This window comes from Arthrobacter sp. SO5, from assembly GCF_020532805.1.
GTDB lineage: Bacteria > Actinomycetota > Actinomycetes > Actinomycetales > Micrococcaceae > Arthrobacter.
The window spans coordinates 70,146-127,816 of record NZ_MQTQ01000065.1 but is presented as its reverse complement, the minus strand read 5'-3'; the positions used below and the strand labels follow the sequence as shown (position 1 = coordinate 127,816).

The window sequence follows — 57,671 nt, the reverse complement described above, 5'->3', positions numbered from 1 at the left end:
CGAGTACCTCGCGCAGGCCCCCAGGGGCGAAGGAGAGATAGCTGAGGGCGCAGAAGCCGCCGTAGCTCTGGCCGTAGATGGTCCAGGGGCCAGAGCCCAGGGCGTGCCGGATGGCTTCGGCGTCGGCGACGATCGAGTCGGCCCGGAAATGGGACAGGTACCGGACCTGGTCGGCCTCGTTTCCGCGCAGCGGCAGGGTGTTGCGGTCGATCGGTGCGGACAGCCCGGTGCCGCGCTGGTCCAGCATCAGGATGCGGAAGTCCTTGGCCGCGGCCTTGCTCCAGCCGCCGAGGGCGGGCAGCCGGTTGCCGCGCCCGCCGGGGCCGCCCTGCAGGTAAAGGAGCCAGGGGAGCCCGGCGGCCTGCTTCGCGGTGTGGTCGGTGGAAACGTACTCGCGGGCGAACACGGTGATCGTCTCGCCGCCGGGTCCATCCTCGCTGAAGTGGTCCAGGGGCACTTCAAAGCAGTGTTCGGCGGTGCGCATGCCGCGGTACTCGTGCCGTGCCCTGATGGTGTGGGGGACCCCCGCCGCAGCCTCCAGCAAGTCCCGGGCGCCGGGACCGGCCGCCGGCTGCTCAGCCACGGGACTGGGCCTTCCGGGCGGAGCCGAAGGCTTCCAAAGCCTCGCCGGCGAGACGGAAGGTTGACCACTCCGCCATCGGGGCGGCGCCGAGCCTCTTGTAGAAGTTGATGGAGGGTTCGTTCCAGTCCAGGACGCTCCATTCCACCCGGGCATAGCCGCGTTCGACGGCGGTCGCGGCGAGGTGCTGCAGGAGCGCCTTGCCGTGGCCTTCGCCGCGGGAACCGGGCGTGACGTACAGGTCCTCGAGGTAGATGCCGTGGACGCCCTCCCACGTGGAGTAGTTCAGGAACCACAGCGCGAAACCCTGGACCTCCCCGTCGTCGGTCTCGGCCATGGTGGCGAAGACGCGGGGATTCTCGCCGAACAGCGCCGCCGTCAGCAGCTCCGGGGTATTCCGGACGGCGTCGGGTTCTTTCTCATACACGGCGAGATCGTGGATCATCTGCAGGATTGCGGGGACATCGTTCGCCGTCGCGGGCCGGATTACACTCATTGTCCGAGTTTACAAGCGGCTACAGCCGGTTGACGTCCGTCACGCGGACCACCGCCGTGCCGGTCTCGTCAGAGGCCCCAAGGTCCACCTCGGCCGAGATGCCCCAGTCGTGGTTGCCGGCCGCGTCCTCGAAGATCTGCCGGACCTTCCACACCCCGGGCTCCTCCGTGATGATCAGCAGACCCGGGCCGCGGGCGTCGGCGCCGGTGCCGATGTCGTCGTGTTCGTCGAAGTAGTCATCCAGCGCGTCCTCCCAGCGCTCGGCGTCCCAGCCGGACGCGCCGTCGAGTTCGCCGAGGGCGGCGGCGTCCTCGTCCGCGAACAGTTCCACGCGGCGGAACATCTCGTTGCGCACCATCACCCGGAACGCGCGGACGTTGGAGGTCAGCGACGGCGGCGGGGGCGGCGGCGCGTCGTGCGGCGTCGGCGCAGCGCCGGAGGTGAGCTCTTCCCACTCGTCGAGCAGGCTCGAGTCGACCTGGCGGACCAGTTCGCCGAGCCAGGCGATGAGGTCCTCGAGGTCCTCGCGGAGGGCGTCCTGGGGGACGGTCTGGCGCAGCGCCTTGAAGCCGTCCGCAAGGTAGCGCAGCACGATCCCCTCGGAGCGGGCCAGGCCGTAAAACTGCACAAATTCGCCGAAGTTCATGGCGCGCTCGTACATGTCCCGGATCACGGACTTGGGCGCGAGCTCAAAGTCGCCGATCCACGGGGCGGCTTTGCGGTAGACCTCAAAGGCCTCGCCGAGGATTTCAGCGAGCGGCTGCGGGTACGTGACGTCCTCGAGCATGGCCATGCGCTGGTCGTACTCGATGCCGTCGGACTTCATCGCGGCGATCGCCTCGCCGCGGGCCTTCTTCTGCTGCGCGGAGAGGATCTGCCGCGGCTTCTCCAGCGTCGACTCGATCACCGACACAACGTCGAGGGCGTACGACGGCGCCTCCGGGTCCAGGAGTTCCAGCGCCGCGAGGGCGAACGGGGACAGCGGCTGGTTCAGGGCGAAGTTGGGCTGCAGATGGACCGTCAGCCGGACGGTGCGTCCGTCCCGGCGCTGCTCCTGAAGCGGGATCCGCTCCACGACGCCGGCGGCCAGGAGTTCCCGGTAGATGCCGAGCGCCTTCTTCATAAGCTGCAGTTGGGAGGAGCGCGGCTCGTGGTTCTCGGTGAGCAGCCGGCGTGCGGCTGTGAACGGGTCGCCCGGCCGTTCCATGAGGTTCATCAGCATCGCGTGGGTCACGGCGAAGCTGGACGTCAGCGGGTCCGGGACGGACTCCACGAGGCGCTTGTAGGTCGGCTCGCCCCACGACACAAAGCCCTCGGGCGGCTTCTTCTTGACCACCTGGCGCAGCTTTTTCTGGTCATCGCCGAACTTGGCGGTGGCCTTCGCCATCGCCTTGACGTTTTCCGTCACGTGCTCCGGCGCCTGCACCACCACGGTCCCGGCCGTGTCGTAGCCAGCGCGGCCGGCACGGCCGGCGATCTGGTGGAACTCGCGGGAGTTCAGCACCCGGGTGCGGACGCCGTCGTACTTGCTCAGCGCCGTGAACAGCACGGTACGGATGGGTACATTGATGCCCACCCCGAGGGTGTCGGTGCCGCAGATGACCTTGAGCAGGCCGGCCTGGGCCAGCTGCTCGACGAGCCGGCGGTATTTGGGCAGCATGCCGGCGTGGTGGACGCCGATGCCGTGCCGGACGAGCCGGTTCAGCGTCTTGCCAAAGCCGGCAGCGAACCGGAAGCCGGCGATCAGCTCCGCGATCTTGTCCTTTTCCTCCCGGGTGCAGACGTTGATGCTCATAAGGTTCTGGGCCCGCTCGATCGCCTCGGCCTGGCTGAAGTGCACGACATAGACCGGGACCTGCTTCGTCGCGAGGAGCTCCTCAAGGGTCTCGTGCACCGGGGTCTGCTCGTAGTAGTAGTGCAGCGGGATGGGGCGTTCCGCCGAGCTGACAGTGGTGGTGGGGCGTCCGGTCAGATCCGTGATCCCCGCCTCGAAGCGGCTGACGTCGCCGAGCGTCGCGGACATCAGCAGGAACTGCGCCTGCGGGAGTTCCAGCAGCGGCACCTGCCACGCCCAGCCGCGCTGCGGGTCGGAGTAGAAGTGGAATTCGTCCATGACAACGGCGCCGAGCTCGGCGGCCGAGCCCTCGCGGAGCGCGGTGTTGGCGAGGATTTCCGCGGTGCAGCAGATGATGGGGGCGTCCTGGTTGACGCCGGAGTCCCCGGTGATCATGCCGACATTCTCGGCGCCGAAAATTTCGCACAGGGCGAAGAACTTCTCGGACACGAGCGCCTTGATGGGCGCGGTGTAGTAGCTGCGCTGGCCGCGGGACATGGCCTGGAAGTGCAGCGCGATCGCGACGAGCGACTTGCCGGAGCCGGTGGGGGTCGCCAGGATGACGTTGGCGCCGGAGGCCAGCTCCATGATGGCTTCGTCCTGGGCGCTGTAGAGGGCCAGCCCGCGGCTCTCGGTCCACTCGACGAAACGGGTGTACAGCTCATCCGGATCAAGGCCGGTCCTGCCTGGGACTCGGGCGGCCGGGGCGGGGAGCTGATCAACGAGTTTCATTACTCTCCAGCTTAGTGGCGGGGGAGCCTCCCTCGGCCCGCCTCCGGCCGGGGTTACGCTTCCGGAGGTGCACGGTCGCCGGAGGCTGGAGGAAGACGTGAAGTGGGATCCTGCTAAATATGTGCAGTTCGGGGACTACCGGGACAGGCCGTTCTTTGACCTGACCGCCCGGATTCGCGCGGACACCCCGCAGCACGTCGTCGATCTCGGCTGCGGGCCCGGCAATCTGACGGCCACCCTCGCGGAACGCTGGCCTACGGCAGAGGTCGTGGGCCTCGATTCTTCGCCGGAAATGCTGGCAGGGTCCGGCGACTACGCGGAACAGTCAGCCAACTTGTCTTTCCGCCTCGCGGACATTGCCGGCTGGATGCCGCCCGGTGCGACCGACGTGGTGGTCACCAACGCGGCCCTGAATGGGTTCCGGGCCACCGGGAAATGCTGCCGCGCTGGCTGGCCGCGCTCAGGCCCGGTGCGTGGTTCGCACTGCAGGTGCCCGGCAACTTCACGTCCCCCTCGCACACCCTGATGCGCGCACTGGCCGAGTCTCCGGACTGGTCCGGCCGGCTGGCCGGCGTGCTGCGCCACGAGAACGCCGTGGGAGAAGCGGCCGACTACCTCAACATCATGCTCGATGCCGGCTGCGATGCCGACGCGTGGGAGACCACCTACCAGCAGCTCCTGCCGGGCGGGAACCCCGTCCTGGAGTGGGTCCGCGGCACGGGACTCAGGCCGGTTCTGGCAGCCCTGACCGCCGGGGAGGCCCGCGAATTTGAAGCAGCATATGCGGCCCGGCTCGCCGGGGCGTATCCTCCCAGCGCGCATGGAACGCTCTTCCCGTTCCGCAGGATCTTTGCCGTCGCACGGAAACGAAGCTAAGCGGTGCGGCGGTCGTCAAAAGCCCGTAACGGCCACCCGGTGCATGTGACAACGGAGCACCCTGTGATCATGGTTACAATGTCGAAGCAGTGCGGGGCGGCCGCCTTGGGATTCCGGCCCCGCGCCCTGGTCCAATGATGGAGGTGCGGTGCTTATTGGCCTGATGAGGCGGTTGCTGTCCGCCCATAAGGGCGCCGTCCTGGCAATCGTGCTCCTGCAGCTCGTGCAGAGCACCGCCACCCTGCTCCTTCCGACGCTGAACGCTGCCATCATTGACGACGGCATCGTCGCCGGCAACACGGGGGAGATCCCGAAACTCGGGTCGTGGATGGCCGGCATCGCCGCGGTCCAGGTCCTCGCCGCCATCGCGGCCGGTTACCTGGGCGCCGTGGTGGCCATGGAGCTGGGCCGCCAGCTGCGCGGGGAGCTCTTCACCAAGGTTCAGGCCATGTCCTCCCAGGAAGTAGGCGACTTCGGCGCGCCAAGCCTGGTCACACGGGCCACCAACGACGTCATACAGATCCAGAGCCTCGCCGTCCTCGTTTTCACCATGCTGATCGCGGCGCCCGTCATCTTCATCGGCGGCATTGCGCTGGCCGTCCAACAGGACGTCGTCCTGGCCGGCATCGTGGTCGCGGTGGTGCCCGTTCTGGCGGGCATCATGGCAGTGATCGTGCGCCGGCTCATTCCGCTCTACCGGCAGGGACAGTGGCTCATCGACCGGATCAGCAGGGTGCTGCGGGAACAGATCATGGGCGCCAGCGTGATCCGCGGCTACGTCCGGCAGGGCCACGAGATCCGCCGCTTTGACACGGCCAACAAGGAGCTCACCCGGAACAATCTGCACTCGGCGCTCCTGGTCGCGGGCATGATGCCCATGATCATGCTGGTGGTCAACTTGTCCTCCGTAGGCGTCGTCTGGTTCGGCGGACACCGGATCCAGTCCGGCGAAATGCGCCTCGGAGCGCTCACGGCCTTCATCGCCTACATTCTGCAGATCCTGATTGCCATCATGATGGCAATGTACGTGTTCATGACGGCCCCGCGCGCGGCCGCGTGCGCCGAACGGATCCAGGCGGTGCTGGACACGGCGCCTGCTATCACCGACGGCCCGGGTTCGGCGGAACCCGGCACGGACGACGCCGAAGCCGGACAGGGTGCCGCTGGCCCCGCCGGCGGCACGGTGGAGTTCCGCGAGGTCACCTTCGCCTATCCCGGCGCCGAAGCGCCGGTGCTTGATGGCGTGAGCTTCACGGCCGTGCCGGGGACGACGACGGCGATCATCGGCGCCACCGGCAGCGGCAAGACGACCCTGCTGAACCTCCTGCCCCGCTTCCTGGACGCCACCGGGGGCGAGATCCGCATCGGCGGCCGCAGCGTCCGCCAGCTACCGCTGGCTCGGCTCCGCGGCCTGATCGCCCTCGTACCCCAGCATTCCCACCTGTTCTCCGGGACCCTTGCGGAGAACCTGAGAATGGGGGCACCGGAGGCCACGGACGCGGAACTGTGGCACATGCTCGAAACCGCCCAGGCCGGAGAGTTCGTCCGTGATCTGCCGCAGGGGCTGCAATCGCCCGTGAGCCAGGGCGGGACCAATTTCTCCGGCGGCCAGCGGCAGCGGCTGTGCATCGCCCGCGCACTTCTCCGGAAGGCGCCCGTCTACCTGTTTGACGACAGCTACTCCGCGCTGGACTACGGCACCGACCGCCGGCTGCGGGAGGCCGTCGCGCCGCTGCTGCGCTCGGCGACTGTCCTGATCGTGGCCGAACGTGTGTCCACGATCGTGGACGCCGCCCTGATCCTGGTGCTGGACAAGGGCCGCCTCGCGGCCCAGGGCACGCATGCGGAACTGATGGAATCCTCCCCGGTTTACCGGGAGATTGCCGCTTCCCAGCTCGTCCTGGAGGACACGCTGTGAGCCGGGAACCGGCCCTCGAAGCCGGGACCACGGCGCCGGAGAGCGTTGACGCACGGGTTCGGGGGGTGTCCCCGGGAGAAGCGCACGGTTCGGCACCCGGCACCGGCGACGGCCGGGCAGAGGGCACCGGCGCCGGCCGGACACAGGGGACCGGCGACGGACGGACACAGGGGACCGGCCCCGACGGGCCCGCAACGGCGGGGGCCGACCCGTCACGGTGGCGTACCACCGGCCGGCTGCTTGGGCTGCTGCGGCCCTCGGCGTGGCGGATGGCCGGCGTCATGGCCGCCACGTGCGCCTTCGTCGCCCTCAATATCGCCGCCCCCAAGGTGCTGGGCGACGCCACGGACGTCGTCGTCAACGGCGTTCTGGGCGGCAGCTTCGAGGACGCGAAGCTGGCGGCGCTCCTGGCCGCCGTGTCGCTGATGTACGTCGGAGCCTCGCTCTTCAGCTGGATCCAGGGTGCCCTGACGGCGACCGCGGTGCAGCGCCTCAGCTACGGCCTCCGCGCCGCCGTCGAGGAGAAACTGCACGTGCTGCCGTCGAGCCACTTCGACGAACAGCACCGCGGTGAGGTCCTCAGCCGCGCCACCAACGACGTCGACAACATCTCCCAGGCGCTCAACCAGCTGGTCAACCAGCTGATCTTGTCCCTCCTGATGCTCTCCGGCGCACTCGCGATGATGCTGTGGATCTCACCGGTCCTGGCGGTGATCGCCCTCGTGTCAGTCCCGGTCTCGACCCTCATCACCGTGCTGGTGGCCAGAAAGTCGCAGGCGCACTTCACCGAGCAGTGGGGAAGCACCGGCGAGGTGCACGCGCAGCTGGAGGAATTCATTACCGGCCATGAAGTGATCAAGGCGTTCGGCCAGCAGGACGCGGCAGCTGCCAGTTTCAAGGAGGGCAACGACCGGCTCAGCCGCGCCAGCACCCGGGCCCAGTACACATCCGGCCTCGTGCAGCCGCTGATGGTCTTCGTCGCCAACCTTAACTACATCGCCGTGGCGGTGGTCGGCGCCCTCCAGGTCACGGCCGGGGCCATGACGATCGGCGGCATCCAGGCGTTCCTCCAGTTCAGCCGGCTCTTCAGCCAGCCCATGGGGCAGATCGGCGGCATGCTGAGCCTGATCCAGTCCTGCCTCGTCTCCGCGGGGCGCGTCTTCGCCCTGCTCGACGCCGCGGAGATCCCCCCTGAACAGCCGGGCACGGGTCCGGAGCAGGTGCCCGCGGCATCAGCCACCGACGCTCCGGCGCAGCGCGCGGGTGCGGAGGGCCGGGTCACCTTCGAGCATGCCACGTTCAGCTACGGCCCCGGTACGCCCGCGGTCCGGGACCTGTCTTTCACTGCTGAGCCCGGGCAGACGGTGGCCATCGTCGGCCAGACCGGCGCCGGGAAGACGACCGTGGTCAACCTCCTGCTGCGGTTCTACGAGCTGGATTCCGGCCGCATCACGGTGGACGGGGCGGACATCTCGGACCTGCGCCGTGACCAGCTGAGGTCCATGTTCGGCGCCGTGCCGCAGGATGCCTGGCTCTTCACAGGCAGCATCCGCGACAACATCGAGTACGGCCTCCCCGGCGCCAGCGACGCGGAAATTGTCGCCGCGGCCCGCGCCAGCCACGTGGACCAGTTTGTCCGGGCCCTCCCCGCCGGCTACGCCACGATGCTGGGCAACGACGGCGATACCCTGAGCCGCGGCCAGCGCCAGCTCATCTCGATCGCCAGGGCGCAGCTGGCCGGGCGCAGCATCCTGGTCCTCGACGAGGCCACCAGCTCCGTGGACACCCGCACGGAAGTGCAAATCCGGCTGGCGATGCAGCGGCTCCGGCAGGGCCGGACCAGCTTCGTGATTGCCCACCGCTTGTCCACGGTCCGGGACGCTGATCTAATTCTGGTCATGAACCAAGGACGGATCGTTGAACAGGGGACCCATCAGCAGCTGATGGCCGAGGGCGGGCTCTACACGAAACTGTATGTGGCGCAGTTCGCCGGCCGCGAACAGCCGCAGGGTCCAGGGGAGCCGCACAAGTGAGCCCGGCAGAGTCCGCACTGAACCCTTTCCCGGGTGGCTGGCGGCCCAATCCGGCCAGCTCGGTGCCCCTGTTTGAACAGCTCCGGCTCAACATCATCGAACGCGCCGACGACGGGACCCTGGCACCAGGCACGAGGCTCCCGGCGGTCCGGAGCCTCGCCGCCGAACTGGGCGTCGCGCCGCACACGGTGGCGCGGGCCTACAAGGAACTCGAGGCCGCCGGCGTCGTCCTGACGCGGGGCCGGAACGGGACGGTGGTGTGCGCCCGGGACGCGGCCTGGAGCTCGCTGTCCGGATCCGCGGCCGGCTTCGCCGCCGCGGCGAAAGCCCAGGGCGCGAGCTTCGCCGAAGCCGTCCAGCTCCTCGCCGCCGCGTACGACCGCGAGTAGTGCGCCCTTAACACATGGGGGGCTTGCCGGGGCGCGGGACACAGCGGGGAATGGATCTTCGAAGAAGTTTTCGATTAGCATTGGTAGCGTGCCTAAAGCCGTAGCTGAAGATCCAGCCGTTGATTCCCCCACCGCAGCCGTTCCGCAGAGCGCAGTTCCGATGAGCGCAGCTCCGCCGAGCGCAGTTCCGATGAGTACCGTTCCGGGGAGCCCGGCGAAACCGGGCCGCGCGGTCGAACCCCGTCCGGAGCTAAAGCGTCCGGACATGTCCCGGCTGGTGGTCAAGGGCGCACGCGAACACAACCTCCGCAACGTGGACCTGGACCTGCCGCGCGACTCCATGATCGTCTTCACCGGCCTGTCCGGCTCGGGCAAGTCCTCCTTGGCCTTCGACACGATTTTCGCCGAGGGCCAGCGCCGCTACGTCGAATCGCTCTCCGCCTACGCCCGGCAGTTCCTGGGCCAGGTGGACAAGCCCGACGTCGACTTCATCGAAGGCCTCTCGCCCGCGGTGTCGATCGACCAGAAGTCCACGAGCAAGAACCCGCGCTCCACTGTGGGCACCATCACCGAGATCTACGACTACATGCGCCTCCTGTGGGCCCGCGTCGGCCGCCCGCACTGCCCCGTCTGCGGAGAGCCCGTCGCGAAGCAGACCCCGCAGCAGATCGTGGACCAGTTGCTGGAACTGCCGGAGGGCACCCGCTTCCAGGTCCTGGCCCCCGTGGTCCGCGGCCGCAAGGGCGAATTCGTCGAACTGTTCAAGGAACTCACCGCCAAGGGCTACTCGCGGGCACGGGTGGATGAAAAGCTGGTCCAGCTCAGTGATCCGCCCAAGCTGGGCAAGCAGTTCAAGCACACCATCGAAGTGGTGGTGGACCGCCTAGTGGTCAAGGAGGGCATCAGCCAGCGCCTCACGGATTCGGTGGAAACCGCTCTCGGGCTTGCCGAGGGCAGGGTCCTCGCCGAGTTTGTCGACCTCGAAGCTGACGACCCCGAACGGATCAGGGCCTTCTCGGAACACCTCGCCTGCCCCAACGAGCACCCGCTCGCGATCGACGAGATCGAACCCCGCTCCTTCTCCTTCAACAACCCCTTCGGCGCCTGCTCCGCGTGCAGCGGCATCGGCACGAAGCTGGAAGTCGATGAGGAACTCATCATCCCGAACGGGGAACTCTCCCTCGCGGAAGGCGCCATCGCCCCGTGGTCCCTCGGCACGGCGACGACGGAGTACTGGAACCGGCTGCTCGGCGGCCTCGCCAAGGAACTCGGCTTCTCGATGAAGACCCCGTGGGATAACCTTTCCGAGGACATCCGCCAGACGGTGCTGCACGGCAAAGACCACAAGGTGGTGGTGCAGTACCGCAACCGCTTCGGCCGGGAACGCAAATACAGCACCGGCTTCGAAGGCGTCATCCAGTACGTCCACCGCAAGCACCTCGAAACCGACTCGGACAAGGCCCGGGACCGCTACGAGGAATACATGCGGCAGATTCCCTGCCCGGTCTGCAACGGCGCCCGGCTGAACCCGGCGTCGCTCTCGGTGCTGATCAACGGCAGGAACATTGCCGAGGTCGCCGCCCTGCCCATGCGCGAATGCGCGCATTTCCTCGATAATCTCGTGCTCACGGGCCGCGAGGCGCAGATCGCCAACCAGGTGCTCAAGGAGATCCAGGCCCGGCTGACGTTCCTGCTCGACGTCGGCCTGGAATACCTGAACCTGGAACGGCCCTCCGGCACCCTCTCCGGCGGCGAAGCCCAGCGCATCCGGCTCGCCACCCAGATCGGTTCCGGACTGGTGGGGGTGCTGTACGTCCTGGACGAGCCGTCCATCGGCCTGCACCAGCGGGACAACCGCCGGCTCATCGAAACGCTCACCCGGCTGCGGGACCTCGGCAACACCCTGATCGTGGTCGAACACGATGAGGACACCATCCAGGAAGCCGACTGGGTAGTGGACATCGGGCCCGGCGCCGGCGAACACGGTGGCATGGTGGTGCACTCCGGCTCCTACAAGGAGCTGCTGGAGAACACGGAATCCCTGACCGGCGATTACCTCTCCGGCCGCCGGAAGATCGAGATCCCCAAGAAGCGCCGCAAATACGACAAGAAGCGTGAGCTGAAGGTTGTCGGCGCCAAGGAGAACAACCTCCTGAACGTGGATGCCACCTTCCCGCTGGGCCTCCTCACCGCTGTCACCGGCGTCAGCGGCTCCGGCAAGTCCACGCTGGTCAACGAGATCCTGTACAAGGTGCTGGCCAACAAGCTCAACGGCGCCAAGCAGGTCGCCGGGCGGCACAAATCCATCCAGGGCCTCGAGCACCTCGACAAGGTGGTGCACGTGGACCAGAGCCCCATCGGCCGGACCCCGCGCTCGAACCCCGCAACGTACACGGGCGTCTTCGACAACATCCGCAAGCTTTTCGCCGAGACCACCGAGGCCAAGGTCCGCGGTTACCTGCCGGGCAGGTTCTCGTTCAACGTCAAGGGCGGCCGCTGCGAGGCATGCTCCGGTGACGGCACGCTGAAGATCGAAATGAACTTCCTGCCGGACGTCTACGTGCCCTGCGAGGTCTGCCACGGTGCCCGGTACAACCGGGAAACCCTGGAGGTCCACTACAAGGGCAAGACGATTGCCGATGTGCTGAACATGCCGATTGAGGAAGGCGCGGAGTTCTTCGCGGCGTTCTCACCGATCGCCCGGCACCTGAGCACCCTGGTCGACGTCGGCCTCGGCTATGTCCGGCTTGGCCAGCCCGCTACCACGCTCTCCGGCGGCGAGGCCCAGCGCGTGAAGCTCGCCGCCGAACTGCAGAAGCGCTCCAACGGCCGCAGCATCTACGTGCTGGATGAGCCCACCACGGGCCTGCACTTCGAGGACATCCGCAAGCTGCTCCTGGTCCTCCAGGGCCTCGTGGACAAGGGCAACACCGTCATCACGATCGAGCACAACCTCGACGTCATCAAGAGCGCCGACTGGATCGTCGATCTCGGGCCCGACGGCGGATCCGGCGGCGGCCGGATCGTCGCCTCCGGCACGCCGGAGCAGGTGGCCAAATCGACGGAGAGCCACACGGCGGCCTTCCTCGCCGACATCCTGGCCTGACGCCGGCGGGTGTGCCGGCCTGACGCCGGCGGGGCGATCCGGCGGGCGTGCCGGGGGGCAGGATCCGCTGAAGTATTCCGTGCGGGGAATGCAGGTTTTCTGGCACTGGTGCACTCGTGAGAAACTAAGCCGGTGACGCATACAACAGTGCCCGTGATCCTCGACCCAAACGGCACTCTTGTCGATCCGTCGCAGGGGAGAGCGGACGGAATCGCGGCGCTGACCCCGGCCCTGAAGACCCCGATGACCCCGATGACCCTGAAGACTCCGATGACCCCGAAAGAGGTGCACGCCCATGGCAATGTTTGACGCAATCCGCTGGACCACCCGCGGGCTGGTCACCTCGACGTGCCGCCCCACAGTCATCGGACTCGAGAACGTGCCCAAGACGGGCCCGTTCATCGTGGCACCCAACCACCTCTCCTTCCTGGACAGTGTGATCGTCCAGGCCCTGATGCCCCGGCCCGTCGCGTTCTTCGCCAAAGCCGAGTACTTCACCACCGCCGGCGTCAAGGGCAGGGTCATGAAGTCCTTCTTCGAAGCGGTGGGCTCCATCCCGGTGGAGCGCGGTGAGCAGGCTGCCAGTGTGCAGGCGCTCAAGACCCTGCTGGAAATCCTGGATTCCGGCAAAGGCGTGGGTATCTACCCGGAGGGCACCCGCTCCCGCGACGGCATCCTTTACCGCGGCCGCACCGGCGTCGGCTGGCTTGCCCTGACGACGGGCGCCCCGGTCATACCGGTCGGCCTGATCGGCACCGAGCACCTGCAGCCGGCGGACAGCAAGTCGGTCAAGCCGCAGCACTTCACGCTGAAGGTGGGCCAGCCGCTCTACTTCGAGAAGACCGGACCGGATCATTCACTCCCGGCACGACGCCACGTCACTGACCGCATCATGGATGCGATCGCGGAGCTGAGCGGCCAGGAACGCTCCACCAGCTACAACCAGAGCAAGGCCGTCGAGTAACCCGGACGGGGTGCCCTGCGGCCCCGTGACGGGTCCCGTGACCGGGCCGGTGTCCGGCCCACCCCCGGCGGCTCAGTAGACTTGAACTGTGGCAGATCCAGCGAGTTACCGACCCCAGACGGGTGAGATTCCGACCAATCCGGGCGTGTACCGCTTCCGCGACCCGCACGGCCAGGTCATCTACGTCGGCAAGGCCAAGAACCTACGATCCCGGCTGAACTCCTACTTCGCGAACCCCGGCGGCCTGCTGCCCAAGACGTTTGCGATGGTCCACACCGCCAGCAGCGTCGAATGGACGGTCGTCGGCAGCGAACTGGAGTCCCTCCAGCTCGAGTACACCTGGATCAAAGAGTTCAAACCCCGTTTCAACGTGATGTTCCGGGACGACAAAAGCTACCCGTACCTCGCTGTGACCATGGCGGAGAAGTACCCCCGCGTCCAGGTCCTGCGCGGGGAGCGGCGCAAAGGCACCCGCTACTTCGGCCCGTTCACGGCCGGCGCCATCCGCGACACCATGGACACCCTCCTGCGTGTCTTTCCGGTCCGCAGCTGCAGCGCCGGTGTCCTGAAGCGGGCGGAGGCCAGCGGGCGGCCCTGTCTGCTGGGCTACATCGACAAGTGCGCGGCGCCTTGCGTCAGCCGCATCTCGGCGGAGGACCACCGTGCACTGGCGGAGGACTTCTGCACCTTCATGGGCGGCGAAGCCAAGCCGTTCGTCGCGAGGCTGGAAAAAGACATGGCCGCCGCCGTCGCAGAGCTGGACTACGAGCGGGCTGCCCGGATCCGCGACGACATCGTCGCGCTGAAGAAGGTCTTCGAACGCAACGCCGTGGTCCTGGCCGAGGGCACCGACGCCGACGTCTTTGCCCTGCACGAGGACGAGCTCGAAGCCGCGGTGCAGGTCTTCCACGTCCGCGGCGGCCGCATCCGAGGCCAGCGCGGCTGGGTGGTGGAAAAGGTCGAGGATTCCACCACCCCGGACCTGGTGGAGCACCTTCTCCAGCAGGTCTACGGGGACGAGGCCGGAATCCAGGGCCGGCTGCCCCGCGAAGTCCTGGTCCCGGCCGAACCCAGCAACGCCCCCGAGCTCGCGGAATGGCTGAGCGGGCTGCGCGGAGCCCGGGTGGATATCCGCGTCCCGCAGCGCGGCGACAAGGCCGCCCTGCTGTCCACCGTCCGGGAGAACGCCGAACACGCCCTGAAGCTGCACAAGTCCCGGCGCGCCGGCGACCTGACGTTGAGGTCCCAGGCCCTCCAGGAACTCCAGGAGGCGCTGGAGTTGCCGGTCGCGCTGATGCGGATCGAATGCTTCGACATCTCCCACGTCCAGGGCACGAATGTGGTCGGTTCCATGGTGGTGGTCGAGGACGGGCTGCCGAAGAAATCCGACTACCGGAAGTTCTCCGTCACCGGCGCCGCCGCGAACGACGACACGGCCGCCATGCATGACGTCCTGACCCGACGCTTCCGGAACTACCTCCAGGAGCAGGCCGGGTTGGCGGAAGCGGCCCGGAAACCCGGGCACCAGGCCTCGCTGGAGGCCGCCGCGGCGGTGGCGGTAGCGGACACCACGACGCCCGCGCCCCGGAGTAAGTTCGCCTACCCGCCGAACCTCGTGGTGGTCGACGGCGGCAAGCCCCAGGTGAACGCCGCGGCGCGGGCCCTGGCCGAACTCGGCATCGAAGACGTCTACGTCGTGGGCCTGGCCAAACGGCTCGAGGAGGTCTGGCTGCCGGACAGCGACTTCCCCGTCATCCTCCCGCGCGCCTCCGCCGGCCTGTACCTGCTGCAGCGCATCCGCGACGAGGCCCACCGCTTCGCCATCTCCTTCCACCGGCAGAAGCGCGGCAAGGCCATGACCGTGTCCGCCCTTGACGGCGTGCCCGGGCTCGGTGACTCCAAGCGCAAAGCGCTGCTGGCCGAGTTCGGCTCGGTCAAGAGCATCAAGGCGGCCACGGCTGAGGAGCTCACCGGTGCCAAGGGGATCGGACCGTCGCTGGCTGCCGCGATCGTCCGGCACTTCAACTCCGACGACGGCGATGGCGCCGCCACTGTGCCCGCCATCAACATGACCACCGGTGAAATCCTCGAAACTTAGCTAGCTCCGGCAAACTTGGCTAGGGTAAGGACTTGGGAAACGGCACGCGCGGGGGCAGGACGCACCGCGCGGCGGAATCCCGGCAGGACACACGCAGGGACAGTACAGAATCGCACACCAGAATGGGGCTTCACTGATGGCAGACTCGACGGCAGGATCCGGCGCGGATACGGACGGCATGACGCCCGTCAAACCCGTTGAGGCGGAGCTGCTCGTCGTGACCGGCATGTCGGGCGCCGGCCGGAGCACAGCGGCGGATGCCCTGGAGGACCACGGCTGGTACGTCGTGGAAAACCTCCCGCCGCAGATGCTCGGCACGCTTGCGGAGATCGTGTCCCACGCACCGGGCTCCATCTCCAAGTTGGCCGTCGTGATGGATGTCCGCAGCAAGGAACTGTTCGCCGACATCCGCGCCGCCCTGCGCAACCTCGAGGCCAGCGGCGTCGGATTCCGGGTGCTGTTCCTCGACGCGAACGACGACGTGCTGGTCCGCCGCTTCGAACAGGGCCGGCGCCCCCACCCGCTGCAGGGCGGCGGCCGGATCCTCGACGGCATCGCCGCGGAACGCGAACTGCTGCACGAACTCCGCACTTCCGCCGACATCGTGCTCGACACGTCGGCCCTGAACGTCCACGGCCTCGCCACCGCCATCACCGAACTGTTCAGCGAAACCGGGCCCGTGGCGCTCAGGCTGAACGTCATGAGCTTCGGCTTCAAATACGGCCTTCCGGTGGACGCGAACTTCGTCGCGGACGCCCGCTTCATTCCCAACCCGCACTGGGTTCCGGCACTGCGTCCCCACACCGGCCTGGACAAGGACGTCAGCGACTACGTGCTTGAGGCCCAGGGCGTCAGCAACTTTGTCGAGCGCTACGTCCTGGCCCTCGAACCGGTACTGGACGGCTATCGGCGCGAGAACAAGCACTACGCGACCATCGCCGTCGGCTGCACCGGCGGCAAGCACCGCTCAGTGGCCGTCGCCGTCGAACTCTCCCGCCGGCTCGCCCAGTATCCGCGAGTCACCGTAACCACCACTCACCGGGACCTGGGCCGGGAATAATGGCACTGCTCACCGGGCCGCTGCCCCTCGTCCCGCCCGCCAGTGCGGCGTTCGCCAGCCAGCAGGACAAGGGCCCCTCCGTCGTCGCGCTCGGCGGCGGCCACGGCCTCTCCGCCTCACTGTCCGCCCTGCGCCTGCTCACCTCCGAGCTGACCGCCATCGTCACCGTCGCGGACGACGGCGGCTCCTCCGGCCGGCTCCGCGAGGAATACGGCGTCCTGCCGCCGGGGGACCTGCGCATGGCGTTGTCCGCGCTGTGTGACGACACGGATTGGGGCCGGACCTGGCGCGACGTCATGCAGCACCGCTTCGCGCCCGGCAAGGGCCGCGGCGGCTCCCTCGACGAGCACGCCATGGGCAACCTGCTGATCGTCACGCTCTGGGAGCTCCTGGGCGACACCGTGGCAGGCCTCAAATGGGCGGGCGCGCTCCTGGGCGCCCGCGGCGAGGTCCTGCCGATGTCCAGCATCCCGCTCACCATTGAAGGGCAGGTCCGGGTCACCGCACCTGACGGCAGCAGCGAACTGCAGACCCTCACCGGCCAGGCGAAATGCGCCGTCGCCGGTTCCCTGGAACACGTCCGGCTGCTGCCGGAGGACGCCCCCGCCTGCATCGAGGCGCTGACGGCGATCGAACTGGCCGACTGGGTGATCCTGGGCCCGGGCTCCTGGTACACCTCCGTGCTGCCGCACCTGCTGCTCCCGGAGATGCGGGAAGCGCTCTGCAGCACGGCCGCCCGGCGCTGCCTCACCATGAACCTCGCCACGGACACGAAGGAGACCCTGGGCATGTCCGCCGCGGACCATCTGCGGGTGCTGCGGGAGTACGCGCCGGGCTTCACGATCGACGTCGTCCTCGCCGACCCCGCCTCGGTACCGGACCTCCCGGACTTCGAAGCGGCCGCCGCGATGCTCGGAGCCGAGGTGGTCTTGGGTAAAGTGGGGGCGTCGAGCCGCCGGCCGATCCACGACCCGCTGCGTCTGGCAACGGCGTACCACGACATTTTCGGGAACAGGTAGGAAAGGTGCCATGGCACTGACAGCATCAGTCAAGGAAGAACTGTCCCGGCTGGACATCAAGAAGTCCTCGGTCCGCAAGGCTGAAGTCTCCGCCATGCTCCGCTTCGCCGGCGGACTGCACATCATCTCGGGCCGGATCGTGATCGAGGCCGAAGTCGACCTCGCCTCCACCGCGCGGCGGCTCCGGGCCGCCATCGCCGAGGTCTACGGGCACCAGAGCGAGATCATCGTCGTCTCCGGCGGCGGGCTGCGCCGCGGCAGCCGCTACGTGGTCCGGGTGGTGCGCGACGGCGAGGCCCTAGCCCGCCAGACCGGCCTGCTCGACGCCCGGGGACGCCCGGTCCGCGGCCTCCCCTCAGTGGTGGTGAACGGCTCCGCCGCCGACGCCGAGGCCGTCTGGCGAGGGGCGTTCCTGGCGCACGGCTCGCTGACCGAGCCGGGCCGGTCCTCCGCTATGGAGGTCACCTGCCCGGGTCCCGAGTCCGCCCTGGCCCTGGTCGGTGCGGCCCGCCGCCTCGGCATCCAGGCCAAGGCTCGCGAGGTCCGGGGAGTGGACCGCGTGGTGATCCGCGACGGCGATACGATCGCCGCGCTGCTCACCCGGATGGGTGCCCACGACGCGCTCATGGTCTGGGAGGAGCGGCGCATGCGCAAGGAAGTCCGTGCCACCGCGAACCGGCTGGCCAACTTCGACGACGCCAACCTTCGCCGTTCCGCGCAGGCCGCCGTCGCCGCCGGCGCCCGGGTGGACCGCGCCCTGGAGATCCTCGGCGACGACGTCCCGGACCATCTCAAGTACGCCGGCGAGCTCCGGGTGGCCCATAAGCAGGCGAGCCTGGACGAACTCGGTCGCCTCGCCGATCCGGTCATGACCAAGGACGCCATCGCCGGGCGGATCCGCCGGCTGCTCGCCATGGCGGACAAGAAGGCCCAGGACCTCGGCATCCCCGGCACGGAGGCCAATGTCACGGCGGAAATGCTGGACGAGTAGCCGTCCCCGGGATCACCGGGAAGAATCGGATCCGGCGGCGGGGAATACCTCAGGGCCACCGGCGGCTATGCGCAATGGATCCCGATCCAGAGACTTCCGGGTGCCAACCCATCCGGATGCACAATCCGAGAGTTACCAACCGGACAACCTGTCCACGACATTGGAGGATTTTGTGACCGAGTACGTACTGCCAGACCTCAGCTATGACTATGCAGCGCTGGAGCCGCACATTTCCGCACGGATCATGGAGCTGCACCACAGCAAGCACCACGCTGCGTACGTGGCCGGGGCCAACAACGCCCTCGCCCAGCTCGCCGAGGCGCGCGGGAAGGGCGACTTCGCCAACATCAACCGTCTCTCCAAGGACCTCGCGTTCCACACCGGCGGGCACATCAACCACTCCGTGTTCTGGAAGAACCTCTCCCCGGACGGCGGCGACAAGCCCGAGGGCGAACTCGCGGCAGCGATCGACGACGCCTTCGGCTCTTTCGATGCCTTCCGCGCGCACTTCAGCGCGGCCGCCCTGGCCCTGCAGGGCTCCGGCTGGGCCTTCCTGGCCTACGAGCCGATCGGCGGCAACCTGGTCATTGAGCAGCTCTACGACCAGCAGGGCAACGTCGCCGTGGGCACCACCCCGCTGCTGATGCTGGACATGTGGGAGCACGCCTTCTACCTGGACTACGTCAACGTCAAGGCCGACTACGTCAAGGCGTTCTGGAACATCGTCAACTGGGCCGACGTCGCCCGGCGTTTCGAGGCGGCGCGTAAAAACGCCACCGGACTCATCACCCTCTAGGCAGCCCGGCTTGCGTGCCCGCTGCGTGATGCACCGGGCAAAAATGTAACAAAGTTCATAACCCGCGCCGTTTGGCCCGCATCGCGGACGGCCGGACCCCGCAATTGCGGGGTCCGGCCAACATAAACGTAAGATGGGTCACGGAAGGCGGCTAGCCTTCAGCAATGTGGCTGGTCGCCCTCCGATCTGTAAATCATCTCTGCCCAATGGCGTGCGGGATCTGTTAGTTGGCTTGAGCGCCTTCTCAACTAGTCGTGCTTGCAAGAGCACCAAGGAGACTGAAACGTGACCACCCGAATTGGTATTAACGGCTTCGGCCGTATTGGCCGCAACTACTTCCGCGCCGCACTCGCGCAGGGCGCGGACCTGGAGATCGTTGCGGTCAACGACCTCACCAGCCCGGAAGCCCTCGCCCACCTCTTCAAGTACGACTCCGTCGGGGGCCGTCTCCAGGAAACCATTGAGGTCAAGGACGGCAACATCGTCGTCGACGGCAAGACCGTCAAGGTGCTCGCCGAGCGCGATCCCGCCAAGCTGCCCTGGGGCGAGCTGGGCGTCGACATCGTGATCGAGTCCACCGGCTTCTTCACCAAGGCCGCCGATGCGCAGAAGCACATCGACGCCGGCGCCAAGAAGGTCCTGATCTCCGCCCCCGCCTCGGACGAGGACATCACGATCGTGATGGGCGTCAACGAAGGCCTCTACGATCCGGCCGCGCACCACATCATCTCCAACGCCTCGTGCACCACCAACTGCCTCGGCCCGCTGGCCAAGGTCATCAACGACTCCTTCGGCATCGAGCGCGGCCTCATGACCACGATCCACGCCTACACCGCCGACCAGAACCTGCAGGACGGACCGCACAAGGACCTCCGCCGGGCCCGCGCAGCAGCCATCAACATGGTCCCCACCTCCACGGGTGCGGCCAAGGCGATTGGCCTGGTCCTGCCGGCGCTCAAGGGCAAGCTCGATGGCTACGCCATCCGCGTGCCGGTCCCGACCGGTTCCGCAACGGACCTGACGGTCACCGTGTCCCGCGAGACCACCGTCGCGGAAGTCAACGCCGCCCTCAAGGCAGCCTCCGAGACCGCAGAGCTCAAGGGCCTGCTGACGTACACCGATGAGCCCATCGTCTCCTCGGATATCGTCGGGGACCCGGCGTCCTCGATCTTCGACTCCGGCCTGACCAAGGTGATCGGCAACCAGGTCAAGGTCGTTTCCTGGTATGACAACGAATGGGGCTACTCCAACCGCCTCGTGGACCTCACGGAGCTTGTCGCAGCCAAGCTGGGCTAGGGTAAGACTCATGACATTCCACACCCTCGACGAACTGATCGCTGATGGTGTCCGCGGGCGGTACGTTCTGGTCAGAAGTGACCTGAACGTGCCGCTCGACGGCTCTTCAGTGACTGACGACGGCCGCATCAAGGCCTCCCTGCCAGTGCTTGCGAAGCTCACGGACGCCGGCGCCCGCGTGCTGGTCACAGCACACCTCGGCCGTCCCAAGGGGGCGCCTGAGGACAAGTACTCGCTCACGCCCGCCGTGGCGCGGCTCGCCGAGCTTGCCTCCTTCAAGGTCTCCCTCGCGAAAGACACCGTCGGCGGCTCCGCCAAGGCATCGGCTGCGGCGCTGCAGGACGGCGAGGCCCTGGTGCTGGAGAACGTGCGCTTCGACGCCCGCGAGACCTCCAAGGACGACGCCGAGCGCGGCGCGTTCGCGGATGAGCTCGTGGCCCTCACCGGTTCCCACGGCGCCTTCGTGGACGACGCCTTTGGCGCCGTGCACCGCAGGCATGCCAGCGTGTACGACGTCGCGACCCGGCTGCCGTCCTACCAGGGCGACCTCGTCCGCACCGAAGTCGAGGTGCTCCGCAAGCTCACCACCGACACCCAGCGGCCCTACGTGGTGGTGCTGGGCGGTTCCAAGGTCTCGGACAAGCTGGCCGTGATCGAGAACCTCATCGGCAAGGCAGACACCATCCTGGTCGGCGGCGGCATGCTGTTCACCTTCCTCGCAGCTGCCGGCCACAAGGTGGCCGGCAGCCTGCTGGAAGCGGACCAGATCCCGGTCGTCCAGGACTATCTCAAGCGCGCTGCGGACGCCGGGACTGAATTCGTGGTTCCCACCGACGTCGTGGTGGCCGGCACGTTCGCCGCGGACGCGGACTACGAAACGGTCCGTGCGGACGCCATCGAGGGCAGCAGCTTCGGAGCCCAGGGGATCGGCCTGGACATCGGTCCGGAATCGGCGGCGGCCTTCGCGGCACGGATCAGGGGCGCCAGGACGGTGTTCTGGAACGGACCCATGGGCGTCTTCGAGTTCCCCGCCTTCGCCGCCGGCACCCGGGCCATCGCCCAGGCGCTCACGGAGACGGAAGCGTTCACCGTCGTGGGCGGCGGCGACTCCGCCGCTGCGGTCCGGACCCTCGGCTTCGCCGATGACCAGTTCGGGCACATTTCCACCGGCGGCGGCGCCAGCCTTGAGTACCTTGAAGGCAAGGAACTCCCCGGATTGAGCGTCCTGGACCGCTAGACCCGCCAGCAGGCGGGGCGCCTGTCTCCGGACTGGGCGCCCTGCCGGCTGTTCCACTGCAACGAATTTTTTGGAGACCACGTGACTACGTCAACTAACGGCACCTTCGGCCGCACGCCCTTCATCGCGGGAAACTGGAAGATGAACATGGACCACGTCCAGGGCATCACCCTCCTGCAGAAACTGGCCTGGACCCTGTCCGACGCCAAGCACGACTTCAGCCGGGTGGAGGTCGCCGTGTTCCCGCCGTTCACCGATCTCCGCGGCGTCCAGACGCTTGTCCAGGGCGATGAACTCAAAGTCGTCTACGGCGGCCAGGACCTCTCCCAGTTCGACTCCGGCGCCTACACCGGCGAAGTCTCGGGCCAGTTCCTGTCCAAGCTCGGCTGCCGTTACGTCCTGGTCGGCCACAGCGAACGCCGCACCCACCACCACGAAACCGACGAGCTGCTCAACGCCAAGACCAAAGCCGCGTTCCGGCACGGCATCACCCCGGTACTCTGTGTCGGCGAGGGCCTCGAGATCCGCCAGGCCGGCACCCACGTTGACCACACGCTCGCCCAGCTCCGTGCCGGCGTCGACGGCCTCACGCCGGAACAGGCCGCCGAGCTTGTGGTCGCGTACGAGCCTGTCTGGGCCATCGGAACAGGCGAAGTCGCCGGACCCGGGGACGCCCAGGAAATGTGCGCCGCCATCCGCGCCGAGCTCGCCACCCTCTTCGGCGCGGACGTCGCCAACAAGACCCGGCTCCTCTACGGCGGTTCGGTCAAGGCCAGCAACGCCGCGTCCATCCTCCACGAACGCGACGTGGATGGATTGCTTGTTGGTGGTGCCAGCCTGGATGCCGCCGAGTTTGCTAATATTGTCAGGTTCGAGAGTCACCTGCTGACGGATTAGTCCGGACACAGTCGTGGCCCCCGCAATCCAATTCTTCTGAAAGGCCGTCGTGGACGTTCTTCATGTCATTCTGCAGGTTCTCCTGGGCATCACCAGTCTCCTGCTGACCCTGCTCATCCTCCTCCACAAGGGGCGTGGCGGCGGTCTGTCGGACATGTTCGGTGGCGGCATGAGCTCCGGACTCAGCTCCTCCGGCGTTGCCGAGCGGAACCTGAACCGCTTCACGATCATCCTGGGCATCACGTGGGGCCTGGTGATCATCGGTCTGGGCCTGATCATGCGGTTCAGCACCGGCGCCGACTCCTAGGACGCCTTTCGACAAGGGTCAAAAGCGGTCCTTTTGGCCCTCCCGGCATCGGGAACTGAAGATCTACACTGGCGCTGATTGCGTGCACATACCCACCACTTCAGTAGCCAGGAGTTCACGATGCTGCATTCCGCCTCCGGATTCAAGGGCGTCCGCGTAGGAGCCACCGAAGGGGCCTCGCCCCGCCAGGAACCCCGGGACGGGGCGGCGGCGCGGCAACCCCGCATCCGTGTCTCCTACTGGTGCGCCAAGGGCCACGAAACGGCACTCGTTTTCGCCCAGCTTCCCGAGGACCAGATCCCCGGCGTCTGGGACTGCCGCCACTGCGGCGGCACAGGCACCCGGGACGAGTCGCAGTTCGCCCTCGAGGACATTCAACCGGAGGGGTACAAAAGCCACCTCGATTACGTCAAAGAACGGCGCTCCAGCCAGGACGCCGAAGACGTCCTGGCCGGAGCGCTGGAGAGACTGCGGGCCAGCCGGAACCTCCCGTAGCACCCGGGCGGGTTAGCCTTTGCGGACCAACTGTTCCGGAACCCTCGCGGCCGCGTTCTCGTCGATCAGCCACAGCGTTTCGTTCCGGCCGCGGGGACCTGCCGCCGGCACCTGCACCGGGTTCGCGCCGGCCAGCGCCAGCCCCACAGCGCCGGCCTTGTCCTCGCCGGCCACCACCATCCAGATCTCCGAGGCGCTGTTGATCGCCGGCAGGGTCAGGGACACCCGCAGGGGCGGGGGCTTGGGTGAATTCCGGACGCCCACGACGGTCATTTCCTTTTCCCGGATGCCGGCGTGCTCGGGGAAGAGCGAGGCCACGTGCGCGTCCGGTCCGACGCCCAGCAGGACAATGTCGAAACGGGGGAGCGTCCCCGGGCTCTCCGGACGGTCATCGGACATATCGGCTGCGTGCTCAGCAGCCGCCGCTTCCGCGAGCCGCCGGGCATAGTCCGCAGCAGCTTCCTCGGGCGTCGCGAAGTCATCCGCGGATCCCGGCACGTGGATACGGGCCGGGTCCGCCGCAATGCGGGAGAGCAGCGCCTCCTGCGCCTGGCCCGCGTTGCGCTCGGGATCGTCCGCGGCCACAAAGCGTTCATCGCCCCACCAGAAGTTCACCTTGGACCAATCGACCGCCGGCGCCGCCGGCGAGTCGGCCACGGCCTTGAGCGAGCCGATTCCCATCGAGCCCCCGGTAAGCACCACTGTCGCCTCGCCGTGTCTGTCCTGGATATCCACAAGCTTGGTTATCAGGCGGGCCGCGATCGCGGCCATGAGCACGGACGAGTCGGGATGGATGCTTACTCTGGGGTCAGCGCTCACTGGGACGGACACTCCTTAGGTTGGTACGGGGCAGTCCAATAGTAATCACTTCACCGAACACTTCGTCGGGATCCAGCCGGCGCAGCTCCTCGGCCAGGCAGTCCTTCAGGCTGCGGCGCGGCAGCGAGATCCGTTGGACCGGCTGCCCGGGCTGGGTCAGTTCGGCGACGGTGAGGCCCGGCCGGAAGAGCTGCACGTCCCCGCCGGTGCGGGTGAGCCGGACGCGCCGGATGCCGGTGCCGGCGGGGTCCGCGACGATCGTCACCGGTGCGTCCAGGGCCACCGTCAGCCAGGCAGCGAGCAGGATGGTGCTGGGGGAGTCGGAGGCCCCTTCGACGGCGACCGCCGTCACCGGGGACGCGTCCACCTGGTCCAGCGCCGCGGCAAGCTGGATCCGCCAGTTGGTCAGCCGGGTCCAGGCAAGATCGGTGTCGCCGTCCCTGTAGGTGCGGCGGATGTTCTCGAGTGCGCGCTGCGGATCGGCCTCGTTGGCCGAATCCGTGATCCGGCGGTGGGCGATCCTGCCGATGGAGGTCTCGCAGGCGTTCTTCGGGGCCCCGTGCGGCCACCAGGCCACGATCGGCGCATCCGGCAGGAGCAGGGCCGCGACGAGCGATTCGCTTTCCTCGGCGAGCTCACCGTAACCGCGCAGCACGACCACCTCGGAGGCTCCGGCGTCGCCGCCCACCCGGATCTGCGCGTCGAGCCGGGTCGGGGTCTTGGCCCCGGCGTCGGCCAGGACGATGATCCGGCAAGGGTGCTCCCGGCTGGCCTCGTTGGCGGCCTCGATGGCCTCCTCTTCCAGCCCGGACTTGGTGACCACCACCAGGGTCAGCACCCGGCCCAGCGCGATCACGCCGCCCTGCTCGCGCAGGGCCATGAGCTTCTTGGAGATCTTGGAGGTGGTGGTGTCGGGAAGATCTACGATCATGGCCTTCTCCAGGTTCGTCCGTCGCGGGCAAGGAGCTCGTCGGCGGAGGCGGGGCCCCAGCTTCCGGGTCCGTAGGGCTCGGGCTGTTCGTTCAGGGACGCCCAGTAGTCCTCGAAGGGATCGAGGATTTTCCAGGACAGCTCCACCTCCGCGTGGCGCGGGAACAGCGGCGGCTCGCCGAGCAGCACATCGAGGATGAGGCGTTCGTAGGCCTCGGGGCTGGATTCGGTGAAGGAGTGCCCGTAACCGAAGTCCATGGTCACGTCGCGGACTTCCATCTGGGTGCCGGGGACTTTGGAACCGAAGCGGATGGTGGCGCCCTCGTCGGGCTGGACCCGGATCACGACGGCGTTCTGGCCGAAGTCGTCCTCACCGTGGTCCGTGAAGAGCAGGTTGGGGGCGCGCTTGAGCACGACGGCGATCTCCGTCACCCGGCGGCCCAGCCGTTTGCCGGCGCGCAGGTAGAACGGCACCCCGGACCAGCGCCGGGTGTTGATGTCCACCCGGATCGCGGCGAACGTCTCCGTCTTGGAGTCGGCCGGGATGCCGTCCTCCTCCAGATAGCCGACGACCTTTTCGCCGCCCTGCCAGCCGCCCGTGAACTGACCGCGGGCCGAGTGGGTGGAAAGGTCCTCGGGGAGCCTCACGGCGGCGAGGACCTTTTCCTTTTCGGCGCGCAGGTGGTCCGCGTTGAAGGAGATCGGCTCCTCCATGGCGGTCAGCGCGAGCAGCTGCAGGAGGTGGTTCTGGATGACGTCGCGTGCCGCGCCCACGCCGTCGTAATACCCGGCCCGGCCGCCGGTGCCGATGTCCTCGGCCATGGTGATCTGCACGTGGTCCACGTAGTTGGCGTTCCACAGCGGCTCGAAGAGCTGGTTGGCGAAGCGCAGCGCCAGGATGTTCTGGACCGTCTCTTTACCCAAGTAGTGGTCGATCCGGAAGACCGCGTCCGGCGGGAAGACCGACTCGACGATGTCGTTGAGCTGGCGGGCCGATTCGAGGTTGTGCCCGAAGGGCTTCTCGATGACCACCCGGCGCCATTTGTCGCCCTCGGCCTGCGCCAGGCCGTGCTTGGACAGCTGCCGGCAGACCTGCTCGAAGGCGTTTGGCGGGATGGAGAGGTAGAACGCGTGGTTGCCGCGGGTTCCGCGCTGTTCGTCGAGCTCATCGACGGTGTCGCTGAGCCGCTCGAAGGCGTCGTCGTCGTCGAACTCGCCCTGCACGAAGCGGATGCCCTCGGACAGCTGCTTCCACACCGTTTCGTCGAACGGGGTCCGGGCGTAGGCCTTCACCGCAGCTTTCACTTCGGCGGCGAAGTCCTCGTTGTCCCACTGCCGCCGGGCGAAGCCCACCAGGGCGAAGCTGGGCGGGAGCAGTCCGCGGTTGGCAAGGTCGTAGACGGCCGGCATGAGCTTCTTGCGGGCGAGGTCCCCCGTGACCCCGAACAGGACCAGCGAGGACGGTCCGGCGATGCGGTTCAGGCGGCGGTCCCGCGGGTCCCGGAGCGGGTTGCGCCCCCGGCCCGCGGGCTTCCGGCCGCCGGTCATTGTTTCTGGCATTTTGCGTGGGTGCCTTAGCTTTCGAGGGAGGGTGCGGCCTGGCCGGCGAGCGTCGTGACGAGATCCTGCAACTGGCGGACGCCGGCTGCGCGGTCCGTGAGGTGCAGGCGCAAGACCGGACGGCGGTGATCGGAAAGCACCTGGGCGTCGCCGGCCGCCTGCGCCGAGATCAGTTCGCCGAAGGTGAAGGGACGGTCCGGGATGGCGAGGTCGGCATCGGCCGCGGCCGTCACCTGCAGGAAGACGCCGATCCCGGGCCCGCCCTTGTGGAACTGGCCGGTGGAGTGCAGGAACCGCGGGCCCCAGCCGAACGTGACGGGACGGCCGCTGAGCGCTGCCAGCTGGTCCCGGACACCCTCCAGCGGCGCGTAGGCGAGCCGGTCAAGGTAGGCCTGGACGCTGAGGTAGCCGTCCGCGCCGAGCTCCCGGACCAGTGCGCCCACCGCTTCCGCGGCACTGCCGGCGCCGCCGAGCCAGTCCCCGCCGCGGACCTCGATGGCGCCGTCGGTGAAGTTTGCCGGCGTCGGGTCCGGCTGGGCATCCAGCAGACCGCGGGCGGCCACCTTGGCGGCCTCGACGTCCGGCTGGTCAAAGGGATTGATGCCGAGGAGGCGCCCGGCCACAACCGTGGCGAACTCCCACGTCATCATCTGCGTGGCCAGTCCGCCGGCGATCGCCACTTCGTTCTCGCCGAGCTGGACGTCGGCGTCAGGGGCGACGAGCCGGATCACCAAAACGTCGGCGGCGCCGCGGACGGCTTCCGGCGAGGAGGGTCCTGCCACGACCGGCAGCACGCCGGTACCGGACTTGCCGGTGGATTCGGCGATGAGCTGCTCGGCCCAGTCGGCGAATCCCTTGATGCCCGATCCGTCCTCGGCGATGACGATCTTGTTGCGCAGCGGGTTCGTGCCGCCCAGGGCGGCGCCGAGCGCGAGGCCGATGTTCTCCGCGCCGTCCTCGTTCAGGACCTCGGCGGCTTCTTCCGCCTCGTCCAGGAAAGCCTGGATGTCGACGCCGGCGAGGCCGCACGGCACCAGTCCGAACGCCGTGAGGGCCGAATAGCGTCCGCCGACGTTGGGGTCGGCGTTGAAGACGGCACGGTAGCCGGTCTCACGGGAGGACTTGTCCAGCGGTGAACCCGGATCGGTGACAATGATGATCCGGCTCTTCGCGTCAAGCCCGGCTTCGGTGAACGCGTGCTCGAAGATCCGCCGCTGGGAGTCCGTCTCCAGGGTGGAGCCTGACTTCGAGGACACCACGATCGCGGTTTCGCTCAGCCGGTCCGCGAGGGCGGCGGCGACCTGTTCCGGGTCGGTGCTGTCCAGCACTGTCAGCTCGACGCCCGCTGTTCCGGCGATGACCTCGGGGGCCAGCGAGGAACCGCCCATTCCGCACAGCACAATCCGGGTGACCCCTTCCGAGCGGAGCTCGTCGCGGAGTGCCAGGATCTCCGCCACGAGCGGCTGGGAGAGGGTGGCGGCCTCAACCCAGCCGAGCCGGACGGCAGCCTCGGCCTCGGCGTCGGGGCCCCACAGGGTGGGGTCCTTGGCGAAGATCCGGGTGGCCACCTTGTCCTGGAGCAGGGCGGGCAGGTGCTGGTCGTGGGCCAGGCGGGCGGCGCCCGTGGCGTCGTAGCTGAGGGTGGTCATGGGGCTAGGCGTCCTTCCGGGCAGCGGCGAGGGCAACCTCGACGTCGGCCAGAAGTTCCTTCCAGCTCGCCACGAACTTGTCCAGGCCTTCGGACTCGAGCACCGCGACAACCTCGTTGTAGGAGATGCCGAGGGCGTCGAGGGCGTTCAGCGTGGCGTTGGCGTCGTCGTAGCCGCGGCTGATCGTGTTGCCGGTGACGGTGCCGTGGTCAAACGTCGCGTCGAGAGTCTTTTCCGGCATGGTGTTCACGACGCCGGGGGCGACGAGTTCCGTGACGTACAGGGTGTCCGGGTAGGCCGGGTCCTTCACACCCGTGGAGGCCCACAGCGGACGCTGCGGGCGGGCTCCGGCGTCCGCCAGGACGGCCCAGCGCTCGGTGGAGAAGAGCTCTTCGTAGACCTGGTAGGCGAGGCGGGCGTTCGCCAGCCCGGCCTTGCCCTTGAGGGCGCGTGCCTCGTCGGTGCCGATCGCGTCGAGGCGCTTGTCGATTTCGGAATCCACGCGGGAGACGAAGAAGGAGGCCACCGAATGGATCCTGGCGAGGTCATGGCCGTTGTCCCTGGCCTGCTCCAGTCCGCTCTGGAAGGCGTTGATGACGGCGCGGTAGCGCTCCAGCGAGAAGATCAGGGTGACGTTGACGCTGATGCCGGCTGCCAAGGTGGCCGTGATGGCTTCCAGGCCCTCGAGGGTGGCCGGGATCTTGATCAGGACGTTGTCCTTGTTGACCTTGGCGTAGAGTTCCTTGGCCTCGGTGATTGTGCCGGCGGTGTCCCACGCGAGGCGGGGGTCCACTTCGATCGAGACGCGGCCGTCGACGCCGTTACTGGCGGCAGCCACCGGGGCGAAGAGGTCGCAGGCGTCCGCGACGTCCGTCGTCGTGATGGCGAAGACGGTCTGCTCGACGCTGGCGCCGGCTGCCGCCTGGGCGGCGATGACGGCGTCGTAGTCGTGGCCGGCGGTGATCGCCGCGTGGAAGATGCTGGGGTTCGTGGTGACACCGACAACATTCTTCTCTTCAATGAGTGTGCGCAGGGTGCCCGTGTCGAGGCGCCCGCGGGAGAGGTCATCGAGCCAGATCGAGACGCCGGCATCGGAGAGCTGCTGCGTGGGGGTAGAGGTGGGGGTCATATGTCACTCCTGGAGTCTGGGGCCGCCGCCCGGTGGGGCGGCGGCCCGGAAAGCGTGAAGTTTGGGTCAGGCGGGGAGGCCGGCGAGGGATTCCTTGGCCGCGGCGGCGACGGCCTCAGCGGTGATGCCGAATTCCTGGAAGAGGCGCTTGTAGTCGGCTGAAGCGCCGAAGTGCTCGAGCGAGACCGAGCGCCCGGCGTCGCCGACGAATTCCTTCCAACCCAGGGCCAGTCCGGCTTCGACGGAGACACGTGCCTTGACCGCGGCGGGGAGTACGGCTTCCCGGTAGGCGGCGTCCTGCTTCGTGAACCATTCCACGCAGGGCATGGACACGACGCGGGTGGGGATGCCTTCGGCCTGCAGGGCTTCGCGGGCGTCGACGGCCAGTTGGACCTCGGAACCGGTACCGATCAGGATGACCCGGGCCTCGGCGGTCCGGCCGTTGTCCGACGCTTCAGCCAGGACGTAGCCGCCCCTGGCGACGCCGGCGGTGGAGCCGAACGCGTCACCTTCGGCGTCACCTGTTCCGCGGGCGTAGGTGGGGATGTTCTGCCGGGTCAGGACAATGCCGGCCGGGTTTCCGTGGTTCTCCAGCATCATCTTCCAGGCCGCCGCGACCTCGTTGGCGTCGCCCGGACGGACTACGTCCAGGCCCGGGATGGCCCGCAGCGAGGCGAGCTGCTCCACGGGCTGGTGGGTCGGTCCGTCTTCGCCGAGCCCGATCGAGTCATGCGTCCAGACGTACAGGGACGGGGCCCCCATGAGCGCGCCGAGGCGGATCGCCGGGCGCTGGTAGTCGCTGAAGATCAGGAACGTGCCCGAGAAGGCGCGGGTGCGCCCGTGCAGGCTGATGCCGTTCACGATCGACGCCGCAGCGTGCTCGCGGATGCCGAAGTGCAGCACCCGTCCGTACGGGTTGCCCTTCCACGCTTTCGTCTGCCGGGAGGCGGGGATGAACGACGGCGAGCCCTCGATGGTGGTGTTGTTGGACTCGGCGAGGTCAGCAGAGCCGCCCCACAGTTCCGGCATGACCGGCCCGATCGCGTTCAGCACCTTGCCGGAGGCGGCCCGCGTGGACACATCCTTGCCTGCCTCGAAAACCGGGAGGGCGGCGTCGAGCTCGGCCGGGAGCTTCCGGGCCTCTACGCGTTCCAGCAGCGCGGCACCCTCGGAGTTGCCTGCCTGCCATGCCTCGAAGGCGGCCTGCCACTCGCTCCGGGCAGCCGCCCCGCGGTCCACCGCTTCCCGGGTGTGGGCGAGGACGTCCTCGTCAACCTGGAAGGTGCGGGCCGGGTCGAAGCCGAGGACCTCCTTGAGGGCCGCGACTTCCTCGGCGCCGAGCGCCGAGCCGTGGATCTTGCCGGTGTTCTGCTTCTTGGGCGCCGGGTAGCCGATGATGGTGCGCAGCGAGATGATGGAGGGCTTGTCCGTCTCGGCCCTGGCGGCGAGGAGGGCGGCGTGAAGTTCCTGCACGTCCTCCTTGTACTCCCCGGTCCGGGTCCAGTCGACACGCTGGGTGTGCCAGCCGTAGGCCTCGTAGCGCTTCAGCACATCCTCGGTGAAGGCGACGTCGGTGTCGTCCTCGATGGAGATGTGGTTCTCGTCGTAGATGACGACGAGGTTGCCGAGCTCCTGGTGGCCGGCAAGCGAGGACGCTTCGGAGGTGACGCCTTCCTGCAGGTCCCCGTCGGAGGCGATGACCCAGATGGTGTGGTCGAACGGGCTGGTGCCCGGGGCGGCGTCGGCGTCGAAGAGGCCGCGTTGGCGCCGCTGGGAGTACGCGAAGCCAACGGCCGAGGCGAGCCCCTGGCCCAGCGGGCCGGTGGTGATTTCGACTCCGGCGGTGTGCCGGTATTCCGGGTGGCCCGGGGTCAGCGAACCCCACGTGCGCAGGGCCTGCAGGTCAGTCAGCTCCAGGCCGTAGCCGGAGAGGAAGAGCTGGATGTAGAGCGTCAGCGAGGTGTGGCCGGGGGAAAGGATAAAACGGTCCCGTCCCAGCCAGTCGGGGTTCTTGGGGTCGTGCCGCATCAGCTTCTGGAAGAGGAGATAGGCGGCCGGCGCCAGGCTCATCGCGGTGCCGGGGTGGCCGTTGCCGACCTTCTCCACGGCGTCGGCGGCGAGGACGCGGACGGTGTCCACGGCGCGCTGGTCCAAGCTGGTCCATGACAGTTCTTGCTCTTCCAAATGTGGCACGAAAACCGGGCCCCTCTCTATGCTGACGGCGGATGGTAGGGTCAGTCCCGCCCGGGGCACAGTTCGGTGCCCGCTGCGGTACGTACCAGCCGTTCACCATCGAAACGTTGATCTATCATTCAGTCGCGTGTGCCTTGGCACGGGTGCAGATGCAGCCGCACATTTGCCGCCCGGGAGACCGCCTGCAGGCAGTGACCAGTGCGCGCTGACCTGGAGACAGCTTAGCCCTATTCCGCCTGCCGGGCAGCGCATATCTCACCAAATGGACCGGATTTCCGCTGATAGGAATCACCGTCCTCCGCGGCGGCGGTGGGCACCCGTTAACAAGGTCGAACCATTTCCGTGTGGCCGGGCACCCCCGGGGGCCCGGCGTCCCGCGGGTCCGCGGTATGATGGTGCGTGGCTACCCACGGGGGCGAGGACCCGCCCGCGCACTGCGCGTGGACCCCCTCCGTACGAATCGCGCGTTGCATAAGCAAGCCGGACTGAACAGCGAGACAGAACAGAGTGACTGCCACCGTGAGCACAACAGATACGCCGCTGACCACCACTCCCAACCCGGGGAGAATCGGCTACGCCCGAAAGGCCAAGGCCTACCTGGCCCTCACGAAACCGCGCGTCATCGAACTCCTGCTGGTCAGCACCCTGCCCACCATGATCTACGCGGAGCGCGGCTTCCCGTCGATCGGGCTGATCCTGGCGACGCTCGTGGGCGGCGCATTTGCCGCCGGCAGTGCCGGCGCCTTCAACTGCTACATCGACCGCGACATTGACAAACTGATGCACCGCACCGAGAAGCGGCCGCTGGTCACCGGCGAGGTCACCCCGCGCGAGGCCCTCGTCTTTTCCTGGCTCCTCGGCGCGGCCGCGATCGCGATCCTCTGGTTCGGGGCCAACCCGCTGGCCGCCTGGCTGGGACTCGGCGCGATCGTCTTCTACGTTGTCATCTACACGATGATCCTCAAGCGCCGCACCGCCCAAAATATCGTCTGGGGCGGGGCCGCGGGCTGCTTCCCCGTCCTGATTGCCTGGGCCGCCGTGACCAACACGGTGGAGTGGCCCGCCGTCGTCCTCTTCATGGTGATCTTCCTCTGGACCCCGCCGCACTACTGGCCGCTGTCCATGCGCTACGGCGAGGATTACCGCAACGCCAACGTGCCGATGCTTGGTGCCATCGCCGGCGCCAAGGTGGTCTCGGTGCAGGTTGTCCTGTACGCGTGGGCCATGGTGGCCTGCTCGCTGCTGCTGGTTCCGGCCGGCGGCGCCGGCTGGGTCTACACCGTCACCGCCGTCGCTGCCGGCGGGTGGTTCCTCTACGAATCCCACGCCCTGTACACGCGGGCGCACGACGGGGATGTGTCCAACAAGGGCGCCATGAAGGTCTTCCACGGGTCCATCAGCTACCTGACCCTGCTGTTCATCGCCCTGGCCGTGGACCCGTTCATCGGTTCCCCGATCATGGGCGGCTAGCACCCCCGCCCCTCTCCGCAGCAACCACAACGCGGGGTCACTTACGGCCCATTCCGGCACTCCGGATGGGCCGTAAGTGACCCCGCGTTGTTTGTTGGGGCGCTACTTAGCCGGGCTACTTCGCCGGGCTACTTCACCGGGCTGTAGCGGGCCAGGTCTGCTGCGTTGGTGGCGGCGCTCATCAGCAGCGCGGCACCCAACATGTGCGCTCCGACCAGCAGCGCCGGGATGCCGTTGTAGTACTGCGTGAACCCGATGACGGCCTGCAGCACGGTCACGCCCAGGAGCATGAACACGGCGCTGCGGAAGGGGCCGCCGATCCGGTCCCGGAGGACCAGGAACAGTCCGAACAGCGCCCCCGCGGTCACGAGGTAGGCCGGGACGGCGTGGATGTGCGAGAACAGGTCCCAGTCCAGGTCGTTGCGCGGCGCGTCGGCGTCACCCGCGTGGGGGCCGGCTCCGGTCACGACGACGCCCAGGCAGACGGCAATTGCGGAGAAGAGCGCGACGGCGGTCATCACCGGGCGTGCGGCGCCCGGCAGCGCGGCCAGTTCAGCAGTCCGGGCCCTGCCCGTGCGGCCGAAGGCCCGGTTCACGAGCAGCGTCGCGAGAACCACGAGCGCCATGGAGACCAGGAAGTGCAGGCCCACCACCCAGGGATTCAGCCCGGTCAGCACGGTGATGCCGCCGATCACGGCCTGGACCGGGATGCTGGCCAGCAGGCCGAGGGCCAGCAGGAACAGGTCGCGGCGTTCCCTGCGCAGGTTCCACAGGTACACGAGCATCATGACGGCGACGGCGGCCAGCGCGAAGGTCAGGAGCCGGTTGCCGAACTCGATGATGCCGTGGATCCCCATCTCCGGGGTGTTCACGAGGGAGGCGTTCGTGCAGCGCGGCCACGTCGGGCAGCCGAGGCCCGAGGCCGTGAGGCGGACTGCTCCGCCGGTGACCACGAGCACGATCTGGCCGATGAGCGACAGCACGGCAAGCCGCCTGACGGTCGGGTCGACGGTAACGGGCAGCCTGGAGGCAAGCCGGGAAACGATCCGGGGGCGGGACGCCGTACTCACAGTATTCTCAATTCCACTTGAACCAACGGGTTGCTGCGCCGCCGGCGACGGCCGTCCACAGCAGCAGGACAATAACGGCACCGGCATTGACAGTGCCGTCCAGGAAAGCGTCCCGCAGTGCCTGTCCCAGCGCCCCTGAAGGCAGGAAGTGCACCACGGCCTGTGCCGGCGCGGGCAGCCGCTCGGCCGGGATCACGATCCCGCCCAGTGCGCCCAGCAGGATCCACAGCAGGTTGGTGATAGCCAGGGTCGCCTCCGGCCTGACGGTGCCGGCCACGAGCAGGCCCAGCGCGGTGAAGGACGCGGCGCCCAGCACCAGCAGGGCAAGCCCCGGCAGCCAACCCAGCGGATCGGGCTGCCAGCCAAGCATCAGGGCGACCGCGGAGACCACGAGCACCTGCAGGAAGAGCACGGCCAGGACGGCCAGGACTTTCCCGGCAATCAGCCCGGTCCGGCCCAGGGGAGTGGTGGACAGGAAGCGCAGGACGCCGTAGCGGCGGTCAAAGCCGGTGGAAATGCCCTGCCCGGTAAAGGCGGTGGACATCGCGCACAGGGCCAGGATGCCGGGCACGGCCACGTTGATCCGGCTGGAGCCGAGCCCGTCCAACAGGGGCGTGACGGTCAGGCCCACCATGGCCAGCAACGGCAGCACAATCGCCAGGATCAGCTGCTCACCGTTCCGGAGCATGGTGACGGTCTCGTATTTACCCTGCAGCAGGATCCGGCGCAGGAGCGGCGCGGGTGCGCTGCCCGGCCCGGGGCCAGGGGGAGGGGCATTGCCCGCCAGGGCGCCGGCTGGAACGCTGGTCATCGGATCTCCCTTCCGGAGATGTCCAGGAAGACGTCCTCGAGGCTGCGCGCCTCCAGGCTCAGGGAGCTGGGCATGATCCCCCGCGCTGCCCACCAGGCCGTCAGCGCGGCCAGGTCCGACGGCGTCAGGGCACCGGTGGCGGCATAGCTGCCGGCACGCGCTTCCGTGACGACGACGCCGTCGGGCAGGACATCCGTGAAATCGAGTCCGGGCCGGGTTTCGAACAGCAGCGTCCGGATGTGCTGTTCGCCGGCACCGGCGGGGAGCTGGTGGGCAAGAAGCTGCGCGACCGTGCCCTCGGCAACGTTGCGGCCGGCGTCGATGATGTAGACGTAGTCGGCGAGGCGCTGGGCATCGTCCATGAGGTGGGTGGTCAGGATGATCCCCATCCCGCGGTTGCGCAGTTCGGAGATGAGTTCAAACACCATCTGCCGGGACTGCGGGTCCAGCCCGGCGCTTGGTTCGTCGAGGAAGAGGACCTCGGGGTTTCCGACGAGGGCGGCGGCGAGGGCGAGCCGCTGTTTCTGCCCGCCGGACAGGCGCCGCACCGAGGTGCGGCTGAATGCGTCGATGCCGAGCCGGGTGATGAGCTCGTCCACGGGCCACGGGTCCTGATACATGCCGGCAATATGCCGAAGCAGGGGAATGGGACGGGCCGACGGCGGCAGCCCGCCGTCCTGCAGCATGACGCCGACGCGCGCGCGCAGTCCGGCGCCGGCAGTGTCCGGGTCCTGGCCCAGCAGGCTGATGCTGCCGGCCGTGCGTTTCTGCAGCCCCTGGGCGCATTCGATGGTGGTGGTCTTGCCCGCACCGTTGGCGCCCAGCAGTGCCGTGACCTGCCCGCGCTCCGCGCAGAGGGACAGGCCGCTGACGACCCGCAGCATCTTCCCGTCAAGGGCGGGCAACGGGCCAACATCCTTAACTAGCCCGCTGATGGCCAGGACGGGGGACTCGGGAGATCGCACCAAAGCATTCTACGGGATGTAGTACCGGCCGGCGCGGCCCGCACCCCGCTTGCACCCAGCGGCGGGGGCGTCATCGGGCCCCCGGAGCATAGCCATGCCTTACTGGATCGGGGGAGTAAATTACGACATGATTGTGTTGTGTATTCCATGAGCTCTACTTCCTCTCTTGCCGTTGTGCGGCGCGGGGCGGCCACCGCTGCCGCCGCCACGCCTCCGGCGGCGGCTGCGGTAGTGCCTCCGGCAGCGGTGCACGCGTCCGACGCCGATGAACGCACCCGCGACCGCGTCCTGAACGCGGTGCTCGAGCACGGACCGATCAGCGCCGCCGAACTTGGCGACCTGCTCGGCTTTACCCCGGCCGCCGTCCGCCGCCACCTGGACCACCTCTCACGCCACGGCGTGATCGAGGTCAAGCGGGTGGCCCGCTCCGGCGCCCGCGCGGGACGCCCCGCCCGCCGTTACGTGCTCAGCTCTCAGGGGCAGTCCACCCTTGGCAACGACTACCTCGACATCGCCACGCTGGCCTTGCAGCGGCTCAGCGAAATGGCGGGCCCCGAGGCGGTGCGGCAGTTCGCCGTCGAACGGTTTGCGGAGATGGAGCGCCGCTACGCGCCCGAGATCGAGGAGGCCGGGCCGGACATCAGGGCCCGCGCCCTGGTGCTCGCCGAGGCACTCACCCGCGACGGCTTTGTCGCCTCCGCTGCGTCCATCGAAGCCAAAGCCCCCCTGCCCGCGGCGCTTTCAAGCGTGCAGCTGTGCCAGGGCCACTGCCCCATCCAGCAGCTGGCCGCCCAGTTCCCCGTGTTCTGCGACGTGGAGACCGAGGTGTTCTCCCGGTTGGTCGGCGTCGACGTACGCCGGCTGTCCACCCTGGCACGCGGCGGGCACGTGTGCACCACCCATATACCTACAGGCCGTCCGGCGGCCGCTGGGCAACACCGCCCTGCAACCACCCCGGGCAACCTGGACGAAGTATCCAACCATCTGCAAGAAAGGCCGTGATGACGGACCAACTATCAGAGAAGAAGGTTGCTGAATCTACTGTGATTTCGGAGATTCTGGAAAAGAATCCCGAGCTCCACGGAATCGGCAACTACGAATACGGCTGGGCCGACAAGAACGACGTCGGGGCCAACGCCCGCCGCGGCATCAATGATGACGTTGTCCGGGACATTTCGGCGAAGAAGAACGAGCCGGAATGGATGCTGGACCTGCGCCTCAAGGGCCTGAAGTACTTCGACCGCAAGCCCATGCCCACCTGGGGTGCAGACCTCTCCGGCATCGACTTCGACAACATCAAGTACTTCGTGCGCTCCACGGAGAAGCAGGCCAAGACCTGGGAAGACCTGCCAGAGGACATCCGGAACACCTACGAGAAGCTGGGCATCCCGGAAGCAGAGCGCAGCCGCCTCGTCTCCGGCGTCGCCGCCCAGTACGAGTCCGAGGTCGTCTACCACCAGATCCGCGAGGACCTGGAGCAGCAGGGCGTCATCTTCCTGGACACCGACACGGCACTGCGCGAGCACCCGGAGATCTTCCAGGAGTACTTCGGCACGATCATTCCGGTGGGCGATAACAAGTTCGCCTCGCTGAACACGGCCGTCTGGTCCGGCGGTTCGTTCGTGTACGTGCCCAAGGGCGTCCACGTGGACATCCCGCTGCAGGCGTACTTCCGCATCAACACCGAAAACATGGGCCAGTTCGAGCGCACGCTGATCATCGCGGACGAGGACTCCTACGTCCACTACATCGAAGGCTGCACCGCGCCGATCTACACCTCGGACTCGCTGCACTCCGCCGTTGTGGAAATCATCGTGAAGAAGGGCGCCCGCGTCCGCTACACGACCATCCAGAACTGGTCCACCAACGTGTACAACCTGGTGACCAAGCGCGCCATCTGCGAAGAGGGCGCCACCATGGAGTGGATCGATGGCAACATCGGCTCCAAGGTCACCATGAAGTACCCGGCCGTCTACCTTGTGGGCGAGGGTGCCAAGGGCGAGACCCTGTCCATCGCGTTCGCCGGCGAAGGCCAGCACCAGGACACCGGCTCCAAGATGGTCCACATCGCGCCGAACACCAAGAGCTCGATCGTCTCCAAGTCCGTGGCCCGCGGCGGCGGACGAGCCGCCTACCGCGGCCTGGTCCAGGTCCGCGAAGGCGCCAAGCACTCGGCCAACACCGTCCGCTGCGACGCACTCCTCGTGGACACCATCAGCCGCTCGGACACGTACCCGTACATCGACATCCGCGAGGACGACGTCACCATGGGGCACGAGGCCACCGTCTCGCGTGTCAGCGAAGAGCAGCTGTTCTACCTGATGTCCCGCGGGATGCGCGAAGACGAGGCCATGGCGATGATCGTCCGCGGCTTCATCGAGCCGATTGCCCGCGAACTGCCGATGGAATACGCCCTCGAGCTGAACCGCCTGATTGAACTGCAGATGGAAGGATCGGTCGGTTAATGACTGACATCACTACTGAAAAGGCCCGCATCGGCGCGCCCTCAGCCCAGCCGTTCATCAACGGTTTCACCGAGGAAGGCGAGAGCCTTTCGCCGCTGAACGCCGCGGCGTCCAAGTCACCGCTGGCCGGCGAGGCCGTCAAGCGGCACTCGCACGGCGGCGGCGTCGGCATCCCGGACAGCTCGCGCGCCGGCCGCCTGACCTCCTACAAGCTGGCGGACTTCAAGCCGCTGACCGGCATGGAGGAGGACTGGCGGTTCACCCCGCTCAAGCGCCTCCGCGGCCTGCACACCGAGGTCCTCAACGGTGCCGCACCGTCCGTGAGCGTCACCGCGCCGGACAGCGTCACCGTGGAGACCGTCGGCCGTGACGACCGCCGGATCGGTTCTGCCGCCATCCCCGAGGACCGCGTCTCCGCGAACGCCTGGGAGAACTTCACCGAGGCCACCGTGATCACGGTCCCGGCGGAGGTCCAGGCGGACGGCGAGGTCAGCGTTCTGCTGACGGGCCAGGGCACCGACGCTTCGGCGCAGCATCTTGTGATCGTCGCGGAAAAGTTCTCCAAATCCGTCGTGGTCCTGGACCACCAGGGGACCGCCGTGGTGTCGGAGAATATTGAGATCCTCGTGGAGGACGGCGCGCAGCTTACCGTCATTTCGCTCCAGGAATGGAACGACGACGCTGTCCACGCTTCCTCCCAGCAGGTGAAGCTCGGCCGCGACGCTAAGTTCAAGCACATCGTCGTCAGCCTGGGCGGGGACCTCGTGCGCGTCACGCCCTCGGCCCGCTTCACCGCCCCGGGCGCCGAGGTGGAACTGTTCGGCCTGTACTTCGCCGACGCCGGCCAGCACCTCGAGCAGCGCCTGTTCGTGGACCACGCCGTGGCGAACTGCAAGTCCAACGTCCTGTACAAGGGCGCCCTGCAGGGCCGCAACGCGCACACCGTGTGGGTGGGTGACGTTCTGATCCGCAAGGAAGCAGAAGGCACCGACACCTACGAGGCCAACCGCAACCTGGTCCTCACTGACGGCGCCCGCGCGGACTCCGTGCCGAACCTCGAAATCGAGACCGGCCTGATCGCCGGCGCCGGCCACGCCAGCGCCACCGGACGGTTCGATGACCAGCACCTGTTCTACCTGATGGCCCGCGGCATTCCGGAAAAGGTGGCCCGCCGACTGGTGGTCCGAGGCTTCCTGAACGAGATCATCCAGCAGATCAAGGTCCCGGCCATCGAGGAGCGCCTCACGGCCGCCGTCGAGCGCGAACTCGCGGCAACGGACAACTAGTGCGCAGCACTAGAGGACACGGAAGCCATCAATGACTGAACAGCCAAAGGGCGAGCTTGTCTGCAACGCCAGCGAGATCCACCTCAAGCAGGCGCTGCGGATCCTGATCGACGACTACCCCGTAGCGATCGTGAAGGACTCGATGGGCGAGATCCACGCCATCGGTGACACCTGCTCGCACGCGGACATTTCCCTCTCCGAAGGAGAAGTGGAAGGCTGCAAGATCGAATGCTGGGGCCACGGTTCCCAGTTCGACCTGCGCAGCGGCGAGCCGCTCCAGCTGCCGGCCTATGATCCTGTCCCCGTTTTCGCCGTGAGCGTCGTGGATGACGAGGTCTACGTGGACTTCACCAACGTCCTCAACGGTGCCGAGGCGCCGAACTTCAGCTAGGTGCCAGCACCTGGCACAACAACACTTATCGACAAGAAACCGCACGGTGCCGGAGGGCACGGTGCAGAGGAGAACAAGGCACATGTCTACTCTTGAGATCAAGGACCTGCACGTCAGCATTGACACCGAGCAGGGCACGAAGGAAATCCTGAAGGGCGTCAGCCTGACCATCCGGACCGGCGAAACCCACGCCATCATGGGCCCCAACGGCTCCGGCAAGTCCACCCTGGCCTCCACCATCGCCGGGCACCCGCGCTACAACGTCACGTCCGGCACCATCACGCTGGACGGCGAGGATGTCCTTGCGATGAGCGTGGACCAGCGCGCCCGCGCCGGCCTGTTCCTGGCCATGCAGTACCCGGTGGAGGTCCCCGGCGTGAGCATGACGAACTTCCTGCGCACCGCCAAGACCGCCATCGACGGCGAAGCCCCCAAGCTGCGCACCTGGACCAAGGACGTCAAGGCCGCGATGGCGCAGCTGCGCATCGACGCCGACTTCACCCAGCGCAACGTCAACGAAGGCTTCTCCGGCGGCGAGAAGAAGCGCGTCGAGATCCTGCAGCTGGAGCTCTTCAAGCCGAAGTTCGCCATCCTCGACGAGACCGACTCCGGCCTCGACGTCGACGCGCTCAAGGTCGTCTCCGAGGGCGTCAACCGCGCCCACGCCGAAGGCAAGATGGGCACCTTGCTCATTACGCACTACACCCGGATCCTGCGCTACATCAAGCCGGAGTTCGTGCACGTGTTCGTTGACGGCCAGGTTGTGGAAGAGGGCGGCCCGGAGCTCGCCGACCGCCTCGAAGAAGAAGGCTATGACCGCTACGCCACCGGCGCAGGGGCAGCCACCATCGCTGCCGCTTCGGCTGCAGCACAGGCCTAGTTAGGACTACGCCATGACCGAACTCAATGTGGCCCGCACGGGCCTCGAGGATGTCGAAGAGGCACTGAAGGACGTGATCGACCCGGAACTCGGGGTCAACATCGTTGATCTGGGCCTGCTGTACGGCCTGAAGTACTCGGACGACGACGGCGCCCTGCTCATCGACATGACGCTCACCACGGCCGCGTGCCCGCTCACCGATGTGATCGAGGAACAGGTCGGCCAGGCCCTGGACGGGATTGTTGACGAGTGGCGGCTGAACTGGGTGTGGATGCCGCCCTGGGGTCCGGAACGGATCACCGAAGACGGCCGCGACCAGATGCGCGCCCTGGGTTTCAATATCTAGGACCCCACCGCCCCTGACGACGACGGCGGCCGGTCACCTATCAGGTGGCCGGCCGCCGTCGTCGTTAATCCGCGGTTAATCCGCGGCTGCCCCTGAGTTCAGGGACGTGGTCAGGGGGTCGCGACGCTGAAGGTGTCGCACTGGTTGATGTCGCCGGTCTTGTAGCCCTGCGAGAACCACTTCTGCCGCTGCGCGCTGGAGCCGTGCGTCCAGCTCTCGGGCGAGACGCGGCCGGTCGAGGCCTTCTGGATCCGGTCATCGCCCACGGCCGAGGCGGCGGAGAGCGCATCCTGCAGGTCCTGCGCCTTCAGCGGTTCCAGGTACGGCTGGCCGGTGGCGGGGTCATTCGTGGTGCTCGCGTACCGCGCCCACAGGCCCGCATAGCAGTCGGCCTGCAATTCCACCCGGACAGCGCCCGACGCCGGCCCCTGGGGGTCCTGCTGCGCGCGGTCCAGGTTGCCGAGCACGTTCTGGACGTGGTGGCCGAACTCGTGTGCGACGACGTATTCCTGGGCCAGCGGGCCGCCGGAGGAGCCGAACCGGTCCACGAGTTCCTGGAAGAAGCCCGGGTCAAAGTAGGCCGTCGAGTCGGCCGGGCAGTAGAACGGACCCACCTCGGACGTCGCCGCGCCGCAGCCCGTGCCGGTGCCGCCGGCGAAGATCACGGTCTTCGGCTGGGGATACTGCTTGTTGTACTGGGCCAGGTAGTCGGGCCAGAACGCGTTGAGGCTGTTCACCGTGCCGGTAATCCTGCAGTCGAGCCGGGCATCGGCATCCGCACCGGTCTTGCAGGCCGGGCTGGAGCTCTGGGTCTGCGAACCGGAGTCCTGGGTGGTGCCGCCAAGTCCTGAAAGAAGCTGCGGATCGATCCCGAGCAGGGCCGCGATCAGCAGCACGATGCCGCCGCCGATGCCCACTCCGACCTTGCCGCCGCGGCCCATGCCCCGACGATCCTGGACCTGCGAGGGGTCCAGCTGGACGTTGTCATTAAAACTCATGCTGTCACAATATCGGTTACCGCCGACGGGAGCGTGCCGTGCCGGTAAAGTTGAGCCGATGCCTTTCCTCGACAGACTCCGGCACTGGGCCGGCGAGCGCCCCGACGCCACCGCCGTCGTCGTGGCCGGACAGCGCCTGGGTTGGGCGGGCCTGTGCGAGGCCGCTGCGGCGCAGGTGGCCGCGGCGCCGGCCGTCACCGTGCTCTCAGAACACAACTCCGTGCAGTTCGCCGTCGCCTTCGCTGCCGCCGTCGCGGGGGAGCGGCAGTGCGCGGTGCTGGATCCGTCCTGGCCGCAGCAGCTGCAGGACACGATCACGGACAGGATCCGGGCGGCGGCGCCGTCGGCTGTGGCCGGAGGGTCCCCCGCGCCTGGCTCCGTGGCCGGCGCCGCGGCGGCCGAGGTCGAACTCATTGACGGGCCGGCCGATTCACGGTTCCTGATCGGTCTCACGTCAGGCACCACCGCCGTTCCCAAAGCCTTCACGCGCACGCGCCGGTCCTGGCAGAAGTCGTTCGAGGCCTCGATCGAGTTCTTCGGCCTGACCCCGCAGGACCGGACCCTGGCGCCCGGGCCGCTCGCCGCCAGCCTGAACCTGTACGCCCTGGCCGAGTGCCTCTACGCCGGGTCGGAATTCCACAGCCTGGCGCGCTTCGACGTCGGCGACGCGCACGCCGCAGTGGTCCACGACGGGATCACCCGCCTGGTCCTGGTTCCCACGATGCTGAGGCTGCTCAGCGAGCGGGGCCTGAGCGGGGGCGTGGACGCCTCGGGGATCCGCACCATCATCTGTGCCGGCTCGAAGCTCGATGCCCGGACGCTGGAAGCGGCACGCCGCTGGGCGCCCAACGCGACCATCTTTGAGTATTACGGGGCCTCGGAGCTCAGCTTCGTCTCCGGGGCCGGGCTGCTGCCCGGGCAGGCTACGGCACCCGGCGGGACGGGCATCGGGCGCCCGTTTCCCGGCGTCGAGGTCCGGATCCTGGACGACGCGGGGGCGGAACGTCCGGACGGCAGGGACGGCAATATCTGCGTCCGCAGCGGGATGGTCAGCGAGGGCTACCTCTGGGGCGACGACGGCGACGCCCTGCGCAGCTTTGCGGGCTGGTACACCGTGGGAGACCAGGGCTACGTCGCCGACGGGACCTTGCACATGCTCGGCCGGCGCTCGGACATGATCATCACGGCCGGAACCAACGTCTACCCCCACGAGGTGGAACTGGCCCTCGCTTCAGTCCCCGGCGTCGCCTCGGCGGTGGCGGCCGGCCGGCCGGACGACATCCGGGGTCAGCGCGTCGTGGCCGCCGTCGTCCTGTCCCACGGCGGGGTCACCGCGACCCAGCTCACAGCGGGCGTGGAGGACGTGCTGCCGCGCAGCAAGCGCCCGCTGGAGTTCTTTGCGCTGGCCGAGCTGCCGGTGACGGACCGCGGCAAGCTCAGCCGGCAGCTCCTGCTCGACTGGATCGCCGGCAACGATCCCAGGATCCGGCGACTTGGCTGAGCTCCGGACCGGGACCCTGCCGGAGGACCGGCAGCCGGTCATCATCGCCGCCCGCCGCACCCCCATCTGCCGCTCCAACGGGGCGCTGAAGACCCTGCGTGCCCACGAGCTCCTGGCACCGGTGCTCCGCAGCCTCCTCGACGATGCCGGTGTGGCACCCGGGTCGGTGGCGGACGTGGTGATCGGTAACGCCGTGGGCGGCGGCGGGAACGTGGCCCGGCTCTCGGCACTGGAGGCCGGGCTGCCGGTCAGCGTCCCCGGACTCACGGTGGACCGGCAGTGCGGTTCCGGACTGGACGCGATCGTGCTCGCTTCCCGACTCGTGGCAGCCGGCGGAGGCATCGGGGGCAGCGTGTACCTCGCCGGCGGCGTGGAAAGCATCAGCACGGCGCCGCTCCGCGCCCACCCCGGTTCCCAGGGCGATCCCGAGTTCTTCGCGCGGGCGCAGTTCGCGCCGCCGGGCCACGGGGATCCGGACATGGGGGTGGCCGCCGAAAACGTGGCCGCCCGCTACGGCATCGCCCGGGAACGGCAGGACGCCTTTGCGCTGCGCAGCCACTGCAGGGCCCTTGCCGCCGCCGCTGCCGGGCTGTTCGACGGCGAACTGGTCCCGTTGGCGGGCCCGAACAGGCCCGTGACGGCGGATGACGGGCCGCGGCCGGGGCTGTCCGGGGCTGTGCTGGCGCGGTTCCCGCCGGCGTTTGCCGCTGGGGGCACCGTCACCGCCGGGAACTCCTGCTTCGACGCGGACGGTGCGGCCGCCGTCGTGATCACCTCCGTGCAGCGGGCGCGCGAACTGGGCGCCCGCGACGGCCTGCTGGTGCTCGGTACCGACACCGCCGGCGTGGACCCGCAATTCCTCGGCATCGGCGCGGCGGCGGCCGGGCGGAGGCTGCTGGACGCTGTGGGTCTCACGGGCGGCGAGCTGGGCCTGGTCGAGTTCAACGAGGCGTTCGCTGCCCAGGCCCTTGCCTGCCTGGACCTGCTGGCCATTGACCCGGACCGAGCAAACCTCGACGGCGGGGCCCTGGCGTTGGGGCACGCCTACGGCGCCTCGGGCGCGGTGCTGGTCACGCGGCTGCTGGCCCAGGCCCGCCGCCGCGGCTCGGATGGACTGCTGGCACTGGCCCTGATCAGCATCGCCGGCGGCATGGGCACCGCCGCGCTGCTGGAATACCGCACGTTCCCCTAGGTTCCGGGGGACATGCCCAGTGCTCGGGCCAGGCAATGGGCATAGTGGGTCTATGTCCAGTGGCCGCGGGGAGGGCGGCACATGTCCCCGGGCAGGGGCTAAAGGCTGGGCAGGTGCCTAAGGAGGTTCCGCGGGACATGCCCAGTCCTTGGGCCAGGCAATGGGCACAGTGGGTCTATGTCCAGTGGCCGCGGGAAGGGGAGCGCATGTCCCCAGGCAGGGCTAAGCGGAGCGCATGTCCCGCAGGAGGAGGGGAGGGTTAGGAGCCCTGGTCCTCGGCGTCGCCCAGCCCCCGTGCGGCCAGGGCCTCGCCGGTTTGGCGGGCGAAGGCCACGGACGTGATGAATACGGGCAGCACGAGGGCCCTGGGGTTCCGCTCCAGCCCGCGGGCACGGGCGGAGTTCCGGACGTCGGCGTAGGCTCCGGCGACGAACGGGATGCTGCGCAGCATGATGGCGATGGTCAGGGCGAAGCGTTCGGGGTCCGCGCCGAAGCGCCGGAATGGACGGGCCAGGGAGGCCACCCCGTCCAGGAGTTCCTGTACAGGGGTCGTCGCCGTCAGGATCGAGGCGGCAACGACGCAGACGAGCACGTTGAGTACGATCCGCGCCGCCGTCGGGCCGCCGAGCTGCCACCACTGAAACAGGCCGATCGCCGCGAGGACCGGCAGGACAGGACGCACGGCCCGGACCAGGCGCGCGGCGCCGGCCCCGCTGAGGAGGAACACGCCGCACAGGAGCACCAGCACGCAGGCGGACACCGCCCAGTCGGCGATGAGGAAGGACGCCATCCCGCAGGCCAGGACCAGCAGGAACTTCAGCCACAGCGGCGAGCGGTGGACCGGCGATCCCCCCGGGACATAGTTGGCGAGCAGGAAACCATGCCCGCTCATTTCTGCTCCCCGGCCGGCAGCTCCAATCCCGCAGTGCACAGCGCGCGGTACTGGGCGACGGCGTCGTCCGGGGCGCCGTCGAACACCACCTTGCCCGCATCGAGCACCAGGACCCGGTCCATGTCCCGGGCCAGCTCGAGGTCGTGGGTGGAGAGGATGACCTGCTGGCTCAGCCCGGCGATGGTCCGCCGGAGCAGTTCGCGGTTGCGCAGGTCCAGCAGGGTGGACGGCTCGTCGAGCACCAGCACCGCGGGGTCCACCGCCAGGACCGCCGCGAGGGCCAGGAGCTGGCGTTCGCCGCCGGACAGCTCGTAGATGCTCTGGTCCGCCAGGGCCAGCAGCCCGAACCGCGCCAGGGCCGACTCCGCGAGCGCACGGCGTTCCCGGGGATTGCGCACCGAGCGCCGCAGGGACAGCTCCACGTCCTCCCGGCCGGTGGGCATCACCAACTGGGAGAGCGGATCGGTGAAGACAAACCCGACCCGGCGCCGGACGTCCCGCACGCTCCGGACCGTGTCGTAGCCAGCCACCGTGACGTTGCCGCTGCTGGGGGCAACCAGCCCGTTGAGAAGCCGGAGCAGCGTGGACTTGCCCGACCCGTTGGCGCCGATGACACCGATCCGCCGCTCCACGAGCTCAAGCGACAGCTCATCGAGCAGGATCTTGGGGGCCGGACGGCCATCCACCGCGACCCGCACCGCCACCCGGTCCAGGATGATGCTCACGGGTGCGCGCTTGCCGGCCCGGCAGGTGCCGTGCGGACGCGGCGGAGCAGCAGATCCGGGAAGGCCCTGTGCAGGGACAGTGCGATGGTCACGGCAAGCACGTTCTTGATCACATCGCCGGGGTAATACGCGAGGTCCGCGAGGAAGGCCGCCGGCAGGCTCAGCTTGGCGTTGACCATCATGCCGAGGATCCCCAGGGCATGGACAAAGATGATGCTGCTCACCATCGCGGCGGCGAAGAGGAGAACGGCCCGGATCTTCCCGGACCGGCCGGCGGTCCGGCGGAGTACGACGGCGGCCAGCCAGCCCACCGCCGCCGCGGCCAGCGGGAAACCGATGATGTAGCCGGCGGAGGGCCCGGCCAGGATGCCGAGGCCGCTGCGGCCGCCGCTGAAGATCGGCAGTCCGGCAAGTCCGAGGAGCACATACAATCCGACGGCGGAGAACGCACGACCCGGGCCGAGGGCGAGCCCGGTCAGCATCACGGCGAGCGTCTGCACCGTGATCGGGACGCCCAGTCCGCCCACCGGGACAGCGGCGATCAGCGCGGATCCGGCCACGAGGGCCGCGAACACAGCGATGAGGCCGAGGTCTGTGGCGTTCCAGCTGGCCCGCCGCTTCTTGGCGGTCGTGACTTTTTCCGGGACAACGTTGCCAGTCTGGGTCATGATGATTCCTGTCGCACGGATCGGGGAACGGGGCTTGCTTTCGACGATACGGCGGTCGCTTCCCTTCTTTCTTGTAGGGGCCCTACTAGTCTGCCGTCCGGATGCTGGAGACTGCCGCCAAAGGTGGCCCGGGGGCCGGCCGGTCCGCAGCGTGTCATCGAGCAGGGGCAAGGCCGGTAGACTGGTAAAGGCCGTTCTCTCGGCCGCACTGCCCCGGCCCCCTCCAGCTTCCATCCGTTGTGCCGCGGCGTTCCCCGTTGTGAAAGGCCTTAGCTGCATTGATTACCGTCCAGGATCTCGAACTGCGCGCCGGCGCCCGCCTCCTCATGGATCAGGTGAGCTTCCGGATCGACAAGGGAGACAAGATCGGCCTCGTCGGCCGTAACGGTGCAGGAAAGACCACGCTGACCCGGGTGCTCGCGGGCGAAGGCATCCCCGCCGGCGGCAAGGTCACCCGCAGCGGGGAGATCGGCTACCTGCCCCAGGACCCGCGGACCCCGGACATGGAACAGCTGGCCCGTGACCGGATCCTGGCCGCCCGCGGCCTGGACATCGCCGTCGGCAAGCTCAAGCAGACCCACGAGGACATGGCCAGCGAGGACGCCGAGGTCCAGCGCAAGGCGATGAACCGCTACGACCGGCTGGAATCCGAGTTCCTGGCCGCCGGCGGCTACGCGGCAGAGGCCGAGGCCGCCGCGATCTGCTCCAACCTGGCCCTCCCGGACCGGCTGCTAAACCAGCCGCTGAAGACCCTGTCCGGTGGCCAGCGCCGCCGTGTGGAGCTTGCCCGAATCCTGTACTCGGATGCCGAGACCATGCTCCTCGACGAGCCCACCAACCACCTCGACGCCGACTCCATCGCCTGGCTCCGGGAGTTCCTCAAGAACCACCAGGGCGGCCTGATCGTGATCAGCCACGACACCGAACTGCTCGAAGCCACCGTCAACAAGGTGTTCCTGCTGGATCCCAACCGCGCCCAGATCGACTTCTACAACATGGACTGGAAGCGCTACCTCCAGCAGCGCGAAACGGATGAGCGGGCCCGCAAGCGGGAGCGCGCCAACGCGGAAAAGAAGGCCCAGGTCCTCATCGACCAGGCCAACAAGATGCGCGCCAAGGCCACCAAGGCCGTCGCCGCGCAGAACATGGCCAAGCGTGCCGAGCGCCTGCTGGGTGGCCTGGAAGCCGTCCGCGCGACCGACCGCGTGGCTGCCCTGCGCTTCCCGGACCCGTCACCCTGCGGCAAGACCCCGCTCACCGCTGATGGCCTCAGCAAGTCCTTTGGCTCGCTGGAAATCTTCACCGACGTGGACCTCGCCATCGACCGCGGCTCCAAGGTGGTCATCCTCGGCCTCAACGGCGCCGGTAAAACCACGCTGCTGCGGATGCTCGCCGGGGTGGACAAGCCGGACACCGGCGAAGTCGTTGCGGGCCACGGCCTGAAGGTGGGCTACTACGCCCAGGAGCACGAAACGCTCGACGTGGACCGCACCGTCCTGCAGAACATGCGCTCCTCAGCCCCGGACATGAATGACGCGGAAGTCCGCAACATCCTGGGTTCGTTCCTGTTCTCCGGCGACGACGTCGACAAGCCCGCCGGCGTGCTGTCCGGCGGCGAGAAGACCCGGCTGGCCCTGGCCACCATCGTGGCCTCGAGCGCGAACGTGCTGCTCCTCGACGAGCCCACCAACAACCTCGACCCCGCCAGCCGCGCCGAGATCCTGGGCGCCCTCAGCAACTACACCGGCGCCGTCGTGCTGGTCAGCCACGACGAAGGTGCCGTCGCGGCGCTGAACCCCGAGCGCGTGGTGCTGCTTCCCGACGGCATCGAGGACCACTGGAACGAAGACTACCTGGACCTGATCACGCTCGCGTAGGACCCCGCACGGACCCGCAATAGTTCCGGGTACCTGCCGGCGCTCTCAGTAACTCGCGCTAAGTAACCTGGGCTCAGTAACCCTGGGCATCCAGGATCGCGTCTTCTTCTTCCTCGGCCGTGGCGTTCTTCCGCTGCCGGGGAGCTGGACGACGCCGGGCCACCGGCCCGCTGGAGTGCAGGAACCCGCCCTCGGCCGACTCTTCCTGCTCCTCGGCGTCGATCGCCGCGTTCCGGGCCTGCTGCCGGGCCGCGTAGCCGAAGCCGACGAACATCAGCACCCCGAAGGCGAACCACTGCAGGGAGTAGGACAGGTGCGTGCCCTCCTCGGTTGTCGGCTTGGGGAAAGCCACCGGCATGTCGGGGACGGACGGGGACTCGGAGGCGAGCTGGCCGTACGCGCCTGTCAGCAGGGGGTAACCCAGCTGCGCGGAGTAGGCGGCGAGGTCAATGGAGGCCAGCTGTCCATCCGGGGCGCCGCGCTGGAGCTCCGGTTCGGCGGCCTTGAGGCGGGCCACCACGGTCACCTGGCCCCGGGGAGGCGCGGGAACCGCGTCAGGACGGCCCGGAGTGTTGTTGCCGATCGGCAGCCAGCCGCGGTCAATGACCACCGTCTCACCGGTTTCGAGCCTGAAGGGAACCACTACCTCATAGCCGGGCTGGCCGTTGAGCGGACGGTTCCGGACGATCCGCTGGCCGGATTCGTCGTAGCTGCCGCGCAGTTCCACCTGGGTCCATTCGCGCTCGGCGTCCAGCTTGCTGAACTCGGCCCTGACGTCGGCGAAGCGAACGGGCGCGGCGGAGTAGTTCGAGACCACCCGGTTGATTCCGGCCAGCGTCTCGGCGCGGCGGTCCATCTGCCAGCGCCCGAGTCCGACGCACGCGGTGGCGAAGACCGCGGCCAGCAACAGGTACCCCAGCCACTTACTGGAGAAGAGAAAACGGTACATTCAGCGTGCCTTGCCTGCGTTGTCGAGGGCCATGGTTTCCTTCCAGAGCCCGCGGGTCTGGAGGTAGTCCTCGAGCCAGGGCCGGTGCTCGCCGCAGGCGAGCCAGATTTTGCGGCGTTCCGCGGTGTGGATTTTCGGGTTGTTCCAGAGCAGCTGCCATTCGGCGGCGCCCCGGCAGGCCTTCCGGGAGCAGACGGCATCGGCCGGGCCCGCAGGGCCGCCTGTGCCGCCGTTCCCGGCAAGGTCGAAGAGGTTCACGAAGCTGCCCGTCTGTTGTCGCCGTCGTCCTTGAGAGAAGGATCGCCGGCGGAAGTGTCACCCTCGTCCGCAACAGAAGCGTCGCCGTCGTCCACAAGTTCCCCCTGCAGCAGCGTCATTGAGGGGTCCTCGGCAGCGGGTGACCCGGTCCCGCCGGACGGCGCCGGGCCCGCTGCCGGGCCGGCAAGCTCAGTCAGCGGAACGGACTCCAGCAGGGAGTCGCTGTGGATTTCCGCCGTGTCGCTGCCGTTGGCGATCACCACGGCAACCCAGGGCAGGAACACGGCGCCGATGATGGGGAGAACCTTGAACCAGCCGTCCACAACAAAAATCAGGACCAGGCACACCATGCGGATGCCCATGGCCACGGCGTATTTGATCATCCGCTGCCGCATCTCTTCGGAGTGCGCTGTGGCGGCGTCCGTAATGCTGTGCACCTCTGTTTCACCGGATGACGCATCCGGTGTCCCGGGCGTCGGCGCGCCGGATCGGTTTTTGAGTGTCAAGGCTGTCAGATCACGCTCCCAAGGGCTTCCTTCAATTCTCTCACCATCGGGGGCGCCGCCCAAACGCGGGGGGCCCGCCCAAACGCCGGGAGAGGCCCAAGCGCGGGACCGGCGGGCGCTAAGATCGGAGGCAGGAAAATCCAGCCCCCACCGCGGCGCCGTCCGCCGCAGAATCACGGAGCACCACCATGCCTGAAGCAGTCACCACCGGCCGCAGCGTCCTCATCACCGGCGGCAACCGGGGGATCGGCCTCGCCATCGCCGAGGCCTTCCTCGCCAACGGGGACAAGGTGGCCGTCACCTACCGCAGCGAGTCCGCGCTTCCGGAGGGCATCCTCGGCGTCAGGGCAGATGTCACGGACGAAGCCTCGGTGGATGCCGCCTTCACGGAAGTTGAGGCGGCCAACGGCCCGGTCGAGGTGCTGGTGGCCAACGCCGGCATCACCAAGGACACGCTGCTGATGCGCATGAGCGAGGACGACTTCACCTCCGTCATTGACACCAACCTCACCGGCGCCTTCCGCGTCATCAAGCGGGCTTCCAAGGCAATGATCCGGGCGCGCAAGGGCCGCGTGGTCCTCATTTCCTCCGTCTCGGGCCTTTACGGCGCGCCGGGCCAGATCAATTACTCGGCGTCCAAGGCTGGCCTTGTCGGCGTGGCTAGGTCCCTGACCCGCGAACTCGCCGGCCGCGGCATCACCGCGAACGTGGTGGCCCCCGGCTTCATCAACACCGATATGACGGCGGAACTGCCGGAAGCAACCCAGAAGGACTACCTGTCCAAGGTTCCCGCCGGCCGCTTCGCCGAAGCATCCGAAGTCGCCAACGTCGTCCGCTGGATCGCCAGCGATGAGGCCGCCTACATCTCCGGCGCCGTCATCCCGGTCGACGGCGGCCTCGGCATGGGCCACTAGACCGGGAGCCGAACGCGGGAGCCGACGGCGGGACCAGCCGGCGCGTCCGCCGGCGCCGGAGGCAACAGCCAGGAAAATCAGGATCAACCGCAGCTGACCGGCGGCACTACGCGCCAGCGGCTTCTTTGTGGAACCCGGACAACCGAAAACCCCTGCACCGCTGGCATGATGGACTGCAGACCCACCGTTTTTGGACGTTTGGAACAAAGGAGCTCGAATGGGACTGCTGGATAACAAGACCGCAATCGTGACCGGTTCATCGAGGGGCATCGGCGCCGAAGTCGCCAAGTTCCTCGCCGCCGAGGGCGCAGCCGTCGTCGTGAACTACCGCCAGAAGGCACCGCGTGCCAACAAGGTGGTCTCGGAGATCGAGGCCGCCGGCGGCCGTGCCGCCGCCGTGGGCGCCGACCTCACCACCCAGGAAGGCGTGCAGGCCCTTGCCAGCGCTGCCATGGAAAACTTCGGCTCCCTCGATATCCTGGTGCTCAACGCCTCCGGCGGGATGGAATCGGGGATGGAAGCGGGCTATGCGCTCAAGCTCAACCGGGACGCCCAAGTGAACATGCTCAACGCCGCGGTGCCGCTCATGCCCGAGGGGTCCCGCGTGGTCTTCGTGACGAGCCACCAGGCCCACTTCATCGACACTGTGCCCACCATGCCGGACTATGAGCCGGTGGCCCGCAGCAAGCGCGCCGGCGAGGACGCCCTCCGCGAACTCGTTCCGAACCTCGCCGAGAAGGGCATCTCGCTCGTCGTCGTCTCCGGCGACATGATCGAGGGCACGGTCACGGCCACCCTGCTGGACCGCTCCAACCCGGGCGCCATCGAGGCACGCCGCGCCGAGGCCGGCAGGCTCTACTCGGTCACCGAGTTTGCCGCAGAGGTCGCCAAAATGGTCACGGCCGACGTCGAAGCCGGCCACACAGAGTACGTGGGCGGCTCCGACTACTTCGACAAGAGCAATAGCTAAGCATCAGCCGCTTCGGCGCAATGTGAGGGAAGGCCGGGGCAAACCGCCCCGGCCTTCGCTGTTGTTCCGTGTTGCCTGCTGTTCCGTGTTACCAGTTGTTCCGTGTTGCCAGTCCAGCCTCAGACTCCGGCGATGTGACGGACGGCGTCCAGGTACGGCAGGTTAACCGCAGCGTCAGCGGCGGCGCGGACGGCCGGCTTGGCGTTGAAGGCGATGCCGAGCCCGGCGGCGCCCAGCATGTCCAGGTCGTTGGCGCCGTCGCCGACGGCAATAGTGTGCTCCATCGGGATGCCCTCCTTTGCCGCCCACTCGCGCAGGTACTTTTCCTTGGCTGCCCGGTCGATCACCTCGCCGATGACCTTTCCGGTCAGCACCCCGTCGGCGATTTCAAGCTCGTTGGCGATCCAGTAGTCCAGGCCCAGGTCCGCCGCGATCGGACGGAGGATCTGGTTGAAGCCGCCGGACACCACGGCCACGGCGTGGCCCGCGGCCTGGAATGCCGCCACGAGTTCCGCCGCCCCCGCAGTGAGCCTGACCTCGGCGCGGACGGAATCGACGACGTCGGACCCCAGCCCGGCGAGCACCGCGACCCGGGCGTGCAGGCTCTGGGCGAAGTCCAGTTCGCCGCGCATGGCGGCCTCCGTGACCGCGGCGACCTCTGAGCGCTTGCCGGCGTAGGCGGCCAGGAGCTCGATGACCTCCTGCTGGATCAACGTGGAGTCCACATCCATGATGAGGAATTTCCGTGCCGCGTTCCGGAGCGTTCCCGGCACGATCGCCGTGTCGACGCCGTCGACGCCGTGATCCGCCACTGCCCGGCGCAGCCCCGCCACTGCCCGACGCCGGTCAGGCCCTGCCGCGTCGCCGTCGGCGCCCCCGGGGAGGCCCTCCAGCGTGCCGTCCGCGGTGTACACCTCGAAGCGGTCGTCGCCCGCGCGGGATTCGGCGTCCATCGCCAGGCCGGCCGCGGCCAGCACCGCACGTACCTGCTGAACCTCGGGCTGGGACAGTTGGCGGGCATAGCTGACTGCGGTCACGTTCAAACTCATGGCTGTAATCCTAGCGAGCGTGCCGATACCGGCCCGAATTCGTTGCAGTCCGGTGACGCCAAGGTGGCGCCCCGGTCCCGGGCGGGCGCCACGCTGCCCGGGGCTGCCGTTCCGGTTATCAGTCGTCAGCTTTTTTGTCCTAGTGTCTACTCCTATGAGTGATGTTCTTGAAATGGCCGCCGTCAGCGTTGTACGAGGGGCTAAAACCCTCCTGAACAAAGTGGACTGGCAGGTCAAAGAGGGCGAGCGTTGGGTGATCCTGGGACCCAACGGCGCCGGCAAGACCACTCTGCTGCAGGTCGCCGCCGCACGGATCCACCCCACGTCCGGCATGGCAGGCATCCTGGAGGAAATCCTCGGCGCCGTCGACGTCTTTGAACTCCGGCCCCGGATCGGCCTGTCCTCGGCCGCCCTGGCGAACCAGATCCCCGAGCACGAGAAGGTCCTCAACGTCGTGGTCACTGCCGCCTACGGTGTCACGGGCCGCTGGCGCGAGGGCTACGAAAGGGACGACGAACGCCGCGCCTTCGCCCTGCTCAATGAATGGGGCATGGGGCCGCTGCTCAACCGTCCCTTCGCGTCGCTGTCCGAGGGGGAGCGCAAACGCGTCCAGATCGCCCGCGCCCTCATGACGGACCCCGAGCTGCTGCTCCTCGACGAACCCGCCGCCGGTCTGGACCTCGGCGGCCGCGAGGACCTCGTACACCGGCTCAGCGAACTCGCCCGCGACGAGGACGCCCCCGCGATCGTGCTGGTCACGCACCACCTCGAAGAGGTTCCGCCCGGATTCACCCATGCGATGCTCATGCGGGACGGCAGGGTGGTAGCCCAGGGCCCGCTCGAAGACGTCCTCACCGCCGGCAACCTGAGCGAGACCTTCGGGCTGCCGCTGGACGTCAGCGTCGCCGCCGGGCGTTACACCGCCACCGCCCGCCGCTAACGGGGCCGCTGACCGCGCGTGGAGTTCCTCAATAGCGTCTTCATTTTCTTTGCCGGGCTCTGGGCCGGAACCATCAACAGCGTTGTCGGTTCCGGCACGCTCGTGACGTTCCCGGTCCTGATCGCCCTCGGCTACGCGCCTGTCACGGCCTCCATCAGCAACGCGACGGGCCTCGTGGCCGGAAACGCCGCCGGCGCGTGGGGCTACCGCAAGGAACTCAAGGGACGCGGCAAGCAGCTCCTCCGGCTCTTGCCCGCCTCGCTGCTCGGCGGCGTCACCGGGGCTTACCTGCTGCTGCACCTGCCGGAGAAGGTCTTCTACTACGCCGCGCCCGTCCTCATTGTGGTGGCCCTGCTGATGGTCGTGTTCCAGCCCAAACTCCAGCGGTGGGTCCGCGACCGGGAACAGAACCCGGAGCATGCCGTCCGGGACCGGGGACACGGCGTGGTCCTCGTGGTGCTGGTCTACCTGGCGGGTGTCTACGGCGGCTACTTCGTCGCGGCCCAGGGCATCCTGCTGGTGGGCATCCTCGGCGTTTTCATGACCGGAACCATCCAGAACGCCAACGCCATGAAGAATTTCCTGGTGCTCGGCGTGAACGTGGTGGCGGCCGCGTCCTACCTGCTTTTCGCGTTCGACCGGATCGACTGGACCGTCGTCGGGCTCATTGCCGTCAGCTCCCTGATCGGCGGCGTCATCGGCTCCAGGGTGGGCCGCCGGCTTTCGCCGGTGGTCCTGCGCGGGGTCATCTTCACCCTGGGTCTCGTGGCCCTGGGCTTCATGGTGGCCAACCTCCTGAAATGATGTGCCTGTGACTTTCCACCACCTTGACTCCGCCGAGGACCCGCGGGTCTCCGACTACACCCGGCTGACGGACGTCCACCTGCGCAAAGTGCGGGAACCGGCCGAGGGCCTCTACATCGCGGAATCCTCCCGCGTGCTGCGCCGGGCGCTGGCGGCAGGGCACCGGCCGCGCTCCTTCTTCCTCGCCGAGAAGTGGCTCGAGGACCTCACGGACATCTTCGAGCAGTACCCGGACGTGCCGGCGTACATCGGCACCGCCGCGCTGCTCGAGGAGATCACCGGCTTCCACCTGCACCGCGGGGCGATGGCCGCCATGCACCGCCCGGAGCCCGTGCCGCTTGCCCGGCTCCTCGCCGGCGCCCGCCGGGTTGCCGTCCTGGAGGACATCGTGGACCACACGAACGTCGGCGCGATCTTCCGTTCCGCCGCCGCTCTGGGGGTGGACGCCGTCCTCGTCTCGCCGCGCTGCGGGGACCCGCTGTACCGGCGCAGCGTCCGGGTCAGCATGGGCACGGTGTTCCAGGTGCCCTGGGCGCGGCTGGAGGACTGGCCGGGGGAGCTGCGGATGTTGCGGGAGCAGGGCTTCACCGTGGCCGCACTGGAGCTCACCGGCGACGCCGTGGACCTCGACGTCCTCGCCGCGCGGAAGCCCGACAAACTGGCCCTGGTGCTCGGCACCGAAGGCGCCGGGATGAGCGAAGGCACACTCGCCGCCGTCGACCTTGCCGTGAGGATCCCCATGCGGGCCGGGGTCGACTCGCTCAACGTTGCGGCCGCGTCCGCCGTCGCGTTCTGGGAGCTGCGGCCCCGGGACTGACGCGTTCCGTCTCCCGGTCCGGAGTGTTCGTCGGCCCCACCGTTATCCGCTATTATTGGTAGCTGGCTGTGCTGCGCCGACAGGTGCCGGTACGCCATCCCATTCATACCTGGCAACTGGCAAAATCCAGTTGTGCGAACAAAGGTCCAATTATGAAGTCCAATACCCACCCGAAGTACGAAGCTGTTGTTTTCAACGACCTGGCTTCCGGCGTCAAGTTCCTCACCAAGTCCACCGTGTCTTCCAAGAAGACCATCGAGTGGGAAGACGGAAACACCTACCCGGTTATCGACGTCGAAATCTCCTCCGAGTCCCACCCGTTCTACACGGGCAAGCAGCGCATCATGGACTCTGCAGGCCGCGTCGAGCGCTTCAACGCTCGCTTCAAGGGCTTCGGCGGCAAGAAGTAACTCCTTCTCCCCAAGGTCTTTTGGAAGAGCCCGCACCGTTTACGGTGCGGGCTCTTTGCGTCCGGCCCCACTGTGTCTGCAGGGCAGCCGCCGCGTGGCAGGATTAAGGACATGACATTCCTTCCCCCGGCATCGGGTTCCAGCAGCGGTCACGACGGCGGCGGCCGCCACGGGGATTACCGCCACGGGGAGTACAAGGTCCCCGGCGGCAAGCTCGTGGTCGCCGATTTCGACGTCGTCGACGGCGCCCTGGCCAACGTCTCGCTCAGCGGTGACTTCTTCCTCGAACCCGACGAGGCACTCCTGGCGATCAACAGGGCCCTCACCGGCCTCCCGGCAGATTCGAGCGCCGCTCACCTCAGCGCTGCCGTGGCGGCGGCCCTCCCGCGTGACGCGGTCCTCTTCGGGTTCTCCGCCGACGCCGTCGCGGTCACCGTCCGCCGCGCCCTCGCGAAGGCCACCGGCTGGGCCGACCACCACTGGAACATCATTGCGCCCTCCGTGCTGCCGACCCACGTCAACGTCGCCCTCGACGAGGTGCTCACCGAGGAAGTCGGTGCCGGGCGCCGTAACCCGACGCTGCGCTTCTGGGACTGGGAAGAGCCGTCCGTGGTGATCGGCAGCTTCCAGTCCGTCCGCAACGAACTCGATCCCGACGGGGTGGCCCGGCACGGTATCAGCGTGGTCCGCCGGATCAGCGGCGGCGGAGCGATGTTCATGGAGGCCGGCAACTGCATTACGTACTCGCTGTACCTGCCCCAGACCCTCGTGGACGGCATCAGCTTCGCCGACTCCTACCGCTTCCTCGACGCCTGGGTTATGGCGGCGCTCGAAAGAGTCGGCGTCAGCGCGTTCTACGTGCCCCTCAATGACATCGCCACGGACCAGGGCAAAATCGGCGGTGCCGCGCAGAAGCGGCTGGCCAGCGGCGGCATGCTGCACCACGTCACCATGAGCTACGACATCGATGCCGACAAAATGGTCCAGGTGCTGCGGATCGGCAAGGAGAAGCTCTCCGACAAGGGCACGACGAGCGCCAAGAAGCGGGTGGATCCGCTGCGGCGCCAGACCGGCCTGGCCCGGGCGGAAATCGTGGCGGCCATGATGGAGGTC

53 protein-coding genes and 1 pseudogene (1 of these 54 only partly in view) are annotated in these 57,671 nt (G+C 68.1%); 34 read left to right on the top strand and 20 right to left on the bottom strand.

Annotation, left to right across the window (positions count from 1 at the left end; genetic code table 11):
- The 3 genes from BJG92_RS12430 to BJG92_RS12420 form a co-directional block, all read right to left on the bottom strand.
- A protein-coding gene (locus BJG92_RS12430) for an alpha/beta fold hydrolase (RefSeq protein ID WP_232084338.1) crosses the window boundary here: on the bottom strand, positions 1-484 show its beginning. 791 nt of this gene lie to the left of the window's left edge; only the first 484 of its 1,275 coding nucleotides appear in the window; the start codon lies at positions 482-484; its stop codon lies beyond the left edge, outside the window.
- 91 nt (positions 485-575) lie between these two features.
- On the bottom strand, positions 576-1,076 hold the full coding sequence (locus BJG92_RS12425) for a GNAT family N-acetyltransferase (RefSeq protein ID WP_232084313.1): 501 nt from the start codon (positions 1,074-1,076) through the stop codon (positions 576-578).
- A 19-nt stretch (positions 1,077-1,095) separates the two neighbouring features.
- Complete coding sequence (locus tag BJG92_RS12420; RefSeq protein ID WP_232084312.1) at positions 1,096-3,642, bottom strand: RNA helicase; 2,547 nt, start codon at positions 3,640-3,642, stop codon at positions 1,096-1,098.
- A gap of 97 nt (positions 3,643-3,739) precedes the next feature.
- Between BJG92_RS12420 and BJG92_RS12415 the strand changes: the two are divergent.
- From BJG92_RS12415 to BJG92_RS12335, 17 genes and pseudogenes are all read left to right on the top strand, one after another.
- A pseudogene (locus tag BJG92_RS12415) lies at positions 3,740-4,518 on the top strand (trans-aconitate 2-methyltransferase).
- Positions 4,519-4,681: 163 nt separating this feature from the next.
- Complete coding sequence (locus BJG92_RS12410) at positions 4,682-6,436, top strand: ABC transporter ATP-binding protein (RefSeq protein ID WP_232084337.1); 1,755 nt, start codon at positions 4,682-4,684, stop codon at positions 6,434-6,436.
- A gap of 269 nt (positions 6,437-6,705) precedes the next feature.
- Positions 6,706-8,469, top strand: coding sequence for an ABC transporter ATP-binding protein (locus BJG92_RS12405; protein ID WP_232084336.1), 1,764 nt, complete (start codon positions 6,706-6,708; stop codon positions 8,467-8,469).
- On the top strand, positions 8,466-8,858 hold the full coding sequence (locus BJG92_RS12400; RefSeq protein ID WP_232084311.1) for a GntR family transcriptional regulator: 393 nt from the start codon (positions 8,466-8,468) through the stop codon (positions 8,856-8,858). Before BJG92_RS12405 ends, BJG92_RS12400 begins: the two co-directional genes overlap by 4 nt.
- 265 nt (positions 8,859-9,123) lie before the next feature.
- Positions 9,124-11,964, top strand: coding sequence for an excinuclease ABC subunit UvrA (gene uvrA, locus BJG92_RS12395; RefSeq protein ID WP_232084310.1), 2,841 nt, complete (start codon positions 9,124-9,126; stop codon positions 11,962-11,964).
- 132 nt (positions 11,965-12,096) lie between these two features.
- Positions 12,097-12,273 carry a hypothetical protein gene (locus BJG92_RS12390; RefSeq protein ID WP_232084309.1) on the top strand — a complete coding sequence of 59 codons (177 nt, stop codon included), beginning with the start codon at positions 12,097-12,099 and terminating at the stop codon, positions 12,271-12,273.
- Positions 12,260-12,928, top strand: coding sequence for a 1-acyl-sn-glycerol-3-phosphate acyltransferase (locus BJG92_RS12385; protein ID WP_232084308.1), 669 nt, complete (start codon positions 12,260-12,262; stop codon positions 12,926-12,928). The genes BJG92_RS12390 and BJG92_RS12385 overlap by 14 nt, the downstream gene beginning before the upstream one ends.
- Before the next feature lie 88 nt (positions 12,929-13,016).
- Positions 13,017-15,026: an excinuclease ABC subunit UvrC gene (uvrC, locus tag BJG92_RS12380; RefSeq protein ID WP_232084307.1), complete on the top strand. Its 2,010-nt coding sequence runs from the start codon at positions 13,017-13,019 to the stop codon at positions 15,024-15,026.
- Between the two features lie 136 nt (positions 15,027-15,162).
- Positions 15,163-16,086, top strand: a complete 924-nt coding sequence (gene rapZ, locus BJG92_RS12375; protein ID WP_232084306.1) for an RNase adapter RapZ — start codon at positions 15,163-15,165, stop codon at positions 16,084-16,086.
- Complete coding sequence (yvcK, locus tag BJG92_RS12370) at positions 16,086-17,105, top strand: uridine diphosphate-N-acetylglucosamine-binding protein YvcK (protein ID WP_232084305.1); 1,020 nt, start codon at positions 16,086-16,088, stop codon at positions 17,103-17,105. The genes rapZ and yvcK overlap by 1 nt, the downstream gene beginning before the upstream one ends.
- Positions 17,106-17,115: 10 nt before the next feature.
- Positions 17,116-18,096 carry a DNA-binding protein WhiA gene (gene whiA / locus BJG92_RS12365; protein WP_232084304.1) on the top strand — a complete coding sequence of 327 codons (981 nt, stop codon included), beginning with the start codon at positions 17,116-17,118 and terminating at the stop codon, positions 18,094-18,096.
- Between the two features lie 172 nt (positions 18,097-18,268).
- Positions 18,269-18,892, top strand: a complete 624-nt coding sequence (locus BJG92_RS12360) for a superoxide dismutase (protein ID WP_232084303.1) — start codon at positions 18,269-18,271, stop codon at positions 18,890-18,892.
- 285 nt (positions 18,893-19,177) lie between these two features.
- Positions 19,178-20,188, top strand: a complete 1,011-nt coding sequence (gap, locus tag BJG92_RS12355) for a type I glyceraldehyde-3-phosphate dehydrogenase (protein ID WP_232084302.1) — start codon at positions 19,178-19,180, stop codon at positions 20,186-20,188.
- A gap of 10 nt (positions 20,189-20,198) precedes the next feature.
- Entirely contained in the window at positions 20,199-21,425 is a 1,227-nt protein-coding gene (gene pgk / locus BJG92_RS12350; RefSeq protein ID WP_232084301.1) for a phosphoglycerate kinase, read from the top strand.
- 81 nt (positions 21,426-21,506) lie between these two features.
- Positions 21,507-22,322, top strand: coding sequence for a triose-phosphate isomerase (tpiA, locus tag BJG92_RS12345; RefSeq protein WP_232084300.1), 816 nt, complete (start codon positions 21,507-21,509; stop codon positions 22,320-22,322).
- Positions 22,323-22,371: 49 nt separating this feature from the next.
- Positions 22,372-22,629 (top strand): preprotein translocase subunit SecG, encoded by a 258-nt coding sequence (gene secG / locus BJG92_RS12340; protein WP_232084299.1) that lies wholly within the window; start codon positions 22,372-22,374, stop codon positions 22,627-22,629.
- 120 nt (positions 22,630-22,749) lie between these two features.
- Positions 22,750-23,124 carry an RNA polymerase-binding protein RbpA gene (locus BJG92_RS12335; protein ID WP_232084298.1) on the top strand — a complete coding sequence of 125 codons (375 nt, stop codon included), beginning with the start codon at positions 22,750-22,752 and terminating at the stop codon, positions 23,122-23,124.
- 12 nt (positions 23,125-23,136) lie between these two features.
- Here BJG92_RS12335 and pgl read toward each other — a convergent pair whose 3' ends face one another.
- The 6 genes from pgl to tkt form a co-directional block, all read right to left on the bottom strand.
- A complete protein-coding gene (gene pgl / locus BJG92_RS12330) occupies positions 23,137-23,943 on the bottom strand; it encodes a 6-phosphogluconolactonase (protein ID WP_232084297.1) in 807 nt (268 codons plus the stop codon).
- A complete protein-coding gene (locus BJG92_RS12325; protein WP_232084296.1) occupies positions 23,933-24,874 on the bottom strand; it encodes a glucose-6-phosphate dehydrogenase assembly protein OpcA in 942 nt (313 codons plus the stop codon). The genes pgl and BJG92_RS12325 overlap by 11 nt, the downstream gene beginning before the upstream one ends.
- Positions 24,871-26,433, bottom strand: a complete 1,563-nt coding sequence (gene zwf, locus BJG92_RS12320) for a glucose-6-phosphate dehydrogenase (RefSeq protein WP_232084295.1) — start codon at positions 26,431-26,433, stop codon at positions 24,871-24,873. Before zwf ends, BJG92_RS12325 begins: the two co-directional genes overlap by 4 nt.
- Before the next feature lie 14 nt (positions 26,434-26,447).
- Complete coding sequence (locus BJG92_RS12315) at positions 26,448-28,082, bottom strand: glucose-6-phosphate isomerase (RefSeq protein WP_232084294.1); 1,635 nt, start codon at positions 28,080-28,082, stop codon at positions 26,448-26,450.
- Between the two features lie 4 nt (positions 28,083-28,086).
- Complete coding sequence (gene tal, locus BJG92_RS12310) at positions 28,087-29,211, bottom strand: transaldolase (RefSeq protein WP_232084293.1); 1,125 nt, start codon at positions 29,209-29,211, stop codon at positions 28,087-28,089.
- 66 nt (positions 29,212-29,277) lie between these two features.
- Positions 29,278-31,395: a transketolase gene (tkt, locus tag BJG92_RS12305; RefSeq protein WP_232084292.1), complete on the bottom strand. Its 2,118-nt coding sequence runs from the start codon at positions 31,393-31,395 to the stop codon at positions 29,278-29,280.
- A 516-nt stretch (positions 31,396-31,911) separates the two neighbouring features.
- Here tkt and BJG92_RS12300 point away from each other — a divergent pair.
- Entirely contained in the window at positions 31,912-32,874 is a 963-nt protein-coding gene (locus BJG92_RS12300; protein WP_232084291.1) for a heme o synthase, read from the top strand.
- Between the two features lie 128 nt (positions 32,875-33,002).
- Here BJG92_RS12300 and BJG92_RS12295 read toward each other — a convergent pair whose 3' ends face one another.
- Genes BJG92_RS12295 through BJG92_RS12285 form a run of 3 tightly spaced genes read right to left on the bottom strand, consistent with a single transcriptional unit; the run spans position 33,003 to position 35,720 of the window.
- A complete protein-coding gene (locus BJG92_RS12295; RefSeq protein ID WP_232084290.1) occupies positions 33,003-33,944 on the bottom strand; it encodes a heme A synthase in 942 nt (313 codons plus the stop codon).
- Positions 33,945-33,951: 7 nt separating this feature from the next.
- Positions 33,952-34,755, bottom strand: coding sequence for an ABC transporter permease (locus BJG92_RS12290; RefSeq protein ID WP_232084289.1), 804 nt, complete (start codon positions 34,753-34,755; stop codon positions 33,952-33,954).
- Complete coding sequence (locus tag BJG92_RS12285) at positions 34,752-35,720, bottom strand: ABC transporter ATP-binding protein (RefSeq protein WP_232084288.1); 969 nt, start codon at positions 35,718-35,720, stop codon at positions 34,752-34,754. Before BJG92_RS12285 ends, BJG92_RS12290 begins: the two co-directional genes overlap by 4 nt.
- Positions 35,721-35,867: 147 nt before the next feature.
- Here BJG92_RS12285 and BJG92_RS12280 point away from each other — a divergent pair, with 147 nt between their 5' ends.
- The 6 genes from BJG92_RS12280 to BJG92_RS12255 all read left to right on the top strand — a co-directional run bounded on the left by BJG92_RS12280 (position 35,868) and on the right by BJG92_RS12255 (position 41,088).
- The gene (locus tag BJG92_RS12280; protein ID WP_269461955.1) at positions 35,868-36,722 is read left to right on the top strand and encodes a MarR family transcriptional regulator; all 855 of its coding nucleotides are present in this window, start codon (positions 35,868-35,870) and stop codon (positions 36,720-36,722) included.
- Positions 36,722-38,185: a Fe-S cluster assembly protein SufB gene (sufB, locus tag BJG92_RS12275; RefSeq protein ID WP_232084286.1), complete on the top strand. Its 1,464-nt coding sequence runs from the start codon at positions 36,722-36,724 to the stop codon at positions 38,183-38,185. The genes BJG92_RS12280 and sufB overlap by 1 nt, the downstream gene beginning before the upstream one ends.
- Positions 38,185-39,471 carry a Fe-S cluster assembly protein SufD gene (gene sufD, locus BJG92_RS12270; protein ID WP_232084285.1) on the top strand — a complete coding sequence of 429 codons (1,287 nt, stop codon included), beginning with the start codon at positions 38,185-38,187 and terminating at the stop codon, positions 39,469-39,471. The genes sufB and sufD overlap by 1 nt, the downstream gene beginning before the upstream one ends.
- Positions 39,472-39,502: 31 nt before the next feature.
- Entirely contained in the window at positions 39,503-39,862 is a 360-nt protein-coding gene (locus tag BJG92_RS12265; RefSeq protein WP_232084284.1) for a non-heme iron oxygenase ferredoxin subunit, read from the top strand.
- A gap of 82 nt (positions 39,863-39,944) precedes the next feature.
- Positions 39,945-40,742, top strand: a complete 798-nt coding sequence (sufC, locus tag BJG92_RS12260; protein WP_232084283.1) for a Fe-S cluster assembly ATPase SufC — start codon at positions 39,945-39,947, stop codon at positions 40,740-40,742.
- A 13-nt stretch (positions 40,743-40,755) separates the two neighbouring features.
- Entirely contained in the window at positions 40,756-41,088 is a 333-nt protein-coding gene (locus BJG92_RS12255; RefSeq protein ID WP_232084282.1) for a metal-sulfur cluster assembly factor, read from the top strand.
- 110 nt (positions 41,089-41,198) lie between these two features.
- On the opposite strand, the gene BJG92_RS12250 is transcribed toward BJG92_RS12255, so the two are convergent.
- Positions 41,199-42,086 (bottom strand): neutral zinc metallopeptidase, encoded by an 888-nt coding sequence (locus tag BJG92_RS12250; RefSeq protein WP_232084281.1) that lies wholly within the window; start codon positions 42,084-42,086, stop codon positions 41,199-41,201.
- A 58-nt stretch (positions 42,087-42,144) separates the two neighbouring features.
- Between BJG92_RS12250 and BJG92_RS12245 the strand changes: the two genes are divergently transcribed.
- Both BJG92_RS12245 and BJG92_RS12240 read left to right on the top strand, forming a co-directional pair.
- Complete coding sequence (locus BJG92_RS12245) at positions 42,145-43,587, top strand: class I adenylate-forming enzyme family protein (RefSeq protein WP_232084280.1); 1,443 nt, start codon at positions 42,145-42,147, stop codon at positions 43,585-43,587.
- Positions 43,580-44,779, top strand: a complete 1,200-nt coding sequence (locus BJG92_RS12240) for a thiolase family protein (protein ID WP_232084279.1) — start codon at positions 43,580-43,582, stop codon at positions 44,777-44,779. The genes BJG92_RS12245 and BJG92_RS12240 overlap by 8 nt, the downstream gene beginning before the upstream one ends.
- Before the next feature lie 259 nt (positions 44,780-45,038).
- On the opposite strand, the gene BJG92_RS12235 is transcribed toward BJG92_RS12240, so the two are convergent.
- The 3 genes from BJG92_RS12235 to BJG92_RS12225 are packed head-to-tail and all read right to left on the bottom strand — an operon-like array spanning position 45,039 to position 47,064.
- Entirely contained in the window at positions 45,039-45,671 is a 633-nt protein-coding gene (locus BJG92_RS12235) for an energy-coupling factor transporter transmembrane protein EcfT (protein ID WP_232084278.1), read from the bottom strand.
- Positions 45,668-46,396: an energy-coupling factor ABC transporter ATP-binding protein gene (locus tag BJG92_RS12230; protein ID WP_232084277.1), complete on the bottom strand. Its 729-nt coding sequence runs from the start codon at positions 46,394-46,396 to the stop codon at positions 45,668-45,670. The genes BJG92_RS12235 and BJG92_RS12230 overlap by 4 nt, the downstream gene beginning before the upstream one ends.
- Positions 46,393-47,064 (bottom strand): biotin transporter BioY, encoded by a 672-nt coding sequence (locus tag BJG92_RS12225; protein WP_232084276.1) that lies wholly within the window; start codon positions 47,062-47,064, stop codon positions 46,393-46,395. The genes BJG92_RS12230 and BJG92_RS12225 overlap by 4 nt, the downstream gene beginning before the upstream one ends.
- Before the next feature lie 278 nt (positions 47,065-47,342).
- Between BJG92_RS12225 and BJG92_RS12220 the strand changes: the two genes are divergently transcribed.
- On the top strand, positions 47,343-48,941 hold the full coding sequence (locus BJG92_RS12220; RefSeq protein ID WP_232084275.1) for an ABC-F family ATP-binding cassette domain-containing protein: 1,599 nt from the start codon (positions 47,343-47,345) through the stop codon (positions 48,939-48,941).
- 73 nt (positions 48,942-49,014) lie between these two features.
- Here BJG92_RS12220 and BJG92_RS12215 read toward each other — a convergent pair whose 3' ends face one another.
- From BJG92_RS12215 to BJG92_RS12205, 3 genes are read right to left on the bottom strand one after another with little or no spacing between them, the layout of a single operon-like run.
- Positions 49,015-49,890, bottom strand: coding sequence for an SURF1 family protein (locus tag BJG92_RS12215; RefSeq protein WP_232084274.1), 876 nt, complete (start codon positions 49,888-49,890; stop codon positions 49,015-49,017).
- Entirely contained in the window at positions 49,891-50,148 is a 258-nt protein-coding gene (locus tag BJG92_RS12210; RefSeq protein WP_232084273.1) for a hypothetical protein, read from the bottom strand. It abuts the gene before it with no gap.
- Positions 50,145-50,654 (bottom strand): DUF3099 domain-containing protein, encoded by a 510-nt coding sequence (locus tag BJG92_RS12205; RefSeq protein ID WP_232084272.1) that lies wholly within the window; start codon positions 50,652-50,654, stop codon positions 50,145-50,147. The genes BJG92_RS12210 and BJG92_RS12205 overlap by 4 nt, the downstream gene beginning before the upstream one ends.
- Positions 50,655-50,842: 188 nt before the next feature.
- On the opposite strand from BJG92_RS12205, the gene fabG reads away from it, so the two are divergent.
- A complete protein-coding gene (gene fabG / locus BJG92_RS12200; RefSeq protein WP_232084271.1) occupies positions 50,843-51,568 on the top strand; it encodes a 3-oxoacyl-ACP reductase FabG in 726 nt (241 codons plus the stop codon).
- Positions 51,569-51,785: 217 nt separating this feature from the next.
- Positions 51,786-52,538 (top strand): SDR family oxidoreductase, encoded by a 753-nt coding sequence (locus tag BJG92_RS12195; RefSeq protein WP_232084270.1) that lies wholly within the window; start codon positions 51,786-51,788, stop codon positions 52,536-52,538.
- A 119-nt stretch (positions 52,539-52,657) separates the two neighbouring features.
- Here BJG92_RS12195 and serB read toward each other — a convergent pair whose 3' ends face one another.
- On the bottom strand, positions 52,658-53,587 hold the full coding sequence (gene serB, locus BJG92_RS12190) for a phosphoserine phosphatase SerB (RefSeq protein ID WP_232084269.1): 930 nt from the start codon (positions 53,585-53,587) through the stop codon (positions 52,658-52,660).
- Between the two features lie 154 nt (positions 53,588-53,741).
- Here serB and BJG92_RS12185 point away from each other — a divergent pair, with 154 nt between their 5' ends.
- The 5 genes from BJG92_RS12185 to BJG92_RS12165 all read left to right on the top strand — a co-directional run.
- Positions 53,742-54,527, top strand: a complete 786-nt coding sequence (locus BJG92_RS12185; RefSeq protein WP_232084268.1) for an ABC transporter ATP-binding protein — start codon at positions 53,742-53,744, stop codon at positions 54,525-54,527.
- A gap of 18 nt (positions 54,528-54,545) precedes the next feature.
- On the top strand, positions 54,546-55,331 hold the full coding sequence (locus BJG92_RS12180; protein ID WP_232084267.1) for a sulfite exporter TauE/SafE family protein: 786 nt from the start codon (positions 54,546-54,548) through the stop codon (positions 55,329-55,331).
- Positions 55,332-55,338: 7 nt separating this feature from the next.
- A complete protein-coding gene (locus BJG92_RS12175) occupies positions 55,339-56,148 on the top strand; it encodes an RNA methyltransferase (protein WP_232084266.1) in 810 nt (269 codons plus the stop codon).
- Positions 56,149-56,300: 152 nt separating this feature from the next.
- The gene (locus tag BJG92_RS12170) at positions 56,301-56,558 is read left to right on the top strand and encodes a type B 50S ribosomal protein L31 (RefSeq protein WP_011691973.1); all 258 of its coding nucleotides are present in this window, start codon (positions 56,301-56,303) and stop codon (positions 56,556-56,558) included.
- 111 nt (positions 56,559-56,669) lie between these two features.
- The coding region (locus BJG92_RS12165; RefSeq protein WP_232084265.1) for a biotin/lipoate A/B protein ligase family protein at positions 56,670-57,671 on the top strand (1,002 nt) is incomplete at its 3' end.

Coding starts and splice junctions, on each gene's coding strand:
- BJG92_RS12325 (WP_232084296.1), bottom strand. CDS start 24,874: ATGATCGTAGATCTTCCCGACACCACCACCTCCAAGATCTCCAAGAAG.
- BJG92_RS12420 (WP_232084312.1), bottom strand. CDS start 3,642: ATGAAACTCGTTGATCAGCTCCCCGCCCCGGCCGCCCGAGTCCCAGGC.
- BJG92_RS12410 (WP_232084337.1), top strand. CDS start 4,682: ATGAGGCGGTTGCTGTCCGCCCATAAGGGCGCCGTCCTGGCAATCGTG.
- yvcK (WP_232084305.1), top strand. CDS start 16,086: ATGGCACTGCTCACCGGGCCGCTGCCCCTCGTCCCGCCCGCCAGTGCG.
- pgk (WP_232084301.1), top strand. CDS start 20,199: ATGACATTCCACACCCTCGACGAACTGATCGCTGATGGTGTCCGCGGG.
- BJG92_RS12335 (WP_232084298.1), top strand. CDS start 22,750: ATGCTGCATTCCGCCTCCGGATTCAAGGGCGTCCGCGTAGGAGCCACC.
- uvrA (WP_232084310.1), top strand. CDS start 9,124: ATGTCCCGGCTGGTGGTCAAGGGCGCACGCGAACACAACCTCCGCAAC.
- BJG92_RS12215 (WP_232084274.1), bottom strand. CDS start 49,890: ATGTACCGTTTTCTCTTCTCCAGTAAGTGGCTGGGGTACCTGTTGCTG.
- sufC (WP_232084283.1), top strand. CDS start 39,945: ATGTCTACTCTTGAGATCAAGGACCTGCACGTCAGCATTGACACCGAG.
- BJG92_RS12280 (WP_269461955.1), top strand. CDS start 35,868: ATGAGCTCTACTTCCTCTCTTGCCGTTGTGCGGCGCGGGGCGGCCACC.
- BJG92_RS12255 (WP_232084282.1), top strand. CDS start 40,756: ATGACCGAACTCAATGTGGCCCGCACGGGCCTCGAGGATGTCGAAGAG.
- BJG92_RS12195 (WP_232084270.1), top strand. CDS start 51,786: ATGGGACTGCTGGATAACAAGACCGCAATCGTGACCGGTTCATCGAGG.
- BJG92_RS12170 (WP_011691973.1), top strand. CDS start 56,301: ATGAAGTCCAATACCCACCCGAAGTACGAAGCTGTTGTTTTCAACGAC.
- tal (WP_232084293.1), bottom strand. CDS start 29,211: ATGACCCCCACCTCTACCCCCACGCAGCAGCTCTCCGATGCCGGCGTC.
- sufB (WP_232084286.1), top strand. CDS start 36,722: ATGACGGACCAACTATCAGAGAAGAAGGTTGCTGAATCTACTGTGATT.
- BJG92_RS12290 (WP_232084289.1), bottom strand. CDS start 34,755: ATGACCAGCGTTCCAGCCGGCGCCCTGGCGGGCAATGCCCCTCCCCCT.
- BJG92_RS12245 (WP_232084280.1), top strand. CDS start 42,145: ATGCCTTTCCTCGACAGACTCCGGCACTGGGCCGGCGAGCGCCCCGAC.
- sufD (WP_232084285.1), top strand. CDS start 38,185: ATGACTGACATCACTACTGAAAAGGCCCGCATCGGCGCGCCCTCAGCC.
- BJG92_RS12405 (WP_232084336.1), top strand. CDS start 6,706: ATGGCCGGCGTCATGGCCGCCACGTGCGCCTTCGTCGCCCTCAATATC.
- BJG92_RS12315 (WP_232084294.1), bottom strand. CDS start 28,082: ATGACCACCCTCAGCTACGACGCCACGGGCGCCGCCCGCCTGGCCCAC.
- BJG92_RS12250 (WP_232084281.1), bottom strand. CDS start 42,086: ATGAGTTTTAATGACAACGTCCAGCTGGACCCCTCGCAGGTCCAGGAT.
- zwf (WP_232084295.1), bottom strand. CDS start 26,433: ATGCCAGAAACAATGACCGGCGGCCGGAAGCCCGCGGGCCGGGGGCGC.
- serB (WP_232084269.1), bottom strand. CDS start 53,587: ATGAGTTTGAACGTGACCGCAGTCAGCTATGCCCGCCAACTGTCCCAG.
- BJG92_RS12265 (WP_232084284.1), top strand. CDS start 39,503: ATGACTGAACAGCCAAAGGGCGAGCTTGTCTGCAACGCCAGCGAGATC.
- BJG92_RS12385 (WP_232084308.1), top strand. CDS start 12,260: ATGGCAATGTTTGACGCAATCCGCTGGACCACCCGCGGGCTGGTCACC.
- rapZ (WP_232084306.1), top strand. CDS start 15,163: ATGGCAGACTCGACGGCAGGATCCGGCGCGGATACGGACGGCATGACG.
- BJG92_RS12425 (WP_232084313.1), bottom strand. CDS start 1,076: ATGAGTGTAATCCGGCCCGCGACGGCGAACGATGTCCCCGCAATCCTG.
- fabG (WP_232084271.1), top strand. CDS start 50,843: ATGCCTGAAGCAGTCACCACCGGCCGCAGCGTCCTCATCACCGGCGGC.
- BJG92_RS12185 (WP_232084268.1), top strand. CDS start 53,742: ATGAGTGATGTTCTTGAAATGGCCGCCGTCAGCGTTGTACGAGGGGCT.
- whiA (WP_232084304.1), top strand. CDS start 17,116: ATGGCACTGACAGCATCAGTCAAGGAAGAACTGTCCCGGCTGGACATC.
- BJG92_RS12235 (WP_232084278.1), bottom strand. CDS start 45,671: ATGAGCGGGCATGGTTTCCTGCTCGCCAACTATGTCCCGGGGGGATCG.
- BJG92_RS12225 (WP_232084276.1), bottom strand. CDS start 47,064: ATGACCCAGACTGGCAACGTTGTCCCGGAAAAAGTCACGACCGCCAAG.